The 57,671-nt window shown below is 40.4% G+C and carries 49 protein-coding genes and 2 tRNA genes (2 of these 51 running past the window's edge); 22 read left to right on the top strand and 29 right to left on the bottom strand.

Translation table 11 applies throughout. The annotated features are described in order from the left end of the window. Together QL986_RS09900 and QL986_RS09895 are read left to right on the top strand one after the other, a co-directional pair. Positions 1-346, top strand: partial view of a valine--pyruvate transaminase gene (locus QL986_RS09900; protein WP_024602560.1) — the 3' end only. The gene continues 917 nt to the left of window position 1, outside the view; the window shows 346 of its 1,263 coding nt (coding positions 918-1,263); its start codon lies off the left edge, out of view; the stop codon is at positions 344-346. A gap of 401 nt (positions 347-747) precedes the next feature. Continuing rightward, positions 748-1,947 (top strand): Nramp family divalent metal transporter, encoded by a 1,200-nt coding sequence (locus tag QL986_RS09895; RefSeq protein WP_290191498.1) that lies wholly within the window; start codon positions 748-750, stop codon positions 1,945-1,947. A 74-nt stretch (positions 1,948-2,021) separates the two neighbouring features. Here the strand turns inward: QL986_RS09895 and QL986_RS09890 are convergent, their stop codons facing one another. Then, a complete protein-coding gene (locus QL986_RS09890; RefSeq protein WP_024602558.1) occupies positions 2,022-2,483 on the bottom strand; it encodes a hypothetical protein in 462 nt (153 codons plus the stop codon). On the opposite strand from QL986_RS09890, the gene QL986_RS09885 reads away from it, so the two are divergent. Next, positions 2,468-3,649, top strand: coding sequence for a PQQ-dependent sugar dehydrogenase (locus QL986_RS09885; protein WP_024602557.1), 1,182 nt, complete (start codon positions 2,468-2,470; stop codon positions 3,647-3,649). The genes QL986_RS09890 and QL986_RS09885 overlap by 16 nt on opposite strands. 242 nt (positions 3,650-3,891) lie before the next feature. Here the strand turns inward: QL986_RS09885 and QL986_RS09880 are convergent, their stop codons facing one another. From QL986_RS09880 to QL986_RS09860, 4 genes are all read right to left on the bottom strand, one after another. Beyond that, complete coding sequence (locus tag QL986_RS09880; protein ID WP_138686552.1) at positions 3,892-4,320, bottom strand: retropepsin-like aspartic protease; 429 nt, start codon at positions 4,318-4,320, stop codon at positions 3,892-3,894. Between the two features lie 385 nt (positions 4,321-4,705). Then, entirely contained in the window at positions 4,706-5,074 is a 369-nt protein-coding gene (locus QL986_RS09875) for a hypothetical protein (RefSeq protein ID WP_024602555.1), read from the bottom strand. A 9-nt stretch (positions 5,075-5,083) separates the two neighbouring features. Then, positions 5,084-5,590 (bottom strand): hypothetical protein, encoded by a 507-nt coding sequence (locus QL986_RS09870; RefSeq protein ID WP_138765007.1) that lies wholly within the window; start codon positions 5,588-5,590, stop codon positions 5,084-5,086. A 360-nt stretch (positions 5,591-5,950) separates the two neighbouring features. Beyond that, positions 5,951-6,406, bottom strand: coding sequence for a hypothetical protein (locus QL986_RS09860; RefSeq protein WP_290191507.1), 456 nt, complete (start codon positions 6,404-6,406; stop codon positions 5,951-5,953). A gap of 408 nt (positions 6,407-6,814) precedes the next feature. Between QL986_RS09860 and QL986_RS09855 the strand changes: the two genes are divergently transcribed. Then, positions 6,815-7,927: a response regulator gene (locus QL986_RS09855; protein ID WP_253944073.1), complete on the top strand. Its 1,113-nt coding sequence runs from the start codon at positions 6,815-6,817 to the stop codon at positions 7,925-7,927. A gap of 448 nt (positions 7,928-8,375) precedes the next feature. On the opposite strand, the gene QL986_RS09850 is transcribed toward QL986_RS09855, so the two are convergent. The 8 genes from QL986_RS09850 to lrp form a co-directional block, all read right to left on the bottom strand. After that, complete coding sequence (locus QL986_RS09850) at positions 8,376-8,702, bottom strand: YggL family protein (RefSeq protein WP_290191497.1); 327 nt, start codon at positions 8,700-8,702, stop codon at positions 8,376-8,378. A gap of 367 nt (positions 8,703-9,069) precedes the next feature. Beyond that, positions 9,070-10,008 carry an SIR2 family protein gene (locus QL986_RS09845; RefSeq protein WP_216712927.1) on the bottom strand — a complete coding sequence of 313 codons (939 nt, stop codon included), beginning with the start codon at positions 10,006-10,008 and terminating at the stop codon, positions 9,070-9,072. Positions 10,009-10,403: 395 nt separating this feature from the next. Then, positions 10,404-11,708: a serine--tRNA ligase gene (gene serS, locus QL986_RS09840; protein ID WP_024601694.1), complete on the bottom strand. Its 1,305-nt coding sequence runs from the start codon at positions 11,706-11,708 to the stop codon at positions 10,404-10,406. Between the two features lie 9 nt (positions 11,709-11,717). After that, positions 11,718-12,098, bottom strand: coding sequence for a fluoride efflux transporter CrcB (gene crcB, locus QL986_RS09835; protein WP_010389726.1), 381 nt, complete (start codon positions 12,096-12,098; stop codon positions 11,718-11,720). Continuing rightward, entirely contained in the window at positions 12,091-13,434 is a 1,344-nt protein-coding gene (locus tag QL986_RS09830; protein ID WP_290191496.1) for a replication-associated recombination protein A, read from the bottom strand. The genes crcB and QL986_RS09830 overlap by 8 nt, the downstream gene beginning before the upstream one ends. Continuing rightward, positions 13,427-14,053 carry an outer membrane lipoprotein chaperone LolA gene (lolA, locus tag QL986_RS09825; protein ID WP_290191495.1) on the bottom strand — a complete coding sequence of 209 codons (627 nt, stop codon included), beginning with the start codon at positions 14,051-14,053 and terminating at the stop codon, positions 13,427-13,429. Before lolA ends, QL986_RS09830 begins: the two co-directional genes overlap by 8 nt. Further along, positions 14,053-16,542: a DNA translocase FtsK 4TM domain-containing protein gene (locus QL986_RS09820; protein ID WP_290191494.1), complete on the bottom strand. Its 2,490-nt coding sequence runs from the start codon at positions 16,540-16,542 to the stop codon at positions 14,053-14,055. The genes lolA and QL986_RS09820 overlap by 1 nt, the downstream gene beginning before the upstream one ends. Before the next feature lie 196 nt (positions 16,543-16,738). Next, positions 16,739-17,218 carry a leucine-responsive transcriptional regulator Lrp gene (gene lrp / locus QL986_RS09815; protein ID WP_008110073.1) on the bottom strand — a complete coding sequence of 160 codons (480 nt, stop codon included), beginning with the start codon at positions 17,216-17,218 and terminating at the stop codon, positions 16,739-16,741. Positions 17,219-17,357: 139 nt separating this feature from the next. On the opposite strand from lrp, the gene ald reads away from it, so the two are divergent. Next, positions 17,358-18,479: an alanine dehydrogenase gene (ald, locus tag QL986_RS09810; protein ID WP_013464758.1), complete on the top strand. Its 1,122-nt coding sequence runs from the start codon at positions 17,358-17,360 to the stop codon at positions 18,477-18,479. 118 nt (positions 18,480-18,597) lie between these two features. Here the strand turns inward: ald and pssA are convergent, their stop codons facing one another. Beyond that, a complete protein-coding gene (pssA, locus tag QL986_RS09805) occupies positions 18,598-19,923 on the bottom strand; it encodes a CDP-diacylglycerol--serine O-phosphatidyltransferase (protein ID WP_028835872.1) in 1,326 nt (441 codons plus the stop codon). Between the two features lie 276 nt (positions 19,924-20,199). Here pssA and trxB point away from each other — a divergent pair, with 276 nt between their 5' ends. From trxB to infA, 5 genes are all read left to right on the top strand, one after another. Beyond that, entirely contained in the window at positions 20,200-21,150 is a 951-nt protein-coding gene (trxB, locus tag QL986_RS09800; protein WP_008110078.1) for a thioredoxin-disulfide reductase, read from the top strand. 306 nt (positions 21,151-21,456) lie between these two features. After that, positions 21,457-24,270: a bifunctional aconitate hydratase 2/2-methylisocitrate dehydratase gene (locus QL986_RS09795; RefSeq protein WP_128583633.1), complete on the top strand. Its 2,814-nt coding sequence runs from the start codon at positions 21,457-21,459 to the stop codon at positions 24,268-24,270. A gap of 182 nt (positions 24,271-24,452) precedes the next feature. Then, the gene (aat, locus tag QL986_RS09790; protein WP_128583634.1) at positions 24,453-25,169 is read left to right on the top strand and encodes a leucyl/phenylalanyl-tRNA--protein transferase; all 717 of its coding nucleotides are present in this window, start codon (positions 24,453-24,455) and stop codon (positions 25,167-25,169) included. Continuing rightward, positions 25,162-25,866 carry an arginyltransferase gene (locus QL986_RS09785; RefSeq protein WP_013464754.1) on the top strand — a complete coding sequence of 235 codons (705 nt, stop codon included), beginning with the start codon at positions 25,162-25,164 and terminating at the stop codon, positions 25,864-25,866. Before aat ends, QL986_RS09785 begins: the two co-directional genes overlap by 8 nt. A gap of 90 nt (positions 25,867-25,956) precedes the next feature. Continuing rightward, on the top strand, positions 25,957-26,175 hold the full coding sequence (gene infA, locus QL986_RS09780; protein WP_002962494.1) for a translation initiation factor IF-1: 219 nt from the start codon (positions 25,957-25,959) through the stop codon (positions 26,173-26,175). A gap of 192 nt (positions 26,176-26,367) precedes the next feature. Here infA and clpA read toward each other — a convergent pair whose 3' ends face one another. Both clpA and clpS read right to left on the bottom strand, forming a co-directional pair. Further along, positions 26,368-28,629: an ATP-dependent Clp protease ATP-binding subunit ClpA gene (gene clpA, locus QL986_RS09775; protein WP_016899877.1), complete on the bottom strand. Its 2,262-nt coding sequence runs from the start codon at positions 28,627-28,629 to the stop codon at positions 26,368-26,370. 68 nt (positions 28,630-28,697) lie between these two features. Continuing rightward, complete coding sequence (gene clpS / locus QL986_RS09770) at positions 28,698-29,006, bottom strand: ATP-dependent Clp protease adapter ClpS (RefSeq protein ID WP_008110102.1); 309 nt, start codon at positions 29,004-29,006, stop codon at positions 28,698-28,700. 209 nt (positions 29,007-29,215) lie between these two features. Here clpS and cspD point away from each other — a divergent pair, with 209 nt between their 5' ends. Further along, complete coding sequence (gene cspD / locus QL986_RS09765; RefSeq protein WP_013464751.1) at positions 29,216-29,434, top strand: cold shock domain-containing protein CspD; 219 nt, start codon at positions 29,216-29,218, stop codon at positions 29,432-29,434. Between the two features lie 453 nt (positions 29,435-29,887). Next, positions 29,888-32,110 (top strand): NADP-dependent isocitrate dehydrogenase, encoded by a 2,223-nt coding sequence (locus tag QL986_RS09760; protein WP_013464750.1) that lies wholly within the window; start codon positions 29,888-29,890, stop codon positions 32,108-32,110. 158 nt (positions 32,111-32,268) lie between these two features. On the opposite strand, the gene QL986_RS09755 is transcribed toward QL986_RS09760, so the two are convergent. The 3 genes from QL986_RS09755 to QL986_RS09745 all read right to left on the bottom strand — a co-directional run bounded on the left by QL986_RS09755 (position 32,269) and on the right by QL986_RS09745 (position 35,791). Beyond that, positions 32,269-33,510: an amidohydrolase family protein gene (locus QL986_RS09755; RefSeq protein ID WP_064663102.1), complete on the bottom strand. Its 1,242-nt coding sequence runs from the start codon at positions 33,508-33,510 to the stop codon at positions 32,269-32,271. A 12-nt stretch (positions 33,511-33,522) separates the two neighbouring features. After that, positions 33,523-34,905: an amidohydrolase gene (locus QL986_RS09750; RefSeq protein WP_290191493.1), complete on the bottom strand. Its 1,383-nt coding sequence runs from the start codon at positions 34,903-34,905 to the stop codon at positions 33,523-33,525. 100 nt (positions 34,906-35,005) lie between these two features. Then, a complete protein-coding gene (locus QL986_RS09745; protein WP_013464747.1) occupies positions 35,006-35,791 on the bottom strand; it encodes a hypothetical protein in 786 nt (261 codons plus the stop codon). Positions 35,792-36,234: 443 nt separating this feature from the next. Here QL986_RS09745 and QL986_RS09740 point away from each other — a divergent pair, with 443 nt between their 5' ends. Then, positions 36,235-36,597, top strand: coding sequence for a DUF3718 domain-containing protein (locus QL986_RS09740; protein WP_215522084.1), 363 nt, complete (start codon positions 36,235-36,237; stop codon positions 36,595-36,597). Positions 36,598-36,694: 97 nt separating this feature from the next. Here the strand turns inward: QL986_RS09740 and QL986_RS09735 are convergent, their stop codons facing one another. Beyond that, positions 36,695-37,387: a hypothetical protein gene (locus QL986_RS09735; protein ID WP_013464744.1), complete on the bottom strand. Its 693-nt coding sequence runs from the start codon at positions 37,385-37,387 to the stop codon at positions 36,695-36,697. Positions 37,388-37,509: 122 nt separating this feature from the next. Here QL986_RS09735 and QL986_RS09730 point away from each other — a divergent pair, with 122 nt between their 5' ends. Both QL986_RS09730 and QL986_RS09725 read left to right on the top strand, forming a co-directional pair. After that, positions 37,510-38,379 (top strand): fructosamine kinase family protein, encoded by an 870-nt coding sequence (locus tag QL986_RS09730; RefSeq protein ID WP_028835881.1) that lies wholly within the window; start codon positions 37,510-37,512, stop codon positions 38,377-38,379. A gap of 213 nt (positions 38,380-38,592) precedes the next feature. Next, a complete protein-coding gene (locus tag QL986_RS09725) occupies positions 38,593-38,796 on the top strand; it encodes a CPXCG motif-containing cysteine-rich protein (protein ID WP_008464077.1) in 204 nt (67 codons plus the stop codon). On the opposite strand, the gene QL986_RS09720 is transcribed toward QL986_RS09725, so the two are convergent. Beyond that, positions 38,793-39,419, bottom strand: coding sequence for a riboflavin synthase (locus QL986_RS09720; RefSeq protein ID WP_028835882.1), 627 nt, complete (start codon positions 39,417-39,419; stop codon positions 38,793-38,795). The genes QL986_RS09725 and QL986_RS09720 overlap by 4 nt on opposite strands. A gap of 192 nt (positions 39,420-39,611) precedes the next feature. Between QL986_RS09720 and QL986_RS09715 the strand changes: the two genes are divergently transcribed. From QL986_RS09715 to QL986_RS09700, 4 genes are all read left to right on the top strand, one after another. Further along, positions 39,612-40,967, top strand: a complete 1,356-nt coding sequence (locus tag QL986_RS09715; protein ID WP_138765514.1) for an MATE family efflux transporter — start codon at positions 39,612-39,614, stop codon at positions 40,965-40,967. Continuing rightward, positions 40,945-41,994 (top strand): DUF3080 family protein, encoded by a 1,050-nt coding sequence (locus QL986_RS09710; protein ID WP_290191492.1) that lies wholly within the window; start codon positions 40,945-40,947, stop codon positions 41,992-41,994. Before QL986_RS09715 ends, QL986_RS09710 begins: the two co-directional genes overlap by 23 nt. Positions 41,995-42,229: 235 nt before the next feature. Next, positions 42,230-42,306: transfer RNA gene (locus QL986_RS09705), tRNA-Val, on the top strand. Positions 42,307-42,556: 250 nt separating this feature from the next. Continuing rightward, positions 42,557-42,633: transfer RNA gene (locus QL986_RS09700), tRNA-Val, on the top strand. Between the two features lie 578 nt (positions 42,634-43,211). Here QL986_RS09700 and QL986_RS09695 read toward each other — a convergent pair. After that, complete coding sequence (locus QL986_RS09695) at positions 43,212-43,709, bottom strand: transposase (RefSeq protein WP_290191491.1); 498 nt, start codon at positions 43,707-43,709, stop codon at positions 43,212-43,214. 530 nt (positions 43,710-44,239) lie between these two features. Between QL986_RS09695 and QL986_RS09690 the strand changes: the two genes are divergently transcribed. Beyond that, a complete protein-coding gene (locus QL986_RS09690) occupies positions 44,240-45,013 on the top strand; it encodes a transporter substrate-binding domain-containing protein (protein ID WP_033102523.1) in 774 nt (257 codons plus the stop codon). Positions 45,014-45,049: 36 nt separating this feature from the next. Here QL986_RS09690 and QL986_RS09685 read toward each other — a convergent pair whose 3' ends face one another. Further along, a complete protein-coding gene (locus tag QL986_RS09685) occupies positions 45,050-45,973 on the bottom strand; it encodes a hypothetical protein (RefSeq protein ID WP_016899868.1) in 924 nt (307 codons plus the stop codon). Positions 45,974-46,169: 196 nt separating this feature from the next. On the opposite strand from QL986_RS09685, the gene QL986_RS09680 reads away from it, so the two are divergent. After that, entirely contained in the window at positions 46,170-47,069 is a 900-nt protein-coding gene (locus tag QL986_RS09680) for a transporter substrate-binding domain-containing protein (RefSeq protein ID WP_033102524.1), read from the top strand. Between the two features lie 47 nt (positions 47,070-47,116). Here the strand turns inward: QL986_RS09680 and QL986_RS09675 are convergent, their stop codons facing one another. The 6 genes from QL986_RS09675 to QL986_RS09650 form a co-directional block, all read right to left on the bottom strand. Continuing rightward, positions 47,117-48,412, bottom strand: coding sequence for a diguanylate cyclase (locus tag QL986_RS09675; RefSeq protein WP_024601685.1), 1,296 nt, complete (start codon positions 48,410-48,412; stop codon positions 47,117-47,119). Positions 48,413-48,993: 581 nt separating this feature from the next. After that, a complete protein-coding gene (prpF, locus tag QL986_RS09670; RefSeq protein ID WP_290191490.1) occupies positions 48,994-50,169 on the bottom strand; it encodes a 2-methylaconitate cis-trans isomerase PrpF in 1,176 nt (391 codons plus the stop codon). Positions 50,170-50,181: 12 nt separating this feature from the next. Then, positions 50,182-52,791, bottom strand: coding sequence for a Fe/S-dependent 2-methylisocitrate dehydratase AcnD (acnD, locus tag QL986_RS09665; protein ID WP_028835889.1), 2,610 nt, complete (start codon positions 52,789-52,791; stop codon positions 50,182-50,184). Positions 52,792-52,904: 113 nt separating this feature from the next. Further along, positions 52,905-54,032, bottom strand: a complete 1,128-nt coding sequence (gene prpC, locus QL986_RS09660) for a 2-methylcitrate synthase (protein ID WP_290191489.1) — start codon at positions 54,030-54,032, stop codon at positions 52,905-52,907. A gap of 25 nt (positions 54,033-54,057) precedes the next feature. Further along, positions 54,058-54,936, bottom strand: a complete 879-nt coding sequence (prpB, locus tag QL986_RS09655) for a methylisocitrate lyase (RefSeq protein ID WP_013464731.1) — start codon at positions 54,934-54,936, stop codon at positions 54,058-54,060. A 336-nt stretch (positions 54,937-55,272) separates the two neighbouring features. Beyond that, on the bottom strand, positions 55,273-55,986 hold the full coding sequence (locus tag QL986_RS09650; protein ID WP_024601689.1) for a GntR family transcriptional regulator: 714 nt from the start codon (positions 55,984-55,986) through the stop codon (positions 55,273-55,275). Positions 55,987-56,250: 264 nt separating this feature from the next. Between QL986_RS09650 and rsmF the strand changes: the two genes are divergently transcribed. Then, on the top strand, positions 56,251-57,671 hold the 5' portion of the coding sequence (gene rsmF / locus QL986_RS09645) for a 16S rRNA (cytosine(1407)-C(5))-methyltransferase RsmF (RefSeq protein ID WP_290191488.1). Its footprint extends 19 nt past the window's final position; 1,421 of the gene's 1,440 nt are visible here — the first part of the coding sequence; its start codon is at positions 56,251-56,253; its stop codon lies beyond the right edge, outside the window.

The following is a 57,671-nucleotide window of genomic DNA, read 5'->3' as shown; positions in this document are numbered from 1 at the left end:
TGAACTCCTTCCGCTGTGTAAAAATTCAGTGCTGCCTTTTTATCGAGAAAAAGCACAAACAGCAATGAACTTGTTTGATGAAATATTTGCCCACCTCCCCGTTTACTTACACAAAGTAGAAGGCGCATTTTTTATGTGGCTGTGGTTTAAAGAGGCAAAAATAACCAGCGAACAACTTTACCAAAAGCTCAAAGAGCAGGATGTTTATATTATTCCCGGGCATAATTTTTTTATTGGTATTGATGATGCTTGGGCACACAAACACCAGTGTATTCGCATTAATTATGCAACCGATGCCAGCACTTTGCGAAAAGGCTTAGAGGCCATTAAAGCCGTGATGGCATGAATTGATATTTAGGGCATTCAAACCCTTTGCGTGAATACAGTGCGTGCAAAGCGTTTATAGTGCCTATAGTTATTGGCATAAACCTGTGAACAATTTAAAGTTATTCAGTCATCCTCTAAGCCGTTAAATAAGCCCTAAACTGAGGTAAGCGGTTATTACTGTTATTTATTGATTGTATTAATTTTGTGCAAACGCGCCACACCCACTTTAAATTTATATATAAGTTGGTATGCTACGCGACCTTTTTTAACATATGATTATCATCAAAAAAGGGTTTGCCAAGGGGCGGCTATCGCTGCAAGGCACTTAATATAAGTGGCAGCAATAATACAGGCATCGCGTTATAAAACGTTAGATGTAACTTTAAATAGCAATATACAAAAGTACTATTAAGGTCAATTATGCGATTAGGACCAGGACTACTCGTCACCGCTGCCTTCATTGGACCAGGGACTATTACGACTGCCAGCGTGGCAGGTGCAAACTTTGGTTTTGCACTAATATGGACATTACTGTTTTCAGTTATTGCCACCATATTATTACAATCTATGGCGGCGCGCCTTGGCGTAGCCACCGGGCAAGATTTAGCGCAAGCGCTAAGAGCTCACATTGAAACGCCCCTATTTAAATCTCTCGCTATATTTTTAGTGATCAGCGCCATTGGAGTAGGCAGTGCCGCCTACGAGGCTGGTAACCTTAGCGGTGCCAGTATGGGATTAATTGAAATATTCCCTCATGTTAATGCCCAGCTTTGGACGCCACTCATTGCATTTTTAAGTGCGGTGTTACTTTACAGCGGTAAACACAAAGTCGTTGAAAACGCGCTTATTTTATTAGTGATTCTAATGAGCCTAGTGTTTATCTCTACGTTAGTTATGGCTGCTCCCTCGCTGAGTGATGTGTTAGCAGGGTTTATTCCTAGTATGCCTGAGGGTTCAATTACCACCGTATTGGCATTAGTGGGCACCACCATAGTGCCGTATAACTTATTTTTACACTCAGGTGTTTTAGCTGCAAGGCACGACAGCAAAAGTGATAAGCAAAAAGTCATTAAGCAAACTAATGTAGATACGGGTGTGTCTATCACCTTAGGTGGCGTGATCACGCTGGCAATTTTATCAACCGCGTCAGTGGCATTTTATGGCACAGATGCAGGGCAAATTAGCGCTGCCAACATGGCGGTACAACTTGAGCCATTACTTGGCGATGCTGCCCATTACTTTTTTGCTATTGGCTTATTTGCAGCAGGTTTAACCAGCGCAATATCAGCTCCCCTTGCCGGTGCATATGCAGTATGTGGCATGTTAGGTTGGTCAAATAAAATGGATAACACCCGCTTTAAAAGTGTCGCCATTGTTATTTTATTATTTGGTGCAGCCGTGGCGTCTCTGGGTTTAGACCCTGTTGCCGTGATAATTTTTGCTCAAGCCGCAAATGGCTTATTACTGCCTATTGTAACCACCTACCTAGTGTGGCTGGTTAACCAAAAATCAGTAATGGGCAAATACACCAACTCAATGTTAGTAAACTTACTTACTTTACCGGTGTTAGTGCTTATTTTTGGCTTAAGTGGTTACAAGCTGTTTAGTTTAATTTTTTAATATCACTAGGTAATTTATACACACAAAAGCCGCTATATTAATAGCGGCTTTTTACATTGCAGACCAATACTGACTTAAAAGCCGTGATGCGCTGCCTTGTGCTTATTTTCCTTAATGAGTTTTGCAAATACATAACCCCCTACTGCACCTGCACATAATTGCGCATAAAAACCCCAACCTCTTGCACCTGCAATAATAGTAATATTCATAATTGACTCAATCGCAATTAACGCGGTAGCAAATGCTACAATACCAGCAATAACAAATAGTTGTGTACCTTGCTTGTTCATTTTTTTAGCAATAAACCAAGTAACCAAAAACGCGATGGCGAGTGCAACAGCAATAATAGCGCCATAGGTCGGTAGCAAGCCAAGCCAATCTTCAAGGATTAAGTTAACACGGTCATTAAAGCCCACTACAACACCTACATTAACTAATTGATTGACAACGTATTGACTATGAAACAAGCTAGCAAGAGTGAATGTAAGTAACCAAGAAACTAAAAATGACGGGAGTATACGTGTTAAAAACTGCATGGTTATCTCAACTTAAAATAAAAATTTTTCCTTACACTAGCAAAGGCTTGCAGGGTAAACAATCTCTATATTGTATTACGCTACTGTCACTTTTAGCGTTTTCTTGTCACGCCAGTGCAGAGTTACCAACACAGCAATACACAGCTAGTACTTTAGCAACAGGGCTCAATTCACCGTGGAGTATGGTTAAACTCCCAAACAATACCTGGTTAATCACCGAGCGTGATGGCCATGTTGTTATCATTAAAGACAACCAACAAACCCGAGTTAAAATAAACTTCGAGGGCTTATACGTTGCAGGGCAAGGTGGTTTACTTGATGTAGTGCTTTCGCCAAATTACAGTGAATCAAAAGAAATTATATTCACTTACGCCCAAGGTGAGCTTGATGCAAACAGGCTAGTAATAGCCAAAGCCACGTTTGATGGTGCGCAATTTTCAACGCCAAAAATTATTTATAAAGTCGCCACCGATAAGGGCACACCGCAGCATTATTCTGGCCGCGCGCTTGTATTGCCTGATAGTACCTTATTATTTTCAAGTGGTGATGGTTTTGACTACCGCGAGCAAGCACAGGTTATTACCAGTCAACTTGGCAAAACATTACGCATAAACTTAAACGGCACAATACCAAGCGATAACCCGTTTCTTAGTCACAAAAACGCTAACGCGCATGCCATTTATTCACTCGGGCACCGTAACTTGCAAGGCTTGGTTTATGATCACGATACACAGCAAATTATTAGCCACGAACACGGCCCCGCAGGCGGTGACGAGCTCAACTATTTAACAGCTGGCACCAATTACGGCTGGCCAGTAATAACCAACGGCGACGATTATTCACAAGCACGTATTTCCCCCTTTAGAGACTACCCTGGAATGGCTAAACCAGCCGTAGATTGGACGCCCTCAATCGCCCCATCAGGCATGGCATATTATGGCTCTAACCATACAGCCTTCCCTTCACTGCAACGTCACGTGCTTATTACTACATTGGTCGATAAAAAGCTCTACAGTATTAATTTAGCGAATGGTGAATACACCCAGACTCATATTTTTCCAGAAGCCACAGGCAGGCTCAGAGATGTGTTTGTCACTGCTGAAGGTAATGTAGCGATATTAACGGATGGAAAAGAGGCAAAGTTAATGTTGTTTAAAGCAAATTAATTTACAAAGAGGATAAGAGACGCTGCGCTTTTAGAGGTAAGTAGCGGCTTGAATTAAGCCGCTTTAATAGCTTTAAGAACTCTGTTGGGTGGCGCCTTTGGCTTAACCAACCTACCTTTTAACGTAGATCGGATAAGTGGCGAAGCCACGTCATCCGACAAAAATGATAAATTTACTTGAGACAACCCGACTTATCACGCTGTGTATAATATGCAAAGAGCGGCTTAAATAAGTCGCTTTAATTACTCATAATCAGCTAACGGCTCTCTAATTGTCAGTGTATTAGTGCCAAAATCTAACACAGCTTGGTATTTTCTAAAAAATGGAGAACCTAATAATCCATGGATAATATTATCACCACCTGCTACCTGAACATGGTCTAGGTTTAGTGATACAAACTCTGTACTTTCAAACAACTGCCCTGCCAATTCAAATTTTAATACTTCAATAAGGCCCATTTCGTGGTCGGCTGTACCTAAACCTGCGGCATTTTCTTCACTTAGTTTCTCTTGTATTCCAAGCTTTTTAATACATGCCCTATCCAAAACAGATGCACCCGCCGCTGTATCTAAAATTAAATTTACTTTATGTCCATTTATTTTAGCTTGTATAATTTGATGACCAGTTTCTGTTACTTCAAATTTCAAACTTGTGGTTTTGACTAATTCCATGAATGTTCCTTATTCTATATTTAGGTTAATTAATAGACACCACATTACAAACACTTATGAAAACAACCCACCTTATAAATAAGTAAACAAATGGCTTTTCACCAACACCTATATCGTAATTAAAATATGCTAAAAATAACTCCCCCCAAACGCACAAAACTTATGTTGGCAAAGCTACATTAATTCACAAATAGGATAACAGGCGCTGCACTTTTAGAGGAAAGTAGCGGCTTAAATTTAGCCGCTGTTAAGAGTTTAAGTTCTGCTATCTGAAAGCAAGATTTACCTCTTTGGTTTCTAAACGTGTAACAAATTAATTAATAAAGGCCACTAACTCGTAGCCTTTACATGTAGAGTTTTCAACATAAAAGATAGGGCTGTTATACTAGAAATAGCCTTGAAGAGAAATAACTAACGGAGACTTATACTTATACTTTACAACCTGATTGCAAATAAAGAAGTTAAGGTTATTTTCTTTATAGTGACCTTTTATTTCTTTTAGAACCTTATTGACGATCTTTTTAAACTTACCCCTGTATATCTGTTTTACTGTAGCTGTAGCTAATTCAGTAGTAAGCGTTGTCATTGCTTTGTTACAAAAAGTATTAGCCTTAAGAGCTTGCATATAAACTTTTAAAGTTTCAATCGAAGGCTTGTTTTCTTTAAAAGCACTACTTTCAGGATACATTTTTTGTAATATAAATTGTAGGTTTTCTTGGTCTTCTTTATCTAGTTGCTCGATAGAATTTGACATTTAACTTCCTTATTTTTTTTCGTGGATTGATTTTAAAAATTTAAAAAAATCTCTCTCAGGTATTGTTGATGTAATCCCAATAAAAATTCCATTTTCTTTTGAATATAAATAGGCAATTTGTGTATCAATTAAATCTGGCTTTAATTCGACGAATAAGTTAAAGGAGTTAGTTTTGTTTTGAATTTCTTTTACTTTAGAAAAGCTATTCTTAATTTCCTTATAAACTTTACTTTCTATGTCCGAATTTGAATTTGTTAGGCTGTCTAAATGTATTTCAACTAATGGAATTGTGCTTCCATCTTCTAAAGTGATTAATGGATCATCGTTATCAAATTTTCTTATACTTAAAGTTTGCATTTGGCTGTTGACTAGGGCAAAGCCTTCACCCTCCTCTAAAACTCTCATCGTCTCCCAATTATCGTTAATTGGAAAATAGTATTTATTAAAAATAACATTTTCAAATGCAGAACTTGAAAAGCTTAACATTAATGATAGAACTATAAATAATCTATACACCAGAAATTCCCTTTAATTTATTAGTTATATCATACTAATAAAATATATTTTAAAGTCAAATTTTCACTCCATAGGAGTGATATGCTAACAGTGTAATTATTAATTACAGCTCAGGCACTCATCAATACAAAATACTTTCGCTCGTGCTAGCAGTCTATCTTTAATCCAGCCTCTGCGGTGCTCGTAAGATTGACCAGTAAAATGGTCTTCACCGCACAAAAAAGCACGCCGAACACAACGTGATATACAGTGGTAGTACTTTGTACCAACCAAACTTACATGACGCTTTCTTACGATTGCCATAAGACACCCAGCTTTTTTTTCACACTGATGAAAGCCTAGTACTTAGTTCGCCAAACTTCAAAAATTCGAGTGGGTGTCTAGTTTATTCTTCGGTTTTGCCATTACAGGCCTGCCCTGTTTGTATGCAATTAACTGCCACAATTCGTTGAGCTCTTTTTCGGTAAGTGGTACGGCACATATATTATCAAAATTACGCTTAAAGCTTTTATAGTTTGCAAGTCGCGACACTAAAGCGCCTATCGGGCTAAGTAACAGCTTTTGTAGCAGTACAGGTTTATGCGTTTCTGGAAATAACCCGCCGTTAAGAAAGCAAATGCTTTGTATTTTTATGCCATGTACTTCATTTAAGTTGCTTCTAGCAAGTAGCTCTTGCGCTACTGTATCACCGTAATCGTGGCTTAAAATATGCTTTGCTTTTACATTGAACAGATTCAAAAAATGAGTCAGTAAATCCGCTTGCATAATAATGGTGTAGGTAACATTTTGCGGTTTGTCACTAAAGCCAAAACCCAGCGTATCGAGGATAAATACTTTAAACTATTGAGTGAGCTCAGCCCATTGATTATGCCAATCCCATTTTGTGGTTGGGTAACCATGGATCAGTAATAAACTCAGTGCTCCCTCTTCCCCTTGCACATGATATCTAATCTCATGACCTTGAAGTTCAAACGTCGATTGGCTCTTATGCCACGAAGCTAATAGTAAGTAATTATTGTAGTGTTACTAATGACATTCATGACGATTTCGGCGCATTTATAGGATTATAAACAAATGAATAAAGTATCTATCATAATAAACTTTTAATGTGGTGTTACTTAAGTGCTCCATGAAAATGTACATGAATTTATTATTTGCGGGTAGCCATTTCCATGACTAATATCATTTAAGATAGGACGACAATAACTAAATTAAGGAGTCAAAGTGAAAATATTGTCCGTTGACGATAACCCTCAAAATAGAAACATCATGGAAATTGCGCTTTCTAAGCAACACGATATTGCTTCATCTGATGGAACCGAGCCAATATTAGCACTAATGGAACAGCACCAGCCACAAGTCGTCTTAATGGATATTTTACTTAGTAATGGCCTTACTGGTTATGATTTAGTTGAACAAATAAAACAATCCGGTGAATACGATGATTGCGAAATTATATTTATATCCGCTTTAACATCAAGTGAAGACAAACTCACAGCATATGGGTATGGCGGCGATGATTATATTGCCAAGCCAGTAGACTTTAAGGAACTTAACGAAAAATTAAAGCGTGTTGAACTGCGTATTACAGAGCGAAATAATCTAAAAGAAATGTACGATGTTGCCTCTACAACTGCTTTTACATCAATGCAACAAGCAAGCGAACTTGGAGAATTAGTCACATTTTTTACTGACAATCTTGAGGTAACGGATTTAGACACATTATTTGCTAACGTACAGCGCTATTTTACTAATGCAGGCGCCAGCTGTTGCGTAGAGTTTAGGGTAGCAAACCAATATCACCAATTCCCAAAACAAACTATTTCTGACTTGGAAAAAGAAATTCTAGAACTAGGCAGAAGAGCCAAGCGAATAGTTCCATTTAGCTCTAATTTATTATTTAACGCGCCTGCTTGTTCAATGCTTATAAAGGGAATAAATACAAAGGATGAAGGCTTACTTGGTCGCCTTCGAGATAACTTTGCTATTTTGCTTACCATTATAGAAAGCCGGATAGAATTTATTGAACAACAATTAGAAAAAGCGACGATACGCCAACAAGCTTTAAACACTCTAAAAAGTCAACTTGCTGATGATTTTAGTACCATAAAAAAGCTATGCTCAGAGCAAGATAAACAAATAAAAATACTCGTAAATGACTTATCTCAAGCTATACAATCAAAAATGATCACTCTAGGCTTAGATGAAGAGCAAGAGTCGGAGCTAGTAGGCTTAGTTGATGAAACGAAAGAAATTGTAGAAGAAACCTTAATTCTGTCTTTTACACTAGAAGATAAACTTCAAGCCATTACAAAACGCTTAAAAGCTGTTGAATAATATAAGTACAATTTATAGACCAAGCCCGACAGAACCATTACGTTAAAACTTCAACCTTACTTCGCTCTTTTACAATTAAGCTCAAGAGTCAGTGATTATTGTAGTGTTACTAATGACATTCATGACAATTTCGCTGCTTTTAGAGGGTTACAAACACATAAATTAGTAACTAAATTAATTAAATCATCAACTTATGTCACCTAAATTAGAACTCTGTTGGGTGGCGCCTTCGGCTTAACCAACCTACCTTTTAACGTAGGTCGGATAAGTGGCGAAGCCACGCCATCCGACAAAAATGATGAATTTACTTGGGGCAACCCGACTTATCACGCTGTGTATAATATGCAAAATTGCGACTTAAATTAAGCCGCAATTAGATTTAAGCTCTGATATATGAAGTTAATATTTGCTCATTTTGGTCTTCAACCAAATAATTTTAGATAAATCATTACACTCCGTAGTTTGCATCAACTAGTTGACTAACAACAATATTTGAAATGTTTTCTTTAGACTTTAACCAAAGCTCAACGTCTGCTCTATCTTGGTTAGTCGCCGAACCATAACGATTAACAGAACAAATAAAACCACTGAATGACTTACAGTCACCTCCACCAGCAATACAAAGTTTTCTTTTATCGATGAATTCTAAAAGCCCATCTAGTAATAAATCAAATTCCGCTTCAGTAGCATTTAAATTACAAGTAAATTCAAAACCTAGAATAGCAAATTCATCTAAATACAATTTCTTGCGTAATCGTCTACTTTTAGTACTCATAAATATCCTTTGGCATATGACGCCAACTTATTAACCCGCCAATGAGGTACATAGAATAAGTTATAAAGAAACAAAATCCAAAGATAATTTACTATTTAACAAATAGTTAGAACATAACTAACTATTAAGTTGTTATCTGAGTGCTTTTTAATGAAGAGATTTATTCACAAAAAGGATAAGAGACGTTGCGCTTTTGTGAATTTAAGTTCTGATGTCTGAAGTCAAGATTTGACCACTTTGGTTTTTTCATGCACATCAGGAGGAGATGTAGGAAGAAAATCGAAATGTGACAACACTGAACCCTTATAACGCCCGCGTAATGGGCGCTAGCTTGCGAGCGTCCTAATTAACGCGTTTGTTAAGTGCATTATAGTTCTCGATGCACTGCTTTCGTTATGTCCCAAATTGATTTATCAAAACTCTTTTTTATAATGGTCGTATTATTAAAATTATGAGCTTTTGCCCAATCAATGGTTGTTTGAGGATATGGATCTACTATTAAAAGGTTTGGTCGTGCTTGCTCAATAGGCTCCCAGATATGTACATCATGAGCTATATATTTTATACCAACAAGAACAACTAAGCTTGAGGTAGCAATAATTTCAGAATATCTATTTTGTGTATTCTTAATCAGCTCACTATTTACAACGACACGCTTTCCCTCTGCATACATAGCTAAAACGGGGCTCAAGTCAGAGTTTTTTTGGTCATTACACCATTTTTCTACGTCATGAGCTGTCGACACAGCTTTAGTTTCTAAACCTTCCACATACGTTCTACAACCTATCATTGTATTGCCTGACATAACCATGCCATTAGGAAGTTGTGGTAGAAAATTAGATGAACCATGAGGCTTCAATAAGTTAACTCCATTATCATCAGCATTATAATCCAAGTTAAAGCCATTTCTAGTTAGGGATTGTTCTATCAATAAATCATAATTTAAAGTTGTGATATTTATCTGTTCCATACAGCTTCGTAGTTTATTAAATAAACGTACATAAGCATTGTCTGGCCTAGTAAAAAATTTTGATAAGTAACAAGCTAACTCCTTTTGAAGTGGATTAATGATTCGGCTGTCATCAGCAACTGTAGCCATACCTGCTTCAAATCCACAGGTTCTAAATACAGCTTTTGATTCAGAGCTAAGTCTATAAAATGCACCATTCAAGTTTTCAAGATCATTGAATAGGTCATTTCCCAATGGAGGATTTTTTGGCGAGCACCCACCTGAACCAAAACTTGCTCCCGCACCAAAAACTATACTAATCAGAATATTTCTCCTTGCCAGAAAGGCACTTAACAACTTTGTATCCGACATTTGTCGTTTTATAAACCGACAAATGTCTAAATATTACAATTAATCTAATTTAACCAGCGAATAAACACATGTAAACAATTAGTTAGCTCTCATCTAAATTTACTGGATGCAGAAAAACACCAAAATGGTGGAGCTCAGTAATATTAGACAAAAAGTGTTGTGCAAATAAACAATAGAGGCAGGTGTATTATTTTTACTGACAAATAGAATAACTTAGACTTTTATTTTCGCCTTGAGCCTTTCTCCTTGAACCTTTTCCCTTTCACCTTTTTCCTGAACCCACAACAAAAAAGCCGCTGTTCATTACAAACAGCGGCTTTCTTTCTAAAGCTTATGGCTAAAAACTGACAGCTGACAGCTGACAGCTGACAGCTAGTACTTTAAGCTTTACCAATCACTTCAAGTCCACCCATGTATGGGCGTAATACTTCTGGTACGACTACAGAGCCGTCGGCTTGTTGGTAGTTTTCTAGTATTGCTACAAGTGTACGACCAACCGCTAAACCTGAGCCGTTTAGTGTGTGTAAAAGCTCTGGTTTTTTAGCACCTTCACGACGAAAACGTGCTTGCATACGGCGTGCTTGGAAATCGACCATGTTTGAACATGATGAAATTTCACGGTAGGTGTCTTGTGCTGGTAACCATACTTCTAAATCGTATGTTTTAGCTGCGCCAAAACCCATGTCGCCCATACATAAAATCACTTTACGGTATGGCAATTCTAGCGCTTGTAAAATTTGCTCAGCATGGCCTGTTAGCTCTTCGAGTGCTTGCATTGAATCTTCTGGTTTTACAAGCTGTACAAGCTCTACTTTATCAAACTGGTGCTGACGGATTAAACCGCGTGTATCGCGACCGTAGCTGCCAGCTTCACTTCTAAAACATGGCGTGTGCGCTGTTAAGCGAATTGGTAAATCGCTTTCTTCGTAAATTTCATCACGTGCGCTGTTTGTAAGCGGTACTTCTGCCGTAGGAATAAGGCTAAAGCCAGCTTGCTGCTCGCCATCATCGTTCACTAGGCCTAACGTGTGGAATAAATCGCCCGCAAACTTAGGTAATTGGCTCGTACCGTATAGGCTTGCGCTATTAACTAAGTACGGTACATACATTTCTGTGTAGCCGTTTTTATCTGTGTGGGTGTCTAGCATGTATTGGGTAAGTGCACGGTGCATACGTGCTACTTGGCCGCGCATTACTGTAAAACGTGCGCCACTAATTTTAACGCCCATTTCAAAGTCTAGGCCGTTTAGGTCTTGACCTACATCAACGTGGTCTTTAACTTCAAAATCGTACTTTTTAGGTGTACCCCAAGTTAAAATTTCTACGTTGTCGTCTTCGTCAGCGCCTTCTGGTACCGACTCGTCCGGTAAGTTTGGAATTGCTAAGGCAATTTGTTTAATTGCTTCTAACACTTCGTCTTGCTCAGCTTTAGCCGCGTCTAACTCGCTGCCTAAGTTAGCAACTGCGTCTAGCAATGGTTGTGCGTCTTCGCCTTTTGCTTTTGCTTGACCAATGGCTTTAGCACTGGCGTTACGTTGACTTTGAAGTTCTTGCGTTTTTACTTGTAATGTTTTGCGTTTTTCTTCAAGTTCAGTCACTACCGCTACATCTAGCTCATAACCACGTGCGGCTAAACGTGCTGCAGTTTGTTCGACATCTTGACGTAAATATTTAGAATCTAACATGTTAGTTTTTTAACCTTTTTGCATTACTAGCTGAAGGCCCAGCCAAGCCATAAAAATACACACCATCACGTTTAAGATGATATTGAGGGCCATTTTAATAAAGTGACCTTGTTGTAATAACAACAACGAATCCATTGAGAATGTTGAAAAGGTGGTTAACGCACCTAAAAAGCCAATTCCGATGAGGGTTTTAGCAGGACTGACGGCAATAACTTGTTTATCTATTAAACCGTATAAAATGCCCATCAACAATGAACCCAGAATATTAACCGTCAACGTGCCAAAAGGGAATCCCCTACCGAGGAGTTTTAGCATGGTTTCGCTAATAAAAAACCGTAAACAGGCTCCTGACGCTCCGCCAAGGGCTATCATCATGTAAAGTTTAATCATGCTCATAACGTTTTATTGGACTTTGTGCGTCGCGCTCTTTTAAATAATCGAGCTTTTGTTTAATTTTTTGCTCAAGTCCACGATCACTTGGCTGGTAGTATTGTTTGCCATCCATTTCTGGCGGTAGGTATTTTTCGCCAGCAGCAAATGCGCCTTCTTCGTTATGCGCGTAACGATACTCTGCGCCATACCCTAAGTCTTTCATTAAATTGGTGGGGGCATTACGTAAATGCTCTGGTACCGGGTAGCTTGGCTCGTTTTTAGCGTCCTGTTTGGCTTGATTAAACGCCATATAAACCGCATTACTTTTAGGTGCACTGGCTAAATATAAGGTGGCCTGTGCAATGGCGCGCTCACCTTCGCTTGGGCCAACACGCTGAAAAATATCCCATGCGTTTAAAGCCACTTCCATCGCTCGTGGATCGGCGTTACCAATGTCTTCTGTAGCAATTGCTAATAAGCGCCTTGCAACATAAAGCGGGTCGCCGCCACCGGCTAAAATACGGCAGTACCAATAAAGCGCACCATCGGGCGAACTGCCTCGCACCGATTTATGAAACGCCGAAATTAAATCGTAAAATTCATCGCCGCCTTTATCATACTTGGCTAAGTGGGTGGGCAGTACTTGGCTCAGTACGTGTTCGTCTACGTTGTACTTGCCTTTTTGCTCAGTGGTTAAATCGACTGCTTGCTCGAGTAAATTAAGCACTTTACGGGCATCGCCACCGCTTGCTTGGCACAGCGCTTGTTTAGCGTTGTCAGCAATCACAATGTGTTTTTGGCTTAATTGCTCGTCTTGTTTGAGCGCGCGCTCTATTACTGTGTATAAATCGCTTTCTTGCAAGGATTTTAATACATACACCCTTGCGCGAGACAAAATCGCGTTATTAAGCGCAAACGACGGATTTTCGGTAGTCGCGCCTACAAATATAAAAGTGCCATCTTCAATGTGGGGTAAAAACGCATCTTGCTGAGACTTATTAAAGCGGTGTACTTCGTCAACAAACATTAAAGTGCGCTGACCGCGGCTTTGTAAGTTATCGCGCGCTTGGGTTACGCTATCGCGAATATCTTTTACGCCAGCGGTTACTGCCGACATTTGAATTAGTTCAGCGTCTGCATGGTTGGCAATAATTTGCGCCAGCGTAGTTTTACCTACACCCGGCGGCCCCCATAAAATTAAACTATGGCAGCGCCCTGCTACTATCGCTTGATGAAGAGGTTTATCAGCGCTGAGTAAATGTTGCTGCCCTATGTAATCGTTAAGCGATAAAGGACGCATACGCGCAGCGAGTGGGCGCACATCGGGCCCAAAGTTAAATCCTAAATTACTCACCGTTACTCTGATCGTCTATTTCTACACCCACTGGCGGTGTAAATTCAAAAGTTGTTTTATCAAGCTCAGTATTAACCTGTGCATTGCTAAATGTAAACGCAGACAGCTGGCCTGAATTATCTTTAACTACCAGTTTTGCAAGCCCTTGCTCGTTATCAGCAAAAGTAATATCAAGCTGCTCTACTTGGCTTTCTACCCCTTTATTTGGGGTAATGCTAAAGCCTAAATCGGTAGCGATCACGCTGTATTTTTCCCATTGCGCTGGGTCTTTAGAGGTGAGCAATATAAACGGTGTAGAGTCAATTAAGCCGCTGGTTTTCATAATGGTTACTTGCTCAGCAAAACTATCAAAGTAATAGGTTTTATCGCCGTTTGATACAAATAAAGTGTCGTCTGGGTTAGTTTGCTGCCAGCGGATCATTAATGGCTGTTGCAACGCAATATTGCCTTGACCTTGCATTACCAGTTGGCCTTCACCGTCGGTTACGTTTTGTTTAAATTGTGCTTTAAAACTTTTTAAGGTCGATAACTTATCTTGTAATGCTTGGCTGTCGTCAGCAAAGCTTGGCATCGCCACTAAACTGCCCAATACCAATAATAAACTGTTTAATTTTTTCATTAATTTGCTCCATTAGGTACTAATACATCGCGCGCGCCGTTGTGTCCTGGTGCACTCACGATACCTGATGTTTCCATTTGTTCTACTAATCGTGCAGCACGGTTATAGCCTACACGTAATTTACGTTGCACTGACGATACCGATACTTTACCGGTTTCTATTACAAAGGCGACCGCTTCGTCGTATAACGGATCTGACTCTTCATCGCCATTTTCGCTGGCTTCACCTGGTAATAGAATATCTTCCGTGGCATCGCCATTTAAAATCTCGTCTATGTAGTTTGGTTGAGCACGGGCTTTCCAATCGTTTACCACAGCATGTACTTCATGGTCGTCTACAAACGCGCCATGCACACGCTCTGGCACACTGGTACCTGGCGGTAAATAAAGCATATCACCCATGCCTAATAAGTTTTCAGCGCCTTGTTGATCAAGTATGGTACGCGAGTCTATTTTACTTGATACCTGAAACGCCATACGTGTAGGTATATTCGCTTTAATTAAACCGGTTATTACATCAACCGATGGGCGCTGTGTTGCCAAAATTAAGTGAATACCCGCAGCACGCGCTTTTTGCGCAATACGAGCAATTAACTCTTCAACTTTTTTACCTACAATCATCATCATGTCGGCAAATTCGTCAATAACCACCACTATGCTAGGTAATTTATCTAGCTCATCAGGGCCGTCTTTCATGCCGTCGGTGTCTTTAAATAATGGATCCATAATTGGGTAGCCCGCTTCTTTGGCTTCCATTACTTTTTGATTGTACCCTTTTAAGTTACGTACACCTAAAGCCGACATCAGCTTATAGCGGCGTTCCATTTCACCTACACACCAGCGCAGTGCGTTAGCCGCTTCTTTCATGTCGGTCACAACTTCACATAATAAATGCGGAATGCCTTCGTATACTGAAAGCTCAAGCATTTTCGGGTCAATCATGATCATGCGAACATCTTCAGGGCCCGATTTATACAGTAAGCTTAATATCATTACATTAACGCCCACTGACTTACCTGAACCGGTTGTACCGGCCACTAATAAATGTGGCATTTTACCTAAGTCTGCACACACAGGTTGCCCTGCAATATCTTTACCAAGCACCATGGTCAGTGGCGATGGGTTTTGCTCAAACTTAGGCGCGTTTATGACTTCTGATAAACGTACAATTTCACGGTATTTATTAGGCAGCTCAATACCGATATAGGTTTTACCAGGAATAACTTCAACCACGCGCACACTAATTGCCGAAAGTGAACGCGCTAAATCTTTTGACAGCCCTGTAATTTTAGACACCTTAATACCCGGTGCTAAATCAAGCTCAAAACGAGTAACAACAGGCCCGGGGTAAACCCCAACCACAGTGGCTTGCACGTTAAAGTCGAGTAGTTTTGTTTCTACAAGGCGTGATACGCTATCGAGCTCTTCTTGCGAAATTGGGTTTTTTGCTTTGTCGGGCCTGTCGAGTAAATCCAGTGATGGCAATGGCCCCGGTGGTGGCTCTTGCTCTAATAATTGCTCAAACTTCTCTTTTGCAGTTGGCGGCGGTTGAAACCCTGATTTAGGCTTGTTAATTGGCCTTGCTGGTGAAACCACGGTTGTTGCTGGTTTTTCAGGTTCAACCACAGGGCTTTGATCCAGCGCGTTAAGTGCTGCCTCGGTGTCCATAGGTTCATCGTCTATGGCGCTAAAGCTAATTTCTTGATCGAGTATTTGGTCAAGCTCGTCAAACGGCATAAACTCGTCGTCTTGAGGGGCATTAACCTTAGTTGCTGGTTTATCGAGTGCTTTTGGTTTGTCTGCTTTTTTATCAGCAAGTTCAGGTTCTTGTTGGTGTGTATCGTTTTCAAAATAGGCATCGGGTTGCTCGTCTTGTACTTTACCTGCAATGCGTTCGCGTTGCATCCAACCACGGGCATAGGTCACCAAAAAACGATATAACCTAACAATTAAATCACCCAAGTAATCAACAAATTGTACCCACGACACGCCTGTTAATAAGGTTAATCCTGCAAAAAAGAAACACAGTAGTAAAATAGAGGTACCGGTAAAATTAAACGCTGGCATCATGGCGGATGCAATCACATCACCCACTACCCCACCGGATGAAAAGTTATAAATATCATCAAAATTAATACTGCTAATAGCGGTTGCTGAGGTAATAAACAGCGCAAAACCAATAATGCGTAATCCAAGTGTGGTGTAATCGAGTTGTAAAATACGGTGTGGCTGCTTAAACACCAAGTAACCTAGCAGCTGAATAGCCGCTGGCACAAAATAGGCAAGCCAGCCAAAGGTAAGTAATAGTATGTCGGCCACCCACGCGCCCGCTGTACCCGTAATATTTTGTACGTTGGTAAATTCACCCGTTTGCGACCAAGCAGGATCGGCAGGATGAAAACTAATTAAAGCACATAAAATAAACACCGCTGCAAAGGTGCTGACGATGAGCCCCGTTTCTAATAGTCTTTGTACACCGTTTAGGCGCATAATTACCTATCCCTCATTATTATTTTTTACACTCACTTGGCAATAGAATACCTTAGCAGGAAATGTATTTTGATGCACTTTATCTTAACCATGATGGCCTGATTATGAACAAGTTTTTATTATTTAGTCGTACACTTATTAAAAAAGCAAAGTTGGCTGCAACAATAAAAGTATATTAAAGGCTGTTACTCTATCATTAAGCAACAAAAGGACGGATCACCACGCCCTCTTCACCTTTTACTTCTTCCATGACTACATAAGTGCGGCTTTCACTCACATTAGGCAGTTTTAATAATATATCACCGAGCACGCCTCGGTATTCTGACATATCGTTAACCCGGGTTTTTAATAAAAAGTCGAAATTACCCGAAACCAAATGACATTCTATAATTTCTTCGTGCTTTCTAACAGCGGCACTGAACTCTTCAAATACGTCGGGCGATGTTTTGGTAATGGTTACTTCCACATACACAGAAAGCCCTTGACCAAGCTTGGCAGGGTCAACCACAGCTTTGTAGCCTAAAATATACCCCTCTCGTTCGAGCTTTTTCACTCGCTCTAGACAGGGCGTGGCGCTTAGGCCAACTCGTCGGGCCAGTTCAACATTTGACAGGCGGCCATCGAGTTGTAATTCGACTAAAATCTTGCGATCAATACGGTCTAATAAGTTATGCATAGCTTTTTAGTTTTTTATTCTAATAAAATCGATTTAACAGATACTAACACTACAAAGACCTTAAAAAAAGGTGAGACACACTACCCTAGCATGAATATAATAGTGAAAAATTTTTATCCCGTTCTAACAAGGCAAAATTATGATTATTGGTGTACCTAAAGAAATTAAAAACCATGAGTACCGTGTAGGTATGGTTCCTGCGAGTGTTCGCGAACTTGTAAATCACGGCCACCAAGTGATTGTTGAAACTAACGCTGGTATGGGCATTGGTTTTACAGATGATGATTATGTTCAAGCAGGTGCTGAAATTTTAGAAACAGCTGCTGACGTTTTTGCAAAAGCAGAAATGATCATCAAGGTAAAAGAGCCACAAGCTGTTGAACGTGCAATGTTACGTGAAGACCAAATTCTTTTCACTTACCTTCACCTTGCACCGGATCTTCCACAAACTGAAGACCTTGTTAAAAGTAAAGCAATCTGTATTGCTTATGAAACAGTGACTGATGCACGCGGCGGTTTACCACTATTAGCACCAATGAGTGAAGTAGCGGGCCGTATGTCTATTCAAGCAGGTGCACAAGCGCTAGAAAAAGCAAACCACGGTCGTGGTATGTTACTAGGTGGTGTACCAGGCGTTGAGCCAGCTAAAGTTGTTGTTATTGGTGGCGGCATGGTTGGTCGTAGCGCTGCACAAATGGCGGTTGGCTTAGGTGCTGAGGTTGTTGTACTTGACCGTAACATCGACGTACTACGTGCACTAGACGCACAGTTTGGTAACAAAGTTAAAGCTATTTACTCAACAGCTGACGCTCTTGAAAAGCACGTACTAGAAGCTGACCTAGTAATTGGTGGCGTGCTTATCCCAGGTGCTGCTGCACCTAAACTAGTGACTGCTGAACACATTAAAGCAATGAAGCCAGGTGCTGCTATTGTTGATGTTGCGATTGACCAAGGTGGTTGTATTGCAACCTCTAAAGCAACTACGCACGCTGATCCTACTTTCATCGTTGATGAAGTTGTTCACTACTGTGTTGCTAACATGCCTGGTGCTGTTCCACGTACATCTACGTTTGCACTTAATAATGCAACATTACCGTTCATCATTAACCTTGCAAACAAAGGTTACAAAAAAGCACTACTAGATGACGCTCACTTCTTAAAAGGCTTAAACGTAATTAAAGGCCAAGTAACATACAAAGAAGTAGCTGAAGCGTTCAACATGGAATATGTTGACCCACGTACTGCAGTAGAAAACGCGTAACAATAATAGTTACCGCTTATACCTAAGTCATTATTTAGGTATAAGCATTAAAAAAGCAGCTAATTAGCTGCTTTTTTTGTATCTAAATTTTAGGGTCTGTGGTCAACAGACCCTCGTATTATATAAATCGTTTAATAATAAAATCGACTTTTACGCGCTTAGCTTGACCAAGCAGTTTTTTCACCGGCTGCGGGTAATCGTCCATGGTTTCTAAATCATTTGGACCGGTTAAACGACGACAATGCTTTAAAATCTCTTGGCGTTCATTATCAATGTCGCGCATTATCGTTTGCTCAGGATCTTCTATCAGGATGCCATTTTCGATATCGAGCCCCCACGCGCGCGGATTTAGGTTATGCCCGCTAAGTAAATGCACTTTACGGTCGCAGCAAATCCCTTTTAGATGGAACGAGTTACTCTCGTGTTTCCACAGGTATACGTTTAGGTTGCCATTATCTATGTGGCGTTTTTGCGATTTTACAAACTTGTGCAAAATAGTTTCGTATAAATAAGGCAGTGCACCAATTTTACTAAATGGCTCGCTAGGTGGCAGGTAAAAATCGTTTGCGGTTTTATCGCCCACCACAATAGTCACCTGCTTACCTTGCTTTAATAAGCGACGTAAAGAGCGCATTAAAGGCGCTGGAAAATTAAAATACGGCGTGTATAACACCAATTCTTGCTCGGTGGTATCAAATAACGCTTTAATTAAGCGATTGAGCTCGTTATTACGACGGCCTAACCCTAAAAATAAACGAATACCCATTGCATGGGTATTAAACTCTTGCGCATTTTTATAACTTGCCGATTTAAGCTCACGCATAAGTTGCTTTTGTTCAAGCTTAAAGTCAGCCATACGTTTAAGCGGTCGTTGATCAATTCTTGGTACCGCTTCAGAGCTTAATAAAGTTGATTCGATAAAATCGACTACTGAGTCACATAATTCGCTTTGCGATACTAAAAAGTAGCGATCGAGCCGGTATCGGTCGCTATATTGCAAATACACATTATTTAAACTGGCACCGCTGTAGAGCAGTGTGTCGTCAATAACAAAGCCTTTTAAATGCAACACCCCAAACAGTTCTTTTGCCTTTACGGGGACACCATACACTTGAACGTTTGAATTAAATTTTTCTAAATCGTCGCAATATAAGCTTGCATTGCCCTCTGACTTTTCAGCTCCAATTAAACCGCGTTGCGCACGATGAAAATCCACCAATACTTTTATCTCAAGCGCAGGATTAGCTAACGAAGCACTGTGTAGTGCAGCTAATATTTCACGACCCGCTTCATCATCTTGTAAGTAGAGTGTGGTGATATAAATTCGTTTTTTTGCGTTGGCAATTAAATCTAACAATTGCGTACGGTATTCTTGCGCATTGGTTAAGACGTTAACGTCTTTTGAAGTCAACCCAAATGCGGGTTTCTCTTGCCAAAATAACATAGTTGCCTATTCACTTAGGTCACATAATTAAGCAGTGACAAATCAAAATTAGTTAAAAGATAACAAAAAAAATCAGGCTGGTCATGAATAAACGTCGTTTTATTGACTAACAGTCTATTTATTAGTCGAGCACTGCCTATAAGTCATTTACTAGTACACATTAATGAACAGCTTCGGAATTTGCGAAAAAAAATAATCTCATCTTTTATTTACTTCCTGCTTGTTTTTCTTAGAATCGGGCGCATTAAAACCGTATTAAACGTTTAGGAAAAAATCATGACTGAAGCAAAACATTGTAAGTTACTTATTTTAGGTTCGGGCCCTGCAGGCTATACAGCTGCAGTTTACGCTGCACGTGCTAATTTAAACCCTGTTTTAATTACAGGTATTCAACAAGGTGGCCAGCTAACAACCACTACTGAAGTTGAAAACTGGCCTGGCGATGCACACGGTTTAACCGGCCCTGCATTAATGGATCGTATGAAAGAGCATGCAGAACGCTTTGAAACTGAAATTGTGTTCGACCACATCAACAAAGTTGACGTATCTAAGCGCCCTTTCACACTAACCGGTGACCAAGGTACTTACACCTGTGATGCTTTAATCATTGCAACAGGTGCCTCTGCTAAATATTTAGGCTTAGAGTCTGAGACTAATTTCCAAGGTCGCGGCGTTTCAGCTTGTGCAACCTGTGATGGCTTTTTCTATAAAGGTCAAAAAGTAGCGGTTGTTGGCGGTGGTAATACAGCGGTTGAAGAAGCGTTATACCTATCTAACATTGCTGATGAAGTTCATGTTATTCACCGTCGTGATAGTTTCCGTAGTGAAAAGATTCTTGCTGACCGCCTTGCTGAAAAAGCAGCAAACGGTAACGTTGTCATGCACTACAACCGTACACTCGATGAAGTGCTTGGTGACCAAATGGGCGTTACCGGCGTTCGCATTAAAGATGTGGCATCAGATGCTACTGAAGAACTTGATTTAGCGGGTGTGTTTATTGCCATTGGCCATAAGCCAAACACCGATATGTTTGAAGGTCAGCTAGAAATGAAAGACGGCTACTTAGTAGTTGAATCTGGTCTTAACGGTAATGCAACTCAAACAAGTGTGCCAGGCGTATTTGCTGCCGGTGATGTGTCTGATCATATTTACCGTCAAGCTATCACCTCTGCCGGTACTGGCTGTATGGCTGCACTTGATGCAGAACGCTTTTTAGATAACCTATAAGCATACATAGCATACTTTTGGGGCTGAATTTTCAGCCCTTTTTTGTGCCCAAACATTACGCCCGAAATAATTGCACTCGCACCAACATTCACTAGGCTTATAGTTGAAATTAGTCTTATTTATACAATTAATGGCTCAGGTACGATAGGATCTAAGGGTGAGCAACAAATACCGTCAAATTATATAAGTAAAACTAGCTATAATTATCGTCAGGAATAAAAGCTTTATTCATTTAGGCATTACTAGAAACTGTAAAATCAGTTAAAATGCTTAACTTCATATCAAGTAAATTACCGAGAGTTTTCTATGAGTTTGTATACAAAATATATGGAAGAAATCCAAACCCGTAAAACGGAGCTTGGATTAAGCCCACAACCAATCGATAGCGCTGAACTAGTATCAGAAATAATTAATCAAATTAAAGATACTAATAACGAGCACCGTAAAGATTCACTGCATTTCTTTATTTTTAATACTTTACCTGGAACAACCAGTGCTGCGGGCGTTAAAGCACAGTTTCTAAAAGAAATCATTTTAGGTGAAGAGCACGTTGCAGAGATCACTCCAGAATTTGCATTTGAACTGCTTTCACACATGAAAGGCGGCCCATCGATTGAAATGCTAATTGATTTAGCCTTTGCTGATGACGCAAAAATCGCAGCACAAGCTGCAGAAGTACTGAAAACTCAGGTATTCTTATACGATGCAGATATGGAGCGCATTAAAGCGGCCTACGAAGCAGGTAACCCAATTGCTAAAGAATTACTAGAGAGCTTCTCAAAAGCTGAATTCTTCACAAAACTACCTGACATCGAAGAAAAAATCGAAGTAGTAACTTACATTGCTGGTGAAGGCGACATCTCAACTGATTTACTGTCTCCAGGTAACCAAGCACACTCGCGTGCTGACCGTGAATTACACGGTAAGTGCATGATCACTGAAGAAGCACAACAAGAAATTGTTGCCCTTCAAAAGAAACACCCTAACGCTAAAGTAATGCTTATTGCTGAAAAAGGCACCATGGGCGTTGGTTCATCACGTATGTCTGGTGTGAATAACGTAGCACTTTGGGCGGGTAAACAAGCAAGTCCATACGTTCCTTTCATCAACATTGCACCTGTTGTTGCAGGTACTAACGGTATTGCACCAATCTTCTTAACAACGGTTGATGTAACTGGCGGTATTGGTCTTGACCTTAAAAACTGGGTTAAAAAAGTAGATGCAGACGGCAATACAGTAACTGATGCAAATGGTGATGCAGTGCTTGAAGAAGCCTACTCTGTTGCTACTGGTACTGTGCTAACAATCAATACTAAAGAGAAAAAACTTTATAACGGTGATAAAGAGCTTGTTGATATTTCATCAGCATTCACACCGCAAAAAGTTGAATTCATGAAAGCTGGTGGTTCTTACGCTGTAGTATTTGGTAAGAAACTACAAACGTTTGCTGCTGAAACGCTCGGCATTGAAACTCCTCTTGTGTATGCACCTTCAAAAGAAATTTCACATGAAGGCCAAGGCTTAACAGCGGTTGAAAAAATCTTTAACCGTAATGCGGTAGGTGTTCTATCTGATACACCACTTCATGCAGGCTCAAACGTTCGCGTTAAAGTGAACATCGTTGGTTCGCAAGATACAACCGGTCCAATGACAGCACAAGAATTAGAAGCGATGGCGGCTTCAACGATTTCACCACTTGTTGATGGTGCTTATCAGTCTGGTTGTCACACTGCATCAGTATGGGATAGCAAAGCACAAGCTAACATTCCTAAACTAATGGCGTTTATGAATAAGTTTGGTTTGATCACTGCACGTGACCCGAAAGGCGTTTACCATGCAATGACTGACGTTATTCACAAAGTATTGAACGACATTACAATTGATGATCGCGCTATCATCATCGGTGGTGACTCGCATACTCGTATGTCTAAAGGCGTTGCCTTTGGTGCCGATTCAGGTACTGTTGCTGTTGCACTTGCAACCGGTGAATCAGCGATGCCGATTCCTGATTCAGTTAAAGTGACGTTTAAAGGCAAAATGGCTAAGCACATGGATTTCCGCGACGTTGTACATGCAACGCAAGCGCAAATGCTTAAGCAATTTGGTGGCGAAAACGTATTCCAAGGTCGTATCATTGAAGTGCATATTGGTACCCTAATGGCTGACCAAGCGTTTACTTTCACTGACTGGACTGCAGAAATGAAAGCGAAAGCGTCAATCTGTATTTCAAATGATGAAACGCTAATTAAGTCAATTGAACTTGCTAAATCACGTATCCAAATCATGATCAACAAAGGTATGGATAACGAAGCGCAAACGCTACAAGGTCTAATCGACTTAGCTGACAAACGTATTGCAGGTATTCAATCTGGTGAAGAGCCAGCACTTTCTCCAGACGACAACGCTAAATACCACGCAGAAGTTGTGGTTGATTTGGACCAAATCGTTGAGCCAATGATTGCCGATCCAGACGTGAACAACGATGATGTTTCTAAGCGTTATACTCACGATGTGATCCGCCCTGTTTCTTTTTACAACGACAAACCTGTTGATTTAGGTTTCGTTGGTTCGTGTATGGTTCACAAAGGCGATATGAAAATTATTGCTCATATGCTGCGTAACCTAGAAAAGAAAAACGGTTCTATCTCATTCAAAGCACCATTAGTTGTTGCGCCACCAACATACAACATTGTTGATGAGCTTAAAGCGGAAGGCGACTGGGATATTCTTGCTAAATACGCAGGTTTTGAATTTGACGATGAAAAACCAAAAACAGCGGCACGTACTAAGTATGAAAATATCCTATACCTAGAACGCCCTGGTTGTAACTTATGTATGGGTAACCAAGAAAAAGCAGAACCTGGTGACACTGTTATCGCAACATCAACTCGTCTGTTCCAAGGCCGTGTAGTAGCCGATACATCTGAGAAAAAAGGTGAGTCACTACTAGGTTCTACGCCGGTTGTAGTACTTTCTACTGTACTTGGTCGTTTCCCGACTATCGAAGAGTATAAGTCTGCGGTTGAAGGTATTGACCTTACCTCGTTTACACCTGTTGAAGAAGCAATGACAACTAAGTTCAACGCTGGACAAGCAGTACCTGTAAAAGTGGTTAGCTAATCCATTAGTTAACACTTTTTAAGCTAATAATTAAAAGCGCGTTTTAAACGCGCTTTTTTTTTGCCTAACAAAAATAGCGCTTAGAAAGTAAGTCCTATGCAGTGACACAATAATTTGTGGTTTGTGATTTTAAAGCAACAGGTTACACTTTATCTTGACCATGCAGTTATTCAATCGGTGTTATGACTAAACAACTCTATCAACTCGCTCAAAGCCACTTTGCTTTTCCTGATCCCAACCTTGCATTAGATGATCCCGATGGTTTACTTGCCATTGGTGGATGCTTATCGGTAACGCGATTAAAAAATGCCTACAGCCAAGGTATTTTTCCGTGGTTTAGTGAGCACGAGCCAATTATGTGGTGGTCGCCTAGTGAGCGCGGTATTGTTGAGCTAAATGATTTTCATGTTAGTAAAAGCCTACGAAAACATTTAAAAAAGCACCCGGTCACCGTAACCATAAACCATGCCTTTGAAGAAGTGATAGAAGCATGTCGCGATCAGCGTATTGATACCGATGGCACCTGGATCACCCCACAAATGCAACAGGCGTACATTAATGCCCATCACCATGGCCTTGCTCATAGTTTAGAAGTTTGGCGCGAGGGAGAGCTTGCAGGTGGCTTATATGGCATCATGCAAACCGGTGTTTTTTGTGGTGAATCAATGTTTCATCATCAAACAAATTGCTCCAAACTGGCTATGTGGGCGCTAGTTAATTGGCTTAAACGCCATAATGCGCATTTTATTGATTGCCAATTAGAAAACCCTTATTTAATGTCGTTAGGTGCTAGCGTGGTTTCGCGTGAAGAATTTTTAACTAAACTTAATAAAGCACAGTGTTACACCCCAGCTGCCAGCATGTGGCAGCCACAGGAGCTAATCGCGATATATGAATGAACAACTTCCAGCTCGTATAGGCCTAAGCCAACCGTTTGAATGCAGTTATTTACCTGATCGCCAAGAGCAACTGCTGGTGATACTCGACCCAAGTTGTTATAGCAGCAACAAGTTTGAGTCGTTATTAGGATTAGGCTTTCGTCGCAGTGGTAACCAAATTTACCGTCCGCACTGCCCTATTTGCAGCGCGTGTAGTTCTGTGCGCGTTTTAGCTGATGAGTTTATGCCGACAAAATCGCAAAAACGTAAACTTAACAAAGCAAAAAACCGCTTTGAGGTAAAATATTCTCAAGTTGAACGCGAACAATACTATCCACTTTACAGTAAATACATTAGCTTGCGCCACCAAGACGGTAGTATGTATCCACCTGATAAATCACAATTTCAAAGCTTTTTGTTTTGTAGTTGGTTAACCATTACTTTTATAGAGCTTTGGGATCAAGATAACTTAGTGGCTGTTGCTGTAACTGATTGTATGGACAACGCTATTTCGGCAATTTATACATTTTTTGACCCTGACTATGAGCACTTTAGTTTAGGCACTGTAATGATATTACAGCAACTTAAATTTGCTAAACTACAACAAAAACAATTTGTTTATTTAGGCTATCAAATAGATGAATGCGACAAAATGAACTATAAAACGCAGTTTTTACCTGCTCAAAAACAGTGCAATGACCAGTGGCTGGCTATTTAATTTACAAAAATAGCCCCTGCGCCTTTACTTATTGGCGTATTTTGGGCAAAATCTGCAGCGTTTAACTATTAAAGAGGTGTTACGCTAAACATGGCGAAAGAAGACGTAATCGAAATGCAAGGGACAGTCCTTGATACTTTACCAAATACAATGTTCCGAGTTGAGCTAGAAAATGGTCACGTAGTTGTGGCTCATATTTCAGGTAAAATGCGCAAAAACTATATCCGTATTTTAACCGGCGATAAAGTAACGGTAGAAATGACTCCTTACGATTTATCGAAAGGTCGTATCGTATTCCGTGCTCGCTAAGTAAGTGCGTAAACGAGATTTAGTTTTTGGCTAGTGCAAACTAGCTTTAAGCGTTTATTAAATGTAATTAATGGATACTCGCCAGTAATTACATTTAATAAACAAAAAACCCAGCCTTTGCTGGGTTTTTTGTTGTCTATTTCTTAGGCAAATAAAAAAGCCTGCGCAAAGCAGGCTTTTGTATAACGACCATTAGGCTGGGGTTAAATCACTTTCGTAATCAAAACGCAGCTTTTTATCTTTAACCGATACTTTTACCGTACCGCCAGAAATTAGCTCACCAAACAATATTTCGTTTGCCAATTGCTTTTTAAGGTCTTCCTGAATAACACGTGCCATAGGACGTGCGCCCATTGCTTTGTCATAGCCTTTGTCAGCCAACCATTCACGTGCTTTAGACGTCAGCTCAAGATTAACTGATTTCTTGTCTAGTTGCGCTTGAAGCTCCACAACAAACTTATCAACCACTTGTAAAATAACTTCTTTATCGAGGTGATTAAACCAAATAATGTTATCTAAGCGGTTTCTAAATTCTGGTGAAAATACTTTATTAATTTCACCCATTGCATCGTGCGTATGGTCTTGCTCACTAAAGCCAATCGACTTACGTGTGGTTTCTTGCACGCCGGCATTAGTGGTCATCACGACTACGACGTTTCTAAAGTCGGCTTTACGACCATTATTATCAGTTAGCGTACCGTGATCCATAACTTGCAATAAAATGTTGTAGATATCTGGATGGGCTTTTTCAATCTCATCCAAAAGTACAACAGCGTGTGGATTTTTAATGACCGCTTCTGTTAGTAAGCCGCCTTGTTCAAAACCAACATAACCCGGAGGCGCACCAATTAAACGGCTCACCGCATGGCGCTCAACATATTCAGACATATCAAAACGAATAAACTCAACGCCCATACACTTAGCTAGTTGCTTGGTAACCTCAGTTTTACCGACCCCCGTTGGGCCTGCAAATAAGAACGAACCAACCGGTTTGTTCTCATTCGCTAAACCTGAACGCGACAAACGAATGGCAGAAGTTAATGCATCAATAGACTGATCTTGCCCAAACACTAACATTTTTAAGTTACGGTCTAAGTTTTTCAGCGTTTCTTTATCAGACGATGATACATTTTGTGGCGGGATACGCGCCATTTTTGACACAATCAGCTCGATATCAGAAACACCAATCGTTTTTTTACGTTTAGAGGTAGGTAACAAGCGTTGGCTTGCACCCGCTTCATCAATAACATCAATCGCTTTATCAGGCAGATGACGTTCGTTAATGTACTTAGCGCTAAGCTCGGCTGCCGCCTTCAACGCTTTTTGCGTGTAACGAATACCATGGTGTGCTTCATAACGCTCTTTTAAGCCGTTAAGAATTTTAGTGGTGTCTTCCACACTGGGCTCAAGCACATCAATTTTTTGAAAGCGACGTACCAAGGCACGGTCTTTCTCAAAAATATTTTTGTACTCACCATAAGTGGTAGAACCCATACACCGTAATTGTCCACTGGAAAGTAGCGGTTTAATTAAGTTTGAGGCATCCATTACCCCACCCGATGCAGCACCTGCACCGATAATGGTATGAATTTCATCTATAAATAAAATAGAGCCTGGTTTAGCTTGCAGCTCTTTTAATAAGCTTTTAAAGCGCTTCTCAAAATCGCCTCGGTATTTAGTACCGGCAAGCAAAGCGCCCATATCTAATGAGTAAACAACCGCATCAGCAATAACTTCAGGCACTTGTTCGTTAACAATTCGATACGCTAAACCCTCAGCGATGGCGGTTTTACCCACGCCGGCTTCACCAACCAGTAATGGGTTGTTCTTTTTACGACGACACAACACCTGTACGGTGCGTTCTACTTCGCTGTCGCGACCAACTAGAGGGTCAATGTTGCCCTCTTTGGCTTGTATGTTGAGATTAGTGGTGAAGCTGTCGAGCTTACTCGCTTCTTCACTGGCAACTTCTTGCACTTCTTCATGTATATCGTCAGTATCATCGCCTAATTCGTCGTCACCTTTGGCAATCCCATGAGAAATAAAATTAACAATATCAAGGCGAGAAATATCATTCTTTTTAAGTAAATAAACTGCTTGGCTTTCTTGCTCAGAAAAAATAGCCACCAGCACATTTACACCAGTCACTTCATTTTTTCCCGAAGATTGCACATGAAATACCGCGCGCTGTAATACACGCTGAAAACCAAGCGTTGGTTGAGTTTCGCGTTCTTCTTCTAAATCAGGAATAACCGGTGTGGTTTCATCAATAAATTCAAGTAACTCTGTTTTTAATCCAGAAATGTCAACACCACACGCATTAAGCGCTTCTCCAGCTGATGGATTATCGAGTAGAGCTAATAAAAGATGCTCTACGGTCATAAACTCATGACGACGTGTACGCGCTTCACGAAACGCGGTGTTCAAAGTTAGTTCTAAGTCTTTATTTAGCATTGGCAACCCCTTACAGAGATAATAATTTTATACCGCACTTCAAAGATGAAAGTTCACCTTTGTGGTATTTATTCCTGCTCACAACTACATAGCAGTGGATGCTCGTTATCCCTTGAGTAGCGGTTAACTTGCTCAGCCTTGGTATGTGCTACATCGGCGCTGTAAACACCACAAATGCCCTTACCTTGCTGATGTATTTGCAGCATCACATCAGTTGCTCTATCGCTATCCATATTAAAAAACGTCATCAAGATCTCAATTACAAAATCCATCGGCGTGTAATCATCGTTGTTTAACACAACTTTATATTTTCGCGGTGGCTGCAACTTTTGCTTTTCACTATCGCGAACGGTGTCGATAACACCAGAATCTTTCATACCACTCATAATTAAATATAGTCTTGTCTTTGTAACTCAAGCAAACTTGAATAAAAAAATAAATAAAATGTTAAAAAATAACCCAAAACACTTGACTGGTTGCTTAAATAAACTACAGTCAAATGGTGATTGATTAAACCTTAGTCAGTCTAGCAAACAATACAGTTTAGGATAACTAAATTAGTCAACTTATAGAAGGATGTAGAAGTATGGCTTGTGGTAAAGTCAAATGGTTCAACAACGCCAAAGGTTTTGGTTTCATCGTAGAAGACGGTTGCGAGAACGACATTTTTGCTCATTACTCCACTATTGTAATGGACGGATACAAGACGCTTAAAGCTGGTCAAGATGTTACCTTCGAATTACAACAAGGCCCTAAAGGTCTACACGCTACTAATATAGCCCCTAACGGCGATATTTTAGAGTGATTGTAAATATGAGACTAAAGCGAGCGACCTATTTAGATCCTCGCTTAATTCCCTAAAACCCCTAACCACTTCTATATTAATTGCTTCATTGTTCGTTAATTCAACCCCACTCCTTGATTTTATTTTATCTACCCCAATAATTTCATTATTAGATGTTTAACTGCTGGCGTTTGGCGCGTAATCCTAGCCCTTTTTAGCCAAGCTTGTTACACTCTTTATCCTGTAAAACGTAATTACTTTAGCCTAATGGCTAGTTTAGATTTACATAAATTTTAGTTATAAAAGACACTAGTCCGTCAGGTGTGATTATTCTTACCTTGTTTAGGTTATACGAGTACCAACACCTAACAGACTACTCATTGCATACATTAATACTTTATTTATAAGGTATTAGGCGATGATTTCTTTGCATTGTTGAATTTGGCCAATGCGGCCTACTATCTAGGAATGATGATGACATCAAAAATTATCTATACAAAAACGGACGAAGCTCCGGCATTAGCAACGTATTCGTTGTTACCAATTATCCAAGCGTACACAAATGCGGCAGGTGTTGAAGTTGAAACACGCGACATCTCACTCGCTGGTCGTGTTATTGCGAGCTTCCCGGATTACCTAACAGAAGAACAACGCATTGGTGATGCACTTGCAGAACTTGGCGAAATGGCGAAAACACCAGAAGCTAATATCATTAAATTACCGAACATCAGTGCCTCAGTTCCACAACTTCGCGCTGTAATTAAAGAGCTTCAAGAAAAAGGTTATGCACTTCCAGAATACCCTGTAGAACCTAAAAACGATGAAGAAAAAGCGATTCAAGCCGCCTATGACAAAATTAAAGGCAGTGCAGTAAACCCTGTACTTCGTGAAGGTAACTCTGACCGTCGCGCACCAAGTTCAGTAAAAGAATATGCACGTAATAACCCACATTCAATGGGGGCATGGAGCAAAGATTCACAGTCTTATGTTGCAAGCATGGAAGAAGGTGACTTCTTTGGTTCAGAGCAATCACTAACTGTTGATGAAGCAACGGATGTTCGTATTGAACACGTAGCGGCTAATGGCGATATCACTGTACTTAAGCAAAGCACACCGCTACTTGCTGGTGAAGTTATTGATGCATCACGTATTAGTGCTGCAAAATTACAAGCATTCCTTGAAGCTGAAATTAATGCAGCTAAAGAAAAAGGCGTGTTATTTTCGCTTCATATGAAAGCGACCATGATGAAAGTATCTGATCCAATCATCTTTGGTCACGCTGTAAAAGTATTTTACAAAGACGTTTTTGCAAAACACGGTGCACTTTTTGAAGAGCTAGGTGTTGATGTAAATAACGGTTTAGGCGATGTGTACTCTAAAATTCAAACTTTAGATGACGCTAAGCGCGAAGAAATTGAAGCTGACATTCAAGCTGTTTACGCTGACCGCCCTGCTATCGCAATGGTTGATTCTCATCGTGGTATTACAAACTTACACGTACCAAGTGATGTGATCATCGATGCCTCTATGCCTGCTGCAATTCGTTCAAGCGGTCAAATGTGGAATAAAGACGATAAATTACAAGACACAAGCTTTGTAATTCCAGATCGTTGTTACTCTGGCGTTTACCAAGCAACGATTGATTTTTGTAAAGAGCACGGTGCATTTGATCCTACGACTATGGGTAGCGTACCAAACGTTGGCCTTATGGCTCAAAAAGCAGAAGAGTACGGCTCACACGATAAAACATTTGAAGCAAAAGCTGACGGTACTATCCGTGTTGTAGACACAAACGGTAATACGTTACTTGAGCACAGTGTTGAGAAAGGCGATATCTGGCGCATGTGTCAGGTTAAAGATGCACCTATTCAAGATTGGGTTAAACTTGCAGTAAACCGCGCTCGCGCAACAGGTAATCCGGCTATTTTCTGGTTAGATGCAGAACGTGCACACGATGCTGAGCTAATCAAAAAAGTAAATAAATACCTGCCAGATCACGACACTGCTGGCCTAGATATTCAAATTTTATCGCCAATGGATGCAACCTTGTTCTCACTAGCACGCATCAAAGAAGGTAAAGACACAATTTCTGTAACGGGTAACGTGTTACGTGATTATTTAACAGATTTATTCCCAATTTTAGAATTGGGTACCAGTGCTAAAATGCTTTCAATTGTGCCACTAATGAATGGCGGTGGTTTATTTGAAACTGGTGCGGGTGGCTCTGCACCTAAGCACGTTCAACAATTTGAGAAAGAAAACCACTTACGTTGGGATTCTTTAGGTGAATTCTTAGCACTTGCTGCGTCACTTGAGCACCTAAGCACAACAACAGGTAACAAAAAAGCACAAGTACTTGCAGATACACTTGATAAAGCTACCGGCACATTCTTAGCTGAAAACAAGTCGCCTTCACGTAAAGTAAAAGAGATTGATAACCGTGGTTCTCATTTCTTCTTATCTTTATTCTGGGCACAAGAACTTGCTAAGCAAAATGATGACAGCGAGCTTAAAGCGCAGTTTACGCAAATTGCTAGCGACCTTGAAACTAACAAAGAGCAAATTGTTAGCGAGCTAAACGATGCACAGGGCCCAGCAATGGACATTGGCGGATACTTCCAGCCAAATGACGATGCAGCTTTTAAAGCAATGCGCCCAAGCACAACATTTAACGAGATTTTATCTAAACTGGTATAAATCCATTAAATGAATGAAAAGGCGCTCCAAAGAGCGCCTTTTTTTTGTGCCTAATACCAATTCGCTTATTTAAGTGGTTTACTTTGCAGATTGGTATAAGTAAAAGCTGTTCATAAAAAAGGCCGCTAATGCGGCCTTTTATATTCAACTAAACAAGTTTATTTAGTGTATGCACGTGGCATGTTTGATTCTGTTGTATAGCGCTCACGCAGTTTATCTTGGCGAGATTCAGTACTTACCTCAACCCCATTAATAAACATTTTATTTACGTGGCTGCTCAGCTCAAACGGGTCATTACTCCACATTACAACATCAGCGGCTTTACCCACTTCTAAGCTACCAGCATTAATACCAAATACATCAGCCACATTTGAAGTCATCGCTTTTAATGCGCCTTGCTGGCTCATACCGTAAGACACTGCATTACCGGCATCATAGCGGAGCTGGTAAACATTATGACTGGCATCGCCACCCACAGTTAAAAGTACTTTAACACCTGCTTTTTCTAGTATGCCGGCATTATTTAGGCTTGCATGTAATGAATCAAAACTGCCTGGTAAGTTATCCATTGCACTGATGATCACAGGAATACCCGCTTTTGCGATTCGATCTTTAACTACAACGGCATCTTGCGCACCATTAAGAACAATATTTACCCCAAACTGCTGTTTCACTTTTATAAGTTCAACAATATCCGATGCACGCGACACACTAATTAGTAATGGCATATCGCCTTTTAGTACTTTAGCCATTATTTTATCTTCAGCACTTGGCTTAGCATCGTCTTTTTTAGCTTCTTTGCTTGCTTTAGTTTGGTGCTCATCTAACTTATTGATCAGTGTTTGCAATGTAAATGCACGAGAGCCTTTGCTTCGCTCACCCAAATGAACCACTAATGCCGCTTGCTTTTTGTTTACGCTTTCAAAGCTGCCGCTTAAATCCACCACACTGGCAAGGCCTGCAAATATGCTGTCACCGCCGTACGGGGTGATCAAATCGCGAGTAACACCGCCTTTACGTGCATAAGGGATTAGGCTTGAACGAGGGTTAAATGCCAAGCTTGCATCAAAATCAATACCTGCTTTTTCTTCTCCCGCATCGCGAGAGCCCGCAACCGCACCTACTTCAACTAAACCAAGTTGATTTACAGTGGCAATAAAACCAGGGGTCACGATTTGACCTTTGGCATCAATAATTTTATCTGCTTTAACATCGCTAGGATTAATTGCAGTGATTTTGCCATCATTCATTACGATGCTGGCAGACTCTAATACGCCTTGATCTGAGGATGTATGCAGTTTTGCATTAATTATAGCAAGAGATTGAGCGCTCACCGCACCCGATGCTAGTAACCCTGCAGCAACCAGAGAAAGCGAAAACGAACGTGATAATTTTTTCATTCTGGGTGCTCCTTATTGTTGACCTAACATAAAATCACTTTGTGCTTGGAATGCGCTATCGTTTCTATCGTAAACTTTTGCGCCATCAACAAACACTTGCTCTGCTTTTGCGTAAACGCTAAATGGGCTTTGATTCCAAATAACCACATCAGCTTGTTTACCTGCTTCAAGTGAGCCTGTTTTATCTTCAATGCCGAGTGATTTAGCGGCATTAGCCGTGATCCACTTAATTGCATGCTGCTCAGAAATATCAAAACCATTTTGGTTTGCACTGTACATTACTTTTGCGGCTTCTTGATTTAAGCGCTGAATGGTCGTGTCTGAGTCTGAATGCACAACGGCACATGAGTTTTTAACTGCATCAACAATCGCTACGTTCTCTTGTACCATATCGTAGGCTTCCATTTTAAAGCCCCACCAGTCTGGCCAAAGTGCTGCACACGAGCCATTTTCAGCCAGTAAATCTGCGATTTTATAGGCTTCAATACCGTGATGGAATGTACCCGCATGGTAATTAAACTCTTTAGAAAGGTCGATCATCATCGCCATTTCTTCAGCTTTATAACAGTGATTGTGAATACGAACCTCACCTTCTAAAACACCGCGAAGGGTATCGTATTTAATATCGCGGTGTGGAGCTTCTGGGTTTTTACCCGCAGCGTAATCAGCATCGTATTTGTCCCAAGCACGTTTGTACTCTTGAGCGCCAATCCAAGCTGTGCGATAGCCTGCCATATTACCCATACGTGTCATCGGTAATTCACCTTTACGGCCATAAACGCGTTTAGGGTTTTCACCACACGCCATTTTTAAACCGTATGGTGCATCAGGAAACTTCATCCCTTGCATGGTGTGAGCCGGTACATTTTTAAGGGTAACGCCACGTCCACCAAATAAATTAGCTGAACCTGGTAAAATTTGTAACGAGGTAATACCGCCTTCACGTGCGCGATTAAAACCTGGATCTTGTGGCCAAATTGAATGCTCAACCCATACTTCTGCTGTATTTGGGCTAGTCATTTCGTTGCCATCTTGGTGAGACTCAACCGACGGATTTGGATAAGCACCTAAATGAGAGTGAACATCAATAATACCTGGTGTTACCCATTTGCCTTGCGCATCGATAGTGGTGTCTGCGTTAGCGGTTAAATCTTTACCAACTTGATGTACTTTACCATCAACAAGTAATACATCGGCTTCATCTAAACGCTCACCCGTGCCCGTTAATACAGTGGCATTGGTAATTAATGTGCTTGATGTAGCAACGGGTTGATAAGTACTTGGGTATGGGTTTTTATTAATGGTTACTTTTGCATCTTGCGGGCCGCTTTCTTGGCAACCAACAAGAGCCACTGCTAAACCAACAGCTAACAATGAGGGAGCAAATTTTTGCATGTTTTTAGGTTCTCCTGTTTTTTTACTACTTTAGCGAAAGCAAACGCATAAAGCTAAAAAAACAGGTGAAAAGGCGGTTATTTAAGGTGAGTTTCTGTAATTATTTTTTTATATAATTGTTATAAAGCTTATCCAGTGCCCCTTCTGTGGTGAGCGATGGATCTTTACTAATAAAGTGTTTAACCGTTCGGGTTACAAAATCCGAATTTTGCTTATGTAATTTTGAAAAATCTTTAATTAATGTATTACCATCTTTTGCGGCGGTGACTTTATCATGACGATGCCTGTATTGGCTCAATGCCTTATTAAAATCGCCTTGATAATCCTCGACTAAAATTTTATAAAAATCACTTTTTTGTACTTTTAATACAGTAATGCAATAGTTAAGCGCTTCTTTAAAGTCGGTAAATACGGTGCCTTCTACATCAAACTCTTTGGTTTTTTCGCGCACCGTAACGCGCGCTTCTTCAGTGGCATAACTAAACCCTGTAAAGGCGAGTCGCTCAGCCGCTTCTTTACCGAGTTTCATGCCCGCTTGAATGCTGTGCGCAAATTCATCGCTCATGTCGCCAAGCTCGCTTTCTTCCCACATGTTGTACACACGTAAGGGCTTGGCGTATTTATTTGATAGTTTCTTTTTAAGCTTACTAAAACGCTCATCAATGGTCATTAAGCGTTCATTATGAAGTAATGCATGGCATTCATAACAAGCCGCAATAGCAACAAAATCTGCTTCTTCGCCTAAATCAATAATACTCTGTAACATGTGCAATGGTGGGCAATGATCGCGCTCTGTTGCCTCACACCCGCAATAAAAACATTGGTTAAAATGCTGTTGCTCACACGCATAAGCTTGCTGGTAGTAACTGGCTAACGTTTTATTCACAATTGCGCTCCAAAAATATAAAATGCCACAAATTTAGGGCGCGATAATAACAGTCTGAAAAAATATTTCAGTATGAAAACGCTAAAGTGTGTCAAAAATAAATTACTTAACCTGAACTTTGGTTAAGAGATTTACTAACATATTGAATTATATTAATAATTTAGTTCGTTTTCTCCAGCTAGAAATTTACAGTGAAAACAAGGCGAATTTTCGCGTCAATAGCGGGCCTATTGCAAGTAAATTCAACGCAGTTAGCGCTGAAAATAGCTGCTTGAGATAGATTTATTATCCATAGTTCAGGTTACTTATGAACAACTTTTCATACACCTACAAAATTGCATAATTTATATACACATCTTCTTACAGCTTGCCCCATTCAGTTAACAACATTCTGGCTACATTAAACAATACTTAAGTTGCACATAAACAAAGAGGCAAATACTATGATTTCTTTCAAAGCAACTCTATATTCAACTGTATTATTGGGCGCAGCAACATTAACAGCGCCTGTAATGGCAACCACTTTTGTTGCCGCTGATTCATCACCCGGTACACAAGTTTGCATGGCCGTTGCATCTAACAAACAACTGACACTGCACAAAACAATTAAAGAGCTCCATACCAACAAGCATGTAATTGGCAAAAAATTACGCTGCAATGATTTATCAATGAATGATTTTGTAGCGCTTTATGATTTAGACAAATCTGCACGCTTTTTCAATATTGAGGCTACCACCAGCACATCAATAAGGGATTTGGCAAAGGTAAATAAACCGATGGTGGTTATTATGGCGGGATCTAAATAACCTAAATTATGACTAGGAAATCGGTTTTAATACGTTCAATTTACACGAATCAAACACGTTAAGCAGGGCTTAGTACCTGCTTAACGTGTATTTATTATTAAATAAGCGCTGCCAACAAACCAAACAAGCCACCAAATACCCCACCCCATACAACGAGCCAACCTAAATGCTCACGGATCATGGTTTGAATAATTTCTTTTACCATTTTAGGGGTGAGTTCATCTAGGCGTTCATCCACTAATTTAAGTACCGTATTATGTAAGCTTTCCGCGTTATTTCCTTGAGTAAGCATGTCGCTTAGTAGCATTTTAAAATCGTCGGTGTCGCTTATTTGTACCAGTGATAATTGCATTTTTTCGATAAATTTTTCTCGCATTGGCTCTACCGCCTCTGTACCGCCAAACATTGCCAGCATGCTGCCAAATTGTGATTGCTCTATCACCACTAATAAATTATCGAATGCAGGATTTAAATCTACCTTTTCAATTACCGATTCAAAGTCTATCGTTGGCTGCGCCTTGCTTAGAAGCTTGTCTATTTTATGCTCAGAAAAGAACTCCGTAAGTATTAAATTTCTTATAGCTACTTTAAAGCTTTCAAACTTGAGCGCAATCACCCCCGATCCATATAAAAACGGGACTTTTTCAAATAGCATATGAATAGCGAGTAAGTTTGTAACCGCACCAGAGAGTGCAAATAAGCCCACCGAAAGTACAATGGCTTGATCAAATACAAAACCAATAACAACACAACACGCTGCCAATAAGTTAGTGATAAAACTTTTATTCATTTTTATTCCATTTCAGTGATTTGTATTAGAAATTGATAGTCTTAATTTTACACCGATTAATTTGTTTATTTAATCCCTTTTTGCCATAGTTTATTTATAGGTTTAAAAGGTGAGCAATTGTTATGTGGAAAACAATCAATCAACAGATCAGCCAAGCTATCCATTACGATTTTAAACACACCCATAAACGTCAGTTGCAAAACACATCAACCGATAAGCTTTTCCATATAAGTGATGGCAAGCACAATTATTTAGTTAAAATTGCGCAAAAGAATGAGCTCGATCGCTTTGAAGCACAAGCACAGGGCTTAAAACAACTCACTCAAAACAGTATATTTATGGTGCCCGACTGTATTACAACTGGCGCCAATATAGAATATGCGTTTATTGTATTAGAGTGGCTTACACTTGATGACCTTCCCCACACGCATTGGTCAACGATGGGTGAACACCTTGCCATGTTACATCAAAAACACGAGCAAGCGATGTTTGGTTTTGATACAGACAATTATTTAAGCTCTACGCCTCAACCAAATCAATGGCATAAAAAATGGGATGTATTTTTTGCAGAAGAACGTATTGGTTGGCAATTACAGCTATTAGCTGAAAAAGACATTGTGCTGGCAGACCCCGAACAACTGATAAATTTAGTAAAAGAGCAACTGCATAATCATCATGTTTTGCCCTCGTTATTACATGGCGACTTTTGGCGCGGAAACATGGGATTTGTAAATAATATTCCGACCCTATTTGACCCTGCCTGCTATTACGGTGATCGGGAGGTCGATATTGCTATGAGTGAGCTTTTTGCCCCATTACCCGATGAATTTTATAGCGCTTATGATCACCGTTACCCTCTCGCTCAGAACTACCAACATCGCAAGCTTATTTATCAGCTTTACCCTATTTTAAACCATGCCAATATTTATGCTGGCCATTACTTAAATCAGGCTAAAGAACACGTTGAAAAACTACTAAACTTAAATAAATGAGTAAACAAAATATAAGCACTATACTTATACTTGAACTCTAAAAAATAAATCTATTCAAGCGTTATTTTTAGCGCTAATTGCATTGAGTTTATTTGTAATAAATCACTGCTGATAGCTCAATATGAGTAAATCATTTAGTCAGAGTTCAAGCTACTTAGTGTTAAGCCGTTATGTGCTATCTAGGTAAAATAACTTAATTTTTAAGGGGGTGTTATGAAAGACTTTTTATCACAACGTATCGCCTGCCCACATTGTGGACACCATATTCATTTAGACCTTGATGCCAGTATGGGCGACCAAGACTACTATGAAGAATGCAGTGCTTGCTGTAATCTAATTCATTTAAATATGCATATAGATTATGCACGTAATAAGTTAGAGTTACACGTGGACAGCGATGACGAACAAATATTTTAGCTATGTTGGCGCATGTAGTTTTCGACGGTGTTTATAATAGTGTATGTTTGCTGATCAACTTCTATATTAAATTCATCACCTACAACGGCTGCACCTAAATTAGTAATATCGAGTGTTTCTGGTATTAAGTGTAACCAAAAGCCATGCTCATCAATATTGCCAACCGTTAAACTGGCGCCATTAATAGATACAAACCCTTTGTATAAAACATATTTTTGCCATTTTTTTGGAAGGCTAAGCTGCATTTTGTAGTTATTTTCTAGTTTAACTATTTGCACTATTTTGGCAGTACAATGAATATGACCAGAGACTATGTGCCCACCCAGCTCAGTACCAAACGACACAGAACGCTCGTAATTGACTAAACTACCCAATTCCAGTTGTCCAAGGTTAGTAAGCTGCAAAGTTTCGTCAATAACATCAAAATGCACTTGAGCCACTACATCTTGGTTACTAAGCTCTACTTTAACTACCGTTAAGCAGCAACCATTTATAGCGATGCTAGCACCTAAGTCTAAATGCTTTACGTATTGCTCATTAACAGAAACGACTAAACGTAATACACCCTGCGTATGGGTTCTAGAGACTACTGTTGCTTGAGTTTGAATAATACCGGTAAACATAAAAATCGCTTCTCTTTCTAACAAAGTGCTAGTTTAACGTATCAATCGCTAAAATAATTCACTTAATAGCACTTTTATTCGCAACAAAAGTAAGCTTATGCAGCAATTTAATAGATTCGCTGATTGTCTACATAGATAGAGCAATCACAATAGATTACAATGCGCCTATGTTTTTCTGAATAGCTGTTTTTTATGACTTTTTGTAGTTGGGAAGCTAAACGTTTACTTTCCCTCGCCTTTCCCGTTTTTTTAGCACAAGTGACCTTAGTATTAATGTCAGTGGTTGATACCATTATGGCCGGACAAGTGAGTCCAACCGATCTCGCTGCACTGTCAATCGCTACAGGAATATGGAACCCAATTTTATTAGCAATACAAGGTATTTTATTAGCCCTAACGGGAGTTATTGCTCAATTTGCGGGTGCTAAAGACCGCAACGGCATTAGCCATTATTTTCAGCAAGCGCTTTATTTAACGCTCCTGTTAAGTATTGCAGGTTTTTGTGCTGCCCAGCTTGCCAACACCGTTATTTTACAGCTTGATACTAGCCCGGCGATTGCGGGACTTGCTTTTGATTACATTCATTTTGTTAAATGGGGTGTATTTGGTTTTTTAATTTTTACCGTGTATAGAAATATGACCGAAGGCATGGGGATGACCAAGCCTGCGTTTTATATCAGCCTACTCGGACTTGCGGTAAATATCCCACTCAATTATATTTTTATTAAGGGCTTATTTGGTCTACCCGCATTTGGGGGCGCTGGCTGTGGTATTGCCACCGCACTGGTATTTACTGTAATGGCTATTGCGCAAGTTACTTATTGCCAGCTGAGTAAAAAAATAGATGCCAAAGGCTTATTAACTGGCTTTGAAAAACCCAATTTTAAAACCATTGGTATTATTACCAAACTCGGTATTCCTATTTCACTCGCTACTTTTTTTGAAGTGACCTTGTTTGCCTGTATTCCCCTGTTTATTGCGCATTTGGGTGCGGTGGCTGTGTCTGGCCATCAAATTGCAGCCAGTGTGACTGCATTATTATTTATGATGCCTCTGAGCCTCTCAATTGCCATTAGCATACGAATTGGTAATTTATTTGGGCAAAATCATTTAGATCAATTAAAAGTAGCGGTATCGACAAGTTATATTATGGCGGCTATGGTTGCGTTGTTTATCGCTTTTATTACATTTATAGGGCGTGATGTGATTAGCCAATTATATAGCGATAGCCCTGCGGTACTAGCGCTTGCTTCATCAATTATGATTTTAGCCTGTATTTACCAACTTCCTGATGCATTACAAGTAGCTGCAAACGGTATTTTACGTGGTTTAAAACACACAGCCCCAATTTCTTATATCACTTTTATTTCTTATTGGTTAATCGGCTTTAGTTTAGGCTACGTATTAGCAAGAACAGACATGATAGTGCCAGCAATGGGCCCTCATGGTTTTTGGATAGGTATTATCGTTGGCTTATCAGTTGCAGCTATACTACTGATGCTGACCGTTCATAGGCGATTTAAACGTGAACCATTTATTCTCTCTTAAACAATCAATCTATACCAAACTGCCGCTTAATTGGTTATTGGCGGCATGTTGTATGGTGCTTTTGGGCTGCTCAGAGCAGCCCAGTGAGGCAAATAAAACCTATTTGTCTCGCTTGAGTAATACCTTACAAACGCCTGAGCCACACACAAAGCCACTGCAACAATTAGCCTTAGTAAAGCCAGTTGAAGCGTTGCAACCTGCGATTAAAATTGGCATAACTGAACTAGCTGGTATTAGCCAATGTAAACTTAACGTTCTGATAAGCGAGCATAATAATCAATTAGGCAAAACAGCCACCGCTGCTAGTAAATTGAAGTACCAAATAGATTTTATTCAAAGCGCGCAAAACTGTTTAAACACCTTAGATAAACAAAGCAACGTTCACAGTAAAATTACAGCGGCAAAAAACCAAAAACAAACTCAACTCACTCATTATTTTAATAATGTTTTATATAGTGAACCTGAACTGAGCAGCACTTGGCAGCTAACTGGCCAAGAACTCAGCACCCAACCGGCTGGGTTTAGTGACACGGTTGAGGCGCTTAAAAAGCTAACGACCATTAAACACCAAATAGAAACTAAAGGGAGTATGGCAATAAACAGCGATGATATTTTGTCAGCGCTTGAACCGCTCAACAGATACAAATTTGACCAACAGCTTATTCAAGCTGCGCGAGAACAAATTAGCTTAAATCATACAGCAACCCAGTTTGTAAATTCATTAGTAGTAGAAGATATCTGCCCTAAAGGGAAAAACAAGCAGCAGGCTAAAATTGTCAGTAATATATTTAATAAATATTATTTAAAACAAATACAGCCTTATCAAGCACAGCTGAGCGGGTATTTAGAAACATTGCAGCCGCTTTATATGCAGCTATGGTTTAATCAAGCAGTGAGTAGTGAAGCGGTAAATGCCCTACTTGACCCAAATTCTAACAACTTACTCTCTCAGCTAAAAGCGTCAGCAAAAGAGCATGTTATCTGGTGGCAAAAATTTTATAAAGCGTGCGAAATCAGTCCAATATGAATAAAAAAACGGCAAATAAACTTAAAAACCATAAACATGCTTGATTCACCACTCATCACGCTATATATTAGCGACCGTTGTTAAGCAATTAACAATTCTTAAATACAGAAGTACGACTGTAGCTCAGTTGGGCGAGATTAGACCGAAGCGAAGCTTCGCAGCCGAACGAGGTGGAGGCAGGACGCCGACAGGATGAAGCTTCATGGACGAATTAAATAGTACGTAAACTCATAGTACGACTGTAGCTCAGTTGGTTAGAGCACTACCTTGACATGGTAGGGGTCGGTGGTTCGAATCCACTCAGTCGTACCAAATTTTTAAAGATTTAATTAAAGTACGTTGAAAGAAAAAGCACTACCTACTCTTGATCACCCGGTCCAGAAGTCGGTGGTTCGAATCCACTCAGTCGTACCAAAATGAGTAAATACTGTATTTAAAGTACGATAAAGGAAAAAGCACTACCTACTCTTGATCACCCGATCCAGAGGTCTGTGGTTCGAATCCACTCAGTCGTACCAAAATGAGTAAATGCTGTATTTAAAGTTTAAGAATTTCAAATTGTACGACTGTAGCTCAGTTGGTTAGAGCACTACCTTGACATGGTAGGGGTCGGTGGTTCGAATCCACTCAGTCGTACCAATTCAAAAAACACCTCAAGAAAAAGCACTACCTACTCTTAATCACCCGCTCCAAAGGTTGGTGGTTCGAATCCACTCAGTCGTACCAATTCAAAAAATACCTCAAGAAAAAGCACTACCTACTCTTAATCACCCGCTCCAAAGGTCGGTGGTTCGAATCCACTCAGTCGTACCAATTAAAAAAACACCTCAAGAAAAAGCACTACCTACTCTTAATCACCCGCTCCAAGGGTCAATGCTCCAAATCCACTCAGTCGTACCAATTAAAAAAAGAACGTAGGTCGGTTAAGTGGCGAAGCCGCGCCACCCGACATTGGTAAAACACCATAAATTAGGTAACATTCCAACACCAAACGCCACCCAACATAAAGCAAAGCCTGCACCGGTAATAACCAATACCAACATCGTCGGATGACGCCTTCGAATTATCCAACATCGCCGGATGGCGCCTTCGAATTATCCAACATCGCCGGATGGCGCCTCCGAATTATCCAACATCGTCGGATGACGCTTCCGGCTTATCCGACCTACGTTCATTATTGGTAACGTATGTGAAACACCCGACATAAAATGTATTAATTATTCCCCACACCAATTACGGCTGTACATTCCTGATGCGACCGCTTTATGAAAGCTTGAATAAGGCCAATCAACTACCCGTTCAACCAAACCATGTTTAAGCGGATTAAAATGAACATAATTTACATGGTGCCAATAATCACGTTCATCAACAATGGTATACTCCCAAAAACGGCGTTGCCAAATCCCTCGTTCATTTTTATTAATGCGTGCGAGTGATACATGTTCGTTTTTAGGCAAGCCTTTAGAAAAACGTTTTTTAATTTCGCGCCAACGACCAGAATAATCGCTATCACCTTCGGGTAAAGTTAACACTGCATGCATATGATCAGGCAACACCACCCACGCATCAATATAAAATGGTTTATGCATTTTTACCCAGCGCACAGCCCCACGCAATAAATCAATATGCTCAACCAATAATGACTCTTTACGATCCTGCAAATTAACCGTAAAAAAATACGTTCCTCCCGGTTGATAATTTCTACGATATCTCACAAAAAATCTCCTTATAATAAACGGCTAATACCTCTGGGTTATTCAATACCTTAGGATAACGCCTTTGAATTATCCAACATCTTCTGATGGCGCCTCTGGCTTATCCAACATCGTCGGATGACGCCTTCGAATTATCCAACATCGTCGGATGACGCCTTCGAATTATCCAACATCGCCGGATGGCGCCTCCGAATTATCCAACATCGTCGGATGACGCCTCCGAATTATCCAACATCGTCGGATGGCGCCTCTGACTTATCCAACCTACGTTAATTATTAAGGACGTAGGTCAGTTAAGTGGCGAAGCCGCGCCACCCGACATTGGGGAAACACCCGCCATCAAGCAACGCCAACATCAAAAAGCTCCAAAAAAGCGCACACGCTCTAAACTTCCTTAATAAATATTAGGTAACATCCATTTAATCACGTTGCAAAGTCAGAATTTATTGCTTGAAAATTAATACTATGTTAACAAGTAGGCTATCTTATAAGATGAAATATCAGAAAGTATTCTAGGAAAGGATTTACCTGTGAAGTCTGCCGCACTCATTACATTACTATTGCTATTTATTTTTGCTGGGCAAGTTCAAGCTAAAACCCTAGTCAAAGTGGGTGGCTATGAATTTCCTCCCTACATAGAGATTGTTGACGGCCGTGCTTCAGGCCTTACCGTAGAGCTAATTAGCGAACTCAATAAAATACAATCTGACTATCATTTTGAGCTTGTGCTCACCACACCTATTCGGCGCTTTAAAGATTATCAGCAAGGTTTGTTCGATGCGGTATTTTTTGAAGATCCAAACTGGGGGTGGCTGCAAGGCAACCATATAATCAGTAACTCCCCTGTGATAGCAACAGACAGCGAAGTATTTATTGCTTTAAAGCAATTTGCAAAGTCACAAGCTTGGTTTGATAACTTAGACGATAAAACCCTCATTGGGATTTTAGGCTATCACTATCAGCTAGCAAACTTTGAAAACAATCCATCAATACTTGAAAACGAATATAAAATGACGTTACTGAGCAGTCATAAAAAAAGTATTGAATTAGTATTAAAAAAACGCAGCGATATGGCGATTGTTACCCGTTCTTACTTAAATCAATACCTGAATAAATACCCAGAAAGTAAAAAAAAGCTGCTTATCTCTGAACGCGTCGCGCAAACCTATAAACACCAATTATTAATTCGCCCTACACACCAACTTAATGTAAACACACTTTATAAAATAGTAAAAAAAACACTTGCACAAAATACCCTAGCAACCAAATTAAAGATACTTAGCCTACAACAACATGATATTTAGTGGTGCTGCTTTAATACTAATAACATTACTAATAACTTAATGGCAATAACTAGAAAATTTGCTATTTTCATCGTGTGTCGCAAACTCAACCAGCGTCATCAATAAATCACTGTGTTTATGGGTAAAGCCAGTACTAGAAAGGCGTTTTTCTAAATAGGACGTAAAGTTTTTTCGTTGCAGGTGTTGGCTATGTAATTTTATTAACAGCTCTGACTGCTTTTGGTTAATTAACCGCGTCTCGTAAATCGGGTCTTCATCTGGCCAATTTTCTACAGGCGAGCCCTTTTGCTTAAACACAAAATCACTAAGTGAACGCTCGATTTGATTATAATCGTGCTCCCCTAGCAGTTTTTCTATTTCCTTTAATAAGCTTGAGTACAAAACACGCGGGAAAAGCTTGTAAAAATCATGATTTTTAAAGGGCTCTCCTTGTGGAGTTTGCTGCCAATTTTCAAAACTTGCTCGCAAAGCCTGAACTAATATACGTCCTACATAATGGCTTTTTTGGAATGAGACACCTTGCGATTCTAGCCTTGAAAGTACGTGATTTAAACGTTGCTTTAAGCTACGTACTTCTAGCTGCAATTCGCTTTTTTCTGTCTCTAATAATTGTATTTCTTGAGCACTGGTTGTTATTTTTTGCTCTAGTTTATTTATTTTAACTTGCGCGCCATAAAACAAATCACGGGTATCATTAAGCTCAGCCATAACACTGGCATTTTTTAATTTAATACTCGAATTACCCTCAATAGCATAAGTAGTAAGCTGTTTGCTCTGAGAGAGCGCTTTATTTAAAGTACTTTCTAACTTACTCTCAATAACTTGCCCAGACTTACTGCCTTTAAGTAAAGAATGTAAGGTTGAAGAAATATGCTTTTGGTACCAATTTTGGATCTGCTTACACTGCACATCAGATAAATTAGCAAATGGATTGTCTTCACTTATTGGCTTGTTAGCCATAAAAATTCCCTCTAGTAAAAAGACTTTTTGTTGTTATGTCGTATTAAAGTGAAATTACCTACCTTTGCATGTTAATAGCTATCGCTTTTTAAGGCTATATTTAATTGTTTGTATACTAGAAGAACCTCACTATTTAAGTTGTTTATTCCAAATAACGCACTAAACTTAAAATTAAAGATAAAAATGCATTATCCTTATGAGAATATTTTTAATCGCTGCCTTAGTACTATCATTTTTCACTTACGCACAACCTGCGCCAGTAACCTATACGGTCGACAATAAAAATATCACACTTCCCGGAGAGAAATACAAAAGCGGCTATGGCTATAATTTAAAAGCCGATACAGTTCTTCGCTTAGTTACACTTAATTGGCCCCCTTATATAGACGATCACTTATGCAATAAGGGCTGGCTATATCAACTTACAGTAAGCATGTTAGTAAAACGCGGCTATGGTGTACATATAGAGTTTTACCCTTGGGCGCGTGCCGTTCGTGAAGCTGAATTAGGTAAAGCTGATATTTTATTTCCTGAGTATTTTATTAGTGACGATGTAATGTCAGAAAACATTTTAACCAAAACACGTAATCAGTTATTGGCGTTATCTGAGCCCATTCCTGGTGGCGACTTATCATTTGTAGCACTTAGAGATCACAGCATAAATTACGATGGCAGTATTGAGTCTGTAAAAAACAGGGTTATGGGGGTGGTACGTTCATATAAAAATAGTAAAGAATTAGATGAACTTATTGAACAAGGCGAAATAAAAACCATCGTTGCTAACAGTGAGTATCAGCTTATTCATTTGCTTTTAAATGGTCGGGTTGAGCTTATTGTTGCCGACTTAGAAGTGCTAAAAGCCAGTATTTATAAATCACTATTATCAGCTAGAGAAAAAAAGAGGATGCTTAGTGCGCTAGTTGCATTAACGCCAAGCATAGAATACAAAGCCCTGTATTATGAAATCAGTAAAAGTACGCCTAATTGGCAATTTATCTTAGATGATATCAACGCAGAAATAGCGAATATGCGTGCAAATAATGAATTTGAGCGCTTTATAAAAAATAAAAAACAGCAGTGTTATAACCTCGATTAAGCCATAGGCAGCTAAATTTGAGCGTGCCTGTTTTCAGTTATATCTACTCATAGTCTGAGGCTTTGGTTAAACACCACCGTTTGGTTCCGTCCGGTTGTTTTTGCATTATAAAGTGCGGTATCGGCATTTCTTAATAATCCCTGCAGCGAACACGACTCAGAAGTCAAACTTGATACACCACTGCTTATTGTATAACTCACCTGCCCGCCACTTGATAACTGCACTGGGTTATCTTTTAAATGATCTTGCAACTTTGCTAAGGTTTTAACAACGGTACTGACACATTTGGTAGGCGAAACAATGCAAAACTCTTCTCCTCCTAAACGCGCTATAATATCATCACTGTCACAAAATGATTTAAACGTAGCAGCTATGCTTTGCAACACACTATCTCCGCCTTCGTGTCCAAATTGATCGTTAATGCGCTTAAAGTGATCTATATCTATCATCGTAAGGGTTAAGTGCTGGCTGTCTTTAATACACTCATCAAGTGCAAGTTTAGCTGTTTCCATAAACCCTCTTCGGTTGAGCAAATTAGTAAGCGGATCTTTAATGGTTAAATCTTTTAGTTGTGCTTGATACTGCTTCATTTTTGTAATATCGCGCTCAATCGCTGCATAGTAAGCCACCTCACCTAACGCATTTTTTAATGGAAAAATATTCATATCAATCCAATAAGGCTCACCTGATTTTTTATAATTTAGAATTTGCTCAGATACTTGCTGTTTATTTTCTAGCGCATGCCTAATTTTATCGCGTGTGGCTTGTTGAGTTTTAGCGCCTTGTAAAATGCGCGGCGTTTTACCTCTAACTTCATCTAAATGATAACCCGTTACTTTAGTAAACGATTGGTTTGCATAAACAATTTTAGGGCCATCATTAGTAATAGGGCTTGCCTCGGTAACTAAAATAACGTCGCTGGCTAATTCAACAATTTCTTTAAATGGAATAGCTTGTTTTTGATGAGTAATATCGATAAAAGTGACGACTATTTCAGCAATGTTGTTCTGCTCGTCAAACTCTGGATAAGCGTTACATAGCACCCATGTAATTTCGTCGCTTGAGCTGTCACATATACCTATTTCAAGATTCATCAATGGTTTTTGGGTTTTAATAACAACACTAACAGGATACTGAGAACTCTGCAGTGGTTGACGAAATTCATCCAGTAATTTCCATTTACTATCAAACGAGTCGCGCCCTAACGCTTGCTCTTTTGTTAAACGTAAAATATTTAAAGCCGCAGGATTTGCATACAAAATTCCTGTGTCTGGTGAATGCACCACCACACCGGTTTGTAAGTTTTGTATTAACCTTTCTGCATTTAGCCTTGATAAATCCATTAATGCACTCCGTACAAACTGTATTGAAAAAATACACGGGCTAGGGTCTGTTAACCTTTGCGGATTACAATTTGTTCAAACTAGGAGCTGTTTAATCGCGGCGCGAGGTTTGTAACCTAGTGGACTCGATAACTGCTCCTGCGTTATTCTACTGGCTTACATCCATGTAAGAATAAGTAAAAACCGAGCAAAGCTTCGGCGTCCTGCTCACGCCCCTTACCTACATCCATTTAGGCAACAAAGAGTAAATCGCCCCTAGGCAGAACCCTTCGGGCAGCGCCTGTTTGGCATTGATGCTGCGTTATCGCCTATTTATGGGGAATAACCACACCACATAGGCTCTGCCTTGCCTAAATACCAAACAGACTACTGCAAATTTAACCTTGAAAGGTCAACAGACCCTAATGTTCATTTTAATATAAGTGAATATTTGCCGACATAACAGAAAAAATGTTGCTGTTTATTGGGCACCCCTCAACAAAGTACATTTTACAACCTATTGAATGACTGAATAAAAAAGCCGCAAACTAAGTTAAGTTCGCGGCTTATTATTTTACTATAGTACGTATTTTGGGTGCTAGTTAGTCATAATCAAATGGCGCTCTTACCCAGCCTTCCATTAATACACGTGCGCTGCGGCTCATACTCGCTTTAGTCACTTGCCATTGGCCATTTGTAACAACCGCCTCGGCACCTACTTTAAGTGTGCCCGATGGATGACCAAAGTTAACCTCGTTAATAGCACCGCCACCAGCGGCCAAATTAACTAATGTTCCGTCAATTGCGGCTGCTGTGCCAATAGCGACAGCGGCTGTGCCCATCATTGCATGGTGTAACTTACCCATTGACATTGCACGTACTAACAAATCTATATCGGTTGCATTAACCTGCTTACCACTTGATGATTTGTAATTAAGCGGTGCAGCCACAAACGCCACTTTAGGTGTGTGTTGGCGTGCTTGCGCTTCATTAATAGTATTAATTAGTCCCATTTTTACCGCGCCATAGGCACGAATGGTTTCAAGCTTAGTGAGTGCGGCTTCATCAGCGTTTATATCATCTTGTAGCTCAGTACCGGAATAACCAATATCGCTGGCATTTACAAAAATAGTAGGGATACCTGCGTTGATCATAGTTGCTTTTAATGTCCCCACACCTGGTACTTCTAAATCATCAACCACATTGCCTGTTGGAAATAGCGCACCATCACCATCAGCAGGGTCAATAAATTCAAGCTTTACTTCAGCGGCAGGAAACGTCACACCATCTAACTCAAAGTCACCGGTTTCTTGAACTTGAGCGTTAGTCATGGGTACATGCACTAAAATACTTTTTTTAATGTTCGCCTGCCATACGCGCACAATAGCAATGCCATTATCCGGTACGCGAGATTTATCAACTAAACCATTGCTGATGGCAAACGCGCCCACGGCAGAGGTTAAGTTTCCGCAGTTACCACTCCAATCAACAAACGCTTTATCAATGGCGACTTGACCAAATAAATAATCAACATCGTGATCGGGCTGTTCACTCTTACTCAAAATAACCGTTTTACTGGTACTTGAGGTTGCTCCGCCCATGCCGTCGGTTTGTTTACCGTATGCATCTGGGCTACCAATAACGCGTAATAATAAGCTATCGCGCGCCGCACCTGCCACTTGGGCAGGTGCGGGTAAATCGGTTAAATTAAAAAAAACCCCTTTACTCGTGCCACCACGCATATAGGTCGCAGGCACTTTAATTTGTGGTTTAAACATAAACGTGTGTCCTTATGATGCTTGCGTGGCTTCTAAAAAGTCTTGCGCAAAGCGTTGTAACACACCGCCTGCCGCATAAATAGAGAGCTCTTCTTGCGTATCTAGTCGACATTTCATGGGTACGTTTAATACCTCGCCATTTTTACGCGTAATAACAAGCTCTAGGGTTGCACCTGGTGTTGGTTCGCCCTTCACGTCGTAGCTTTCGCTACCATCTAGATTAAGTGTTTTACGCGTTGTGCCTGGTTTAAATTCAAGCGGCAATACGCCCATACCAATTAAGTTAGTACGGTGAATACGTTCAAACCCTTCGGCTGCAATAACCTGAACACCAGCAAGCCTAACGCCTTTTGCTGCCCAATCGCGCGAAGAGCCTTGGCCATAATCAGCACCTGCCACAATAATGAGTGGCTGTTTACGCTGCATGTAGGTTTCGATTGCTTCCCACATGCGTGTGTTTTCACCTTCTGGCTCTATTCGTGCGTACGAGCCTTGCTTCACTTCTCCGTTTTCATCTAATACCATTTCGTTCAATAGTTTAGGGTTTGCAAATGTAGCTCGTTGAGCGGTTAAGTGATCGCCTCGGTGAGTGGCGTATGAGTTAAAGTCTTCTTCTGGTACGTTCATTTTAGTTAAGTATTCACCTGCCGCGCTGCTTGCCATAATCGCATTAGAGGGTGATAAATGATCGGTTGTAATGTTATCGCCAAGTACTGCTAACGCGCGCATACCTGTCATACTGCGCTCACCTGCCAAAGCTCCTTCCCAATAAGGTGGGCGGCGAATATACGTACTTTCTGGGCGCCAATCGTAAAGTGGGTCGTTATCTTCGCCGTAATCAACAGTTAAGTTAAACATTGGCTCGTATACTTTTCTAAACTGCTCTGGTTTTACGCTTTGTTTGATAACCGCATCTATCTCTTCATCAGATGGCCATAAATCTTTTAAGGTTACATCGTTACCTTGCTGATCTTTACCGAGTATATCTTTTTCTATATCAAAGCGAATGGTACCCGCAATTGCATAAGCAACTACTAAAGGTGGTGACGCTAAAAACGCTTGCTTAGCATACGGATGAATTCGGCCATCAAAGTTACGGTTGCCCGAAAGCACAGCCGTTGCGTATAAATCGCGGTCAATCACTTCTTGTTGAATTTTAGGGTCCAACGCACCACTCATGCCGTTACAGGTAGTACAGGCAAAACCCACAATACCAAAACCGAGTTGCTCTAGTTCAGTGAGTAAGTTTGCATCTTCAAGGTACGACTGCACCGCTTTTGAACCCGGCGCCAATGAGGTTTTAACCCACGGTTTACGCATTAAGCCTTTAGCGTTTGCATTTCGCGCCAATAAACCTGCAGCAATTACATTGCGCGGGTTACTGGTATTAGTACAGCTGGTAATAGCGGCGATAATACAGGCGCCATCTGGCATTAAGCCTTCTTCGTTCTCAACAACACCCGAAATACCTTGCGCTGCTAAATCGCTGGTAGATACACGACGATGCGGATTTGAAGGCCCTGCAATGTTGCGCCCTACGCTTGATAAATCAAACTTGAGTACGCGATCGTATTGAGCAGTTTTTAAGCTATCACTCCATAAACCTGCTGTTTTAGCGTAGTTTTCTACCAGGGCAATTTGATCTTCATCACGGCCTGTTAAACGCAAGTAATCAATAGTTTTATCGTCGATGTAGAACATAGCAGCGGTGGCGCCAAATTCTGGGGTCATGTTCGAAATGGTGGCTCTATCGCCAAGGGTTAGTGCATCAGCCCCTTCACCGTAAAACTCAAGGTAAGTCGATACCACACGTTGCTCACGTAAAAATTCGGTAATCGCCAGTACAATATCGGTTGCAGTTATGCCAGGCTGGCGTTTACCGGTAAGCTCTACGCCCACTATATCTGGTAAACGAATATATGATGCGCGCCCAAGCATTACGCTTTCGGCTTCAAGGCCACCTACGCCGACAGCAATAACACCTAATGCATCAACATGCGGGGTATGGCTGTCGGTACCTACTAAGGTATCTGGGAAGGCAATGCCATCGCGGTTTTGAATCACCGGCGACATTTTTTCAAGGTTAATTTGATGCATGATGCCATTACCCGGTGGGATCACATCAATATTTTTAAACGCTGTTTTGGTCCAGTTTATAAAATGAAAACGGTCATCGTTGCGTCTATCTTCAATGGCGCGGTTTTTTTCAAATGCATCGGGATCAAAACCTGCGTGCTCAACAGCTAATGAATGATCCACAATCAGTTGAGTCGGTACAACCGGATTTACTTTTGCAGGATCGCCGCCTTTTGCAGCAATAGCATCACGCAGGCCCGCTAAATCAACCAGTGCGGTTTGGCCTAAAATGTCATGACATACAACGCGTGCCGGATACCACGGAAAATCTAAGTCTTGTTTACGCTCAATTATTTGGCTAAGCGCATCGGTTAGCATTTCGGGCTCACAGCGACGCACTAAGTTTTCTGCAAATACACGCGAACTGTAAGGTAGTGTAGCGTATGCGCCAGGTTTAATGGCATCTACCGCGGCTTGGGTATCGTAGTAATCAACATTTGAGCCTGGTAAAGGCTTACGGTATTGGGTGTTATTAATAATGGTCATAATAAATTCGCTAATTTGGTGACGGAGGAGAGTACGCTAAAGCGCTATAATGAGTAATCATCAGCGCTATAAACAATAAAAGGTGAGCTAGGCTCACCTTAAACGCTAACTAATTAGCCTCTTGATTCAATTGGCGTGTAGCTACGCGCATCTGGCCCGGTGTAATCAGCACTTGGGCGAATAATACGGTTATTTGCACGTTGCTCTTTTACATGCGCTGTCCAACCAGTTACACGGCTCATTACGAAGATAGGCGTAAATAACTTGGTAGGAATACCCATAAAGTGATACGCCGATGCATGGAAAAAGTCAGCATTACAGAATAACTTCTTCTCACGCCACATAACTTCTTCACAGCGAACTGATACTGGGTAAAGCACAGCGTCACCCACTTCTGCGGCTAATTTTTCAGACCACTTTTTAATAATTACATTACGCGGATCCGACTCACGGTAAATAGCGTGGCCAAAGCCCATAATTTTATCTTTACGCTCAAGCATCCCCATCAGTGCATCTTCTGCTTGATCGGCGCTGCTAAAGCCTTCAATCATATCCATGGCGGCTTCGTTGGCACCACCATGCAGTGGACCACGTAAGGTACCAATTGCGCCAGTTACACATGAGTGAATATCAGAAAGCGTTGATGCACACACGCGACCGGTAAAGGTAGAGGCATTAAACTCATGCTCTGCGTACAAAATTAGTGATACATTCATTACTTGTGCAAATAATTCACTTGGCGCTTTATCGTGTAATAGCGTTAAAAAGTGTGCACCTACTGAATCGTCATCAGTTTGTGTTTCGATGCGAACACCGTCATGAGTAAAACGATACCAGTAACAAATAATACTTGGGAAAATTGCCACCATGCGGTCAATCGCATCGTTTGCTTCGCTAAAGTCATTTTCCATTTCAAGGTTACCTAGCATAGAACAACCAGTACGCATTACATCCATTGGGTGTGCGTCTTTAGGGATGTTCTCAAGTACTGTTTTTAGTGCCTCTGGTAAACCGCGCAAGCTTTTAAGTTTTGCTTTGTACTCTGCCAGTTCGCTTGATGTTGGTAGCTCCCCGCGAGAAAGTAAAAACGACACTTCTTCAAACTGCGCTTTTTCAGCCAGTTCGCTAATGTCGTAACCACAGTAAGTTAAACCTGAGCCTGTTTGCCCTACTGTACATAATGCTGTTTGTCCTGCTACTTGGCCACGTAAGCCTGCGCCACCTAATGCTTTATCTACCATGATGTGTCTCCTGTTGAAATTTTTATTATTTGTCAGATTTTGCTGAAAAAAGGTTATCGAGTGTGTTTTCGTACGAGTGATAATCTAAAAAGTCGTAAAGCTCTGCACGCGTTTGCATGTTTTCAATTTGGCTCTGTTGAGAACCTTCATTCAAAATAGCCGAATACACATTGAGTGCGGCTTTATTCATTGCTCTAAACGCACTAAGTGGGTAAAGCACCATTTCTACGCCCACATCGCTTAGTTGCTCTTTGGTGTAAATTGGGGTTTGGCCAAACTCAGTAATATTGGCCAAAATAGGCACATTAATCGCCTTAGTAAATGCTTGGTAATCAGCAAGATCATGAACCGCTTCTGCAAAAATCGCATCGGCACCAGCTTCAACACAAGCTGCTGCACGGTCTATCGCCGCATTTAAGCCTTCTTTTTGAAACGCATCGGTACGCGCCATAATGTAAAAATCGCTATCGGTTTTAGCATCAACCGCCGCTTTAATTCGGTCTACCATTTCAGCTTGGGTAACTATTTCTTTATTAGGGCGATGGCCACAACGCTTTTGCGCCACTTGGTCTTCAATATGAAAGCCTGCTGCCCCCGCTTTAGTCATTTCTTTAACGGTACGGGCAATATTAAACGCCCCACCCCAACCTGTGTCGGCATCCACTAACAAAGGTAAATCGCTAGCACCGGTAATACGGCGAATATCTTCAAGCACGTTATCAAGGCTGGTCATCCCTAAATCTGGCATACCAAATGAGGCATTAGCCACACCTGCACCCGATAAATAAATAGCCTGATGGCCCATTTTTTCAGCCATCATCGCGGTGTACGCGTTAATAGTACCTACCACTTGTAACGGGTGGTTATTTGCAATTGCCTGTTTAAATTTTAATCCTGCTGACATTACCTTCTCCTAACTTTGAACGGGGCTGCTCTTTGGCAACTTAGTATTTTTTAAAAATGTGACATCTGTATTAGGGTCTATTGACCTTTCAAAATTTAATTTGCAGCAGCCTGTTTGGTATTTAGGCAAGGCAGAGCCTATGTGGTGTGGTTATTCCCCATAAATAGGCGATAACGCAGCATCAATACTAAACAGGCGCTGCCCTTCGGGTTCTGCCTAGGAGCGATTTACTCTTTGTTGCTCGGTTTTGACTTAGCCCACTAGGTTACAAACCTCGCGCCGTGATTAAACCGCTCCTAGTTTGAACAAATTATAATCCGCAAAGGTCAACAGACCCTAGTTAGCCATTTCATTTTGAGTGGCTTGTACTGATTGATATCTATCAAATTTTGTTTGTATATTTGCTTGTGATGCACTGATATGGCGCTTCATTAGCATTTCGGCCAGCTCACCATCATGATTTTCTATGGCGTTAATAATGGCTAAATGCTCATCAAACGCTTTCGATACCCGCGGCCCTACCATACCCATTTGTACACGGTACATTCTTATTAACTGGTACAGATCGTGGCATAACAAATGAATTAAGTGCGCGTTTTTACTGCCTTTGATTATTCTGTAATGAAAATCTAAGTCGCCTGCTTCTTGATAGTACGACTCACCTTCTTTAACACGCTGAGTTTGCAAATGCTGATTAAGTAATTGTTTCAAGCCTTGTACTTCATCTGGTTCCATATTGTCGGCAGCTAACCTACATGCAAGTCCCTCAAGGGCACTGCGCACTTGGTAAACCTCAATTAAACGCTCTGCGGTTAATGCCACAACACGGCAACCTATATTGGCTTTGCGCTCAACTAAATAACAACTTTCTAAACGGTTTAATGCCTCTCTAAGCGTTGCACGGCTCACACCATAACGCTTTGCAAGTTCCGGCTCAGATATTTTACTGCCTTGTGCAATGCTGCCCTCAACAATTTCGCGGCGCATATCTACAAACACTTTATCGGAAGCGGTTGTGATAGATGTTTCATTTAACAAGTGCTGTGTCATAAAGTATTTTTTATATTGTCGACAATTTATGGTCTAACTATGTGCTTATTATTTATACCTGTCAACCCTAAAACCACTTAAACCGAATGAAAAACCACCGCATTGTCGACATTATTAGCCGAAAGTATAATAAAAAATGTATTTAAGCTGCTTTACTCAACAAGATGTCGACACCTTTTAAGGGTTACTATTTCATTTTTAACACTGAAAAAAATCGTTAAAAATGCTATTATCCTGCTTTATTTTGACTGTATGAGCCAAATCGTGGACGCAAACACTTACATCCCTGAGCCATTTATTAACGACGTAAAAACCTATTTACCCGAGCACCTAAACTTAGATGACTTTTTAAGTGCGTGTCGTCGTCCACTGCGTAAATCTGTTCGCGTTAATACATTAAAAATGAGTGTTGAAGAATTTAAACGCCATGCGGCTAAAAAAAATTGGCAACTTACCGCTATTCCTTGGTGCGACGAAGGTTTTTGGTTAGAGCGCCCAAACGATGAAGAGCAAAACCTAGCGCTGGGCAATACCGATTTACACTTAAGCGGGGCTATGTACGTGCAAGAGGCAAGCTCAATGTTGCCGCCAATGGCACTAAAGCAAAGCCTTAAAACCAGTAACACAGTGCTCGATATGGCCTCGGCACCGGGTTCAAAAACCTCACAACTTGCCGCGTTAATGAATAATCAAGGCGTGCTAGTGGCCAATGAGCTGTCGTCGTCACGTTTAAAAGTGCTCAGTGCGACATTAAAGCGTATGGGTGTAGGTAACTGTGCGCTATCGCATTTTGATGGTGTGGTATTTGGCAATTACATGTTTGAGTGCTTCGACAGCATTTTACTTGATGCGCCCTGCTCTGGCGAAGGCACGGTACGTAAAGATAGTGACGCGCTAAAAAATTGGTCTATCGAGTCAAATATTACCATTGCTCAAGTACAAAAAGATCTGATTAAAAGTGCATTTTACGCACTTAAACCCGGTGGCACATTAGTGTATTCAACCTGTACGTTAACCCCACTCGAAAACCAACAAGTATGCAGCGCATTATTAGATGAGTTTGGCGAATATATAAGCCCTGAGTCATTAAGCGACTTATTCCCAGGGGCTGATAAAGCAACCACCACAGAGGGCTACTTATATGTTTGGCCGCAAACATTTGACAGCGAAGGCTTTTTTATTGCCAAATTTAAAAAGCACAGCAGCTGCGAAAACCAAACATTAAAAGTTAAAAAAGGCGCGTTCCCCTTTAGTGACTTTGATAGTAAACAAAGTGCTGCGTTTATGAGCTTCCTTAAAAAGCAATTTGGTTTAACGAGTCTGCCAGGTACGTTAAAACAACGCGACAAAGAGCTTTGGCTGTTTCCTGATGAATTTGAAGCGATACAAAACAAAATTAAATATGCGCGATTAGGTATTCAGGTAGGCGTTATTCATAAAAATGGCGTACGCCTAACGCACGAATTTGCAACGGTATTTGGTAAGCAGTGTAAAAGTAATGTACTGGCATTAACCAATGAACAGGCTAACGATTACTTTAATGGTAAAGATATACGCCTAGAAGAGGTAACCAAATCCAGCGGCGAGGTGATCCTAACTTTATGTGGTTGCCCTATTGGCTTAGGGAAATGGCAAAAAAATAAAGTTAAAAACTCTTTACCACGAGATTTAGTACAAAATACGCA

Source organism: Pseudoalteromonas sp. APC 3250 (assembly GCF_030407915.1).
GTDB lineage: Bacteria > Pseudomonadota > Gammaproteobacteria > Enterobacterales > Alteromonadaceae > Pseudoalteromonas > Pseudoalteromonas tetraodonis.
The sequence above is the reverse complement of the archived record's forward strand: the minus strand, read 5'-3'. Positions and strand labels throughout refer to the sequence as shown.

Excerpts from the sequence above, each read along its gene's own strand:
- QL986_RS09650 (WP_024601689.1), bottom strand. The coding sequence starts at position 55,986 with ATGACACAGCACTTGTTAAATGAAACATCTATCACAACCGCTTCCGAT.
- QL986_RS09735 (WP_013464744.1), bottom strand. The coding sequence starts at position 37,387 with ATGAATAAAAGTTTTATCACTAACTTATTGGCAGCGTGTTGTGTTGTT.
- clpA (WP_016899877.1), bottom strand. The coding sequence starts at position 28,629 with ATGCTAAATAAAGACTTAGAACTAACTTTGAACACCGCGTTTCGTGAA.
- QL986_RS09740 (WP_215522084.1), top strand. The coding sequence starts at position 36,235 with ATGATTTCTTTCAAAGCAACTCTATATTCAACTGTATTATTGGGCGCA.
- QL986_RS09755 (WP_064663102.1), bottom strand. The coding sequence starts at position 33,510 with ATGAAAAAATTATCACGTTCGTTTTCGCTTTCTCTGGTTGCTGCAGGG.
- QL986_RS09730 (WP_028835881.1), top strand. The coding sequence starts at position 37,510 with ATGTGGAAAACAATCAATCAACAGATCAGCCAAGCTATCCATTACGAT.
- QL986_RS09875 (WP_024602555.1), bottom strand. The coding sequence starts at position 5,074 with ATGTCAAATTCTATCGAGCAACTAGATAAAGAAGACCAAGAAAACCTA.
- QL986_RS09795 (WP_128583633.1), top strand. The coding sequence starts at position 21,457 with ATGAGTTTGTATACAAAATATATGGAAGAAATCCAAACCCGTAAAACG.
- QL986_RS09675 (WP_024601685.1), bottom strand. The coding sequence starts at position 48,412 with ATGGATTTATCAAGGCTAAATGCAGAAAGGTTAATACAAAACTTACAA.
- QL986_RS09685 (WP_016899868.1), bottom strand. The coding sequence starts at position 45,973 with ATGGCTAACAAGCCAATAAGTGAAGACAATCCATTTGCTAATTTATCT.
- QL986_RS09850 (WP_290191497.1), bottom strand. The coding sequence starts at position 8,702 with ATGAGTACTAAAAGTAGACGATTACGCAAGAAATTGTATTTAGATGAA.
- pssA (WP_028835872.1), bottom strand. The coding sequence starts at position 19,923 with ATGTTATTTTGGCAAGAGAAACCCGCATTTGGGTTGACTTCAAAAGAC.
- serS (WP_024601694.1), bottom strand. The coding sequence starts at position 11,708 with ATGTTAGATTCTAAATATTTACGTCAAGATGTCGAACAAACTGCAGCA.
- infA (WP_002962494.1), top strand. The coding sequence starts at position 25,957 with ATGGCGAAAGAAGACGTAATCGAAATGCAAGGGACAGTCCTTGATACT.
- crcB (WP_010389726.1), bottom strand. The coding sequence starts at position 12,098 with ATGATTAAACTTTACATGATGATAGCCCTTGGCGGAGCGTCAGGAGCC.
- QL986_RS09750 (WP_290191493.1), bottom strand. The coding sequence starts at position 34,905 with ATGCAAAAATTTGCTCCCTCATTGTTAGCTGTTGGTTTAGCAGTGGCT.
- aat (WP_128583634.1), top strand. The coding sequence starts at position 24,453 with ATGACTAAACAACTCTATCAACTCGCTCAAAGCCACTTTGCTTTTCCT.
- ald (WP_013464758.1), top strand. The coding sequence starts at position 17,358 with ATGATTATTGGTGTACCTAAAGAAATTAAAAACCATGAGTACCGTGTA.
- QL986_RS09715 (WP_138765514.1), top strand. The coding sequence starts at position 39,612 with ATGACTTTTTGTAGTTGGGAAGCTAAACGTTTACTTTCCCTCGCCTTT.
- clpS (WP_008110102.1), bottom strand. The coding sequence starts at position 29,006 with ATGAAAGATTCTGGTGTTATCGACACCGTTCGCGATAGTGAAAAGCAA.
- QL986_RS09785 (WP_013464754.1), top strand. The coding sequence starts at position 25,162 with ATGAATGAACAACTTCCAGCTCGTATAGGCCTAAGCCAACCGTTTGAA.
- prpC (WP_290191489.1), bottom strand. The coding sequence starts at position 54,032 with ATGGTAGATAAAGCATTAGGTGGCGCAGGCTTACGTGGCCAAGTAGCA.
- QL986_RS09820 (WP_290191494.1), bottom strand. The coding sequence starts at position 16,542 with ATGCGCCTAAACGGTGTACAAAGACTATTAGAAACGGGGCTCATCGTC.
- QL986_RS09760 (WP_013464750.1), top strand. The coding sequence starts at position 29,888 with ATGACATCAAAAATTATCTATACAAAAACGGACGAAGCTCCGGCATTA.
- trxB (WP_008110078.1), top strand. The coding sequence starts at position 20,200 with ATGACTGAAGCAAAACATTGTAAGTTACTTATTTTAGGTTCGGGCCCT.
- cspD (WP_013464751.1), top strand. The coding sequence starts at position 29,216 with ATGGCTTGTGGTAAAGTCAAATGGTTCAACAACGCCAAAGGTTTTGGT.
- lrp (WP_008110073.1), bottom strand. The coding sequence starts at position 17,218 with ATGCATAACTTATTAGACCGTATTGATCGCAAGATTTTAGTCGAATTA.
- QL986_RS09890 (WP_024602558.1), bottom strand. The coding sequence starts at position 2,483 with ATGCAGTTTTTAACACGTATACTCCCGTCATTTTTAGTTTCTTGGTTA.
- QL986_RS09895 (WP_290191498.1), top strand. The coding sequence starts at position 748 with ATGCGATTAGGACCAGGACTACTCGTCACCGCTGCCTTCATTGGACCA.
- acnD (WP_028835889.1), bottom strand. The coding sequence starts at position 52,791 with ATGACCATTATTAATAACACCCAATACCGTAAGCCTTTACCAGGCTCA.
- prpF (WP_290191490.1), bottom strand. The coding sequence starts at position 50,169 with ATGTTTAAACCACAAATTAAAGTGCCTGCGACCTATATGCGTGGTGGC.
- QL986_RS09680 (WP_033102524.1), top strand. The coding sequence starts at position 46,170 with ATGAGAATATTTTTAATCGCTGCCTTAGTACTATCATTTTTCACTTAC.
- lolA (WP_290191495.1), bottom strand. The coding sequence starts at position 14,053 with ATGAAAAAATTAAACAGTTTATTATTGGTATTGGGCAGTTTAGTGGCG.
- prpB (WP_013464731.1), bottom strand. The coding sequence starts at position 54,936 with ATGTCAGCAGGATTAAAATTTAAACAGGCAATTGCAAATAACCACCCG.
- QL986_RS09720 (WP_028835882.1), bottom strand. The coding sequence starts at position 39,419 with ATGTTTACCGGTATTATTCAAACTCAAGCAACAGTAGTCTCTAGAACC.
- QL986_RS09880 (WP_138686552.1), bottom strand. The coding sequence starts at position 4,320 with ATGGAATTAGTCAAAACCACAAGTTTGAAATTTGAAGTAACAGAAACT.
- QL986_RS09725 (WP_008464077.1), top strand. The coding sequence starts at position 38,593 with ATGAAAGACTTTTTATCACAACGTATCGCCTGCCCACATTGTGGACAC.